Raw genomic sequence first — 44,663 nt, forward strand, 5'->3', positions numbered from 1 at the left:
TGCAGCTGACGGCGCAGCAGCCGGAGGTGAATCTGGTGCGGGTGGCGGTGCAGGGGCTCGCCGCGGTGCTGGGCGGCACGCAGTCGCTGCACACCAACTCCTTCGACGAGGCGATCGCGCTGCCCACCGACACCTCCGCGCGGCTGGCGCTGCGCACCCAGCAGGTCCTGGCCTTCGAGACCGACGTCACCGCCACGGTCGACCCCTTCGCCGGGTCCTATGCCGTGGAGAAGCTGACGGACGACGTCGAGGCCGCGGCCGTGGACCTGATGGGCAGGGTCGAGGACCTCGGTGGTGCGGTGGCGGCCATCGAGCAGGGTTTCCAGAAGGGCGAGATCGAGCGCAACGCCTACCGCATCGCGCAGGAGACCGACTCCGGGGAGCGGGTCGTGGTCGGCGTCAACCGGTTCCGGCTCGACGCCGAGGAGCCCTACGAGCCGCTGCGCGTCGATCCGGCCATCGAGGCGGCCCAGGCCGAACGCCTGGCCGCCCTGCGCGCCCGCCGTGACCAGCCGGCTCTCGACACCGCCCTGAGCGCCCTGAAGAAGGCCGCCGAAGGCGACGACAACGTCCTCCCTCCCATGAAGGACGCCCTGCGCGCCCACGCCACCGTCGGCGAGGTCTGCAACGCCCTGCGCGAGGTCTGGGGCACCTACGTGCCGTCGGACGCCTTCTGACCGGCCGGAAAAGGGCGGGGAGCACCGGGTCGGGACGCCGGGCCCTCGTGCGACACTCCCTGTCATGTTCGGTGTCATCGATCTGCCCACCTACCTGGCGGGCCTCGTCCTGATCATCCTGCTGCCCGGTCCCAACTCGCTGTACGTGCTGTCCGTGGCCGCCCGCCGTGGTGTGCGCGCCGGGTACACCGCCGCCGCGGGCGTCTGGTGCGGGGACACGGTGCTCATGACGCTGTCGGCGGCCGGGGTCGCCTCGCTGCTGCAGGCCAACGCCGTGCTGTTCGGCATCGTGAAGTACGCCGGGGCCGGCTATCTGACGTGGCTGGCGATCGGCATGCTGCGGGCCGCCTGGGGCATGTGGCGCACGCGCGGGGAGCGGACGGCCCGTGACGAGTCCGCCGAGCCCGCCGGGGAGCGGCCCTTCCGGCGCGCCTTCGTCGTCAGCCTGTTCAACCCCAAGGCGATCCTGTTCTTCGTCGCCTTCTTCGTGCAGTTCGTGGACCCGGCGTACGCCTACCCGGCCCTGTCCTTCGTCGTCCTCGGCGTCCTCGCCCAGCTCGCCAGCGTGCTCTACCTCAGCGCCCTGATCTTCGGCGGGACCCGGCTGGCCGCGGCCTTCCGCCGGCGCAGGCGCCTGTCCGCGGGTGCCACCTCGGCGGCGGGCGCGCTGTTCCTGGGGTTCGCGGTGAAGCTGTCGCTGGCGAGCTCGTGACCGCCGACGGGTCGCGGACGCCGCGCTGCGGCTGCTGAACGAGGTGGGCCTGGACGGCCTGACCCTGCGCGCCATCGCGCGGGAGCTGGACGTGCAGGCGCCCGCCCTCTCCTGGCACTTCGAGGACAAGCAGGCGCTGCTCGACGAGATGGCGACGGAGATGTCGAGGGCTACGACATGGACGAACGCGCCCGCCTGATGGCCGACTTCCTCCTGTCGGCCCAGGCGGGCGCGGAGATCTTCGAGGGCTACGACCGGCACTTCGAGGAGGGGCTGACCCTCGTGATCGAGGGGATCGGGGCGCGCTACGGCGTCTCATGACACCCCGGCGCCTCAGGCCCGGCTCGCGCGCGCCCGCCGCAGGGCCCGGGTGATGACGGGCGGCAGCAGGTCCCTGGCGAGCCGGCGGGCCCTGGACGGGGCGGGCCGGGCCGGGCGCGCGGCCCGGGCCTCGGTGACCTCGGCGGGGGGAGCCGGGGCCGGCACGGGCGCCACGTAGTGCCGGGAGGTCGGGAAGGGCGGCGGCTTCATGCCCCGGGAGCGGGTCCGGATCAGCCGGTGCCCGGCCGCCTCCTGCACGCTCAGACCGACGTCCGTGCGCTGCCGCAGCATCTCCAGCAATTCCTCCTGGAGCGGCTCGGGGTCGCCCCAGGTGCCGTAGAGCTTCTGCGTGCTGAGGCAGACCGGCCGCAGACCCCGGTTGAGGACGGCCTCCCAGGCGGCGACCGAGACGCCCGGCGTGTGCTCGGAGCGGAAGTCGTCGAGCACCACCACGCCCCCGGGCTGCAGGATGTCGTGGGCGGCGCCGATGTCGCCGTACACGTGCTCGTACAGGTGCGAGGCGTCGATGTGGACGAAGCGGCAGGTGCCCGGGGCCACGTGCTCGGACACCACCGAGCTGGGGGCGGCGATCACCGTCGGCAGGGTGTCGTGGAAGGAGAGGTAGTTCCGCTCGAAGGCCTGCCGGGTCAGCGCGGAGTACGACTTGGCGGCCTCCGCCTGGTTGGCCCCGTCCGGCGCGTCGCCCTCGAACAGGTCGCAGACCGTGAACGTCTCGCCGGGCTGCAGGTGGTGACCGAGCAGGATCGCGCTCTTGCCCATGTAGACGCCGAGCTCCAGCAGGTCGCCGCGGGTGCCCTGGTTCTGCTGCCGCTCCAGGAACCAGGTGAAGAGCATCTGGTCCAGGGGCGGGAACCAGCCCGGGACGTCGGAGAGTTCGCCGGGGTGCTTGTCGGTCACTTGTGCGTGGGTCATGAGACGAGCCTTCTCTGTGAGCGTTGCCCGAACCGACGAAGGGTTGAACGGCCCGTGAACAGCTCAGCGGGCCTTGGCCAGCAGCTCCCGCAGCCGTGGTGTCATCGGCTTCTCCACATACTTGTTCAGCAACCGCGCCAGCAGCAGCATTGACGCCACCGTCAGACAGAAAGTCACCGCCGAGGGGAGTCCCAGGCCGCGGTGCAGGGCGTGGATCACCACCCAGCCGAGGTGCTCGTGGACCAGGTAGAACGGGTACGTCAGCGCCCCCGCCACCGTCAGCCAGCGCCAGTTCGCCCAGCGCAGCCAGCCCAGCGCGATCGCCGTGACCGCCACGAACCCGAAGGTGACGACGAGCATGATGCCGACCGAGGAGCGGTACGAGAAGCCGCCCGCCTCGGGCGCGTGCCACAGGTCCTGCACCGCGTAGTGCTGCCCGATCAGCCAGCTCACGACGACGATGCCCCAGCCGTAGACGTCCCGCCGGTCGAGGTGGACGAGGTAGAGGCCGACACCGCCGATGAAGAACGGGGCGTACTCCGGCATCAGGACGATGTCGAGCAGCGGCATGTGCGCGTTGTCGGCGATCACGGCGGCCAGCGTCCAGCCCGCGCAGAACATGACGACCCGGCGCCGGGTGGCCCCGGGCAGCACGACGCACAGCGCGAACAGGGCGTAGAAGCGCACCTCCGCCCACAGCGTCCAGCACACCCCGAGCACCCGGTCCACGCCGAGCGGCATCTGCAGCATGGTGAGGTTCACCAGCGCGTCGCTGGGCGAGACCGCCTGGTAGGCGACCACGGGCAGCGCGAAGACGGCCGTGACGAGCAGGACCGCCACCCAGTAGGCGGGCAGCAGCCGGGAGGCGCGGGAGGCGAAGAACGACTTCAGCGGCCGGCCCCAGCCGCTCATGCAGATCACGAACCCGCTGATCACGAAGAAGACCTGGACGCCGAGGCAGCCGTAGGCGAGGAACTCGTGCAGCGTGGGGAACTGGAACTTCGGCGAGGAACCCCAGGCCTCGGTGACCTCGCCGTCGCGCCCGCCGTAGTGGTAGGCCGCGACCATCAGCGCGGCCACCAGCCGCAGGCCGTCGAGGGCGCGCAGCCGCCCCGCGGACTTCTCCCGGCGCCGTGGGACGGTCGTTGCGCCCGGGGGTTCGGCCGGCACGGCGGGACCGGGCCGGGGCTTACGGGTGCTGACGACCGTCTCGGTCACGCTCAAAACCTCTGTGTGGCTCGTATGTCCTTTACCTGAGCCGCCTGTGGGCGGGCAGGGCGCCTGTCACCCTAGGACGAGAGTTGACGGAATTACGTTCGATGGCGACAGGCTTCGCCCGCCGGTTTCCAGGGGTTCACCTGGATGTCGCCCAATCCGGCCGCCGGACACACCTTCTTCAGCGGCGCACCGCCTTGTTGCGCAGCGCCCGTGCCCGCCGGACCACCCGGCGCGCCGTGGAATTGCGGGGCAGGAACGCCAGCCGCTGCGGAATTCCGCCGGGCAGTCCGAGCGCGGTGAGGCGGCGCTTCTTGAAGTAACGCCGGGTGCGCGGACCGAGGTGCCGGGCGAGGAACTGCTCTGCCTGGTCCCGCAGCTCTGGATAGATCTGCGGCTGCATGGTGAACCCGACGGCGGTGAGGAGCCCGGGCAGGCGCTCGGCCGGCAGCACGTCACCCTCCGTGCCGCTCTCCAGACCGGGCAGCAGGGCGTCCGCCAGGGTGGTGGGCACGCGGTTGCTGTTCTGGTAGGGCGTCAGCCGCTCCAGCAGCAGTTCGGTGCCGATGCGGGCGACCGGCAGGTCGTAGAAGGCCGACGCCGTGAACAGGGCGGTGGAGAAGCAGCCGACGACCAGGGCGGGCCGGGCGCGGTCGAAGAGGACCTCGGCGAGGACGGGCGTGTCCAGCACGGTGAGGTCGACGCCGAGCTTCTCCGCCTCGGTCTCCAGGGCGCGGCTGTAGCGGGCCGGGGCGGTCGGGTGGGGCTTGAAGACGACCGTGCGGTGGCCGCGGGCGACGGCGCCCCGCATCATCCGCACGTGCAGGTCCTCCTCCTCCTCGGGGGAGAGGATGTTCAGCGCCGACAGGTACTGGCCGAGCAGCAGCGCCGAGTCGCCGGGCAGCTCGGGCAGGTCGGACACGGTCTCGGTGACCTCGCCCAGCACCTTCAGGAACGCGGGCGTCGAAACCAGGTGCGCCGGCACCCCGAACTCGGTCAGCAGCATCGGCGTGAGCCCCGGCACCAGGTCCAGGTGGAGCAGCCGCCGCACGCGGGTGCCGACCAGCGGGTCGAGCTTGTTGCGCGTGGGGCCGTAGCTCATCAGGCCGTCGGCGTAGACGTCGACGGGGGCGTCGGTGAACAGCTGGGCCACCGTCAGCGCGGGCGCCACCTGGATGGACTCCATGACCAGGCTGACGCGGTCGTCGCCGAGGTTCCACAGCATCCGCAGGTAGCGCTCGAAGAGCGGCACGTCGTCGGCGCGCGGAGTCCAGGCGCCGGGGTGGAAGGGGCGGATGGCCTCGTTCCAGGACAGCACCTCGTCGAAGTGCTCGCGCAGCGGCGCGAAGCCCGGCATCTCGTCCAGGGCCGGCGTGGTCTCCGGGGTCGCGGCGTTGTTGAACACCAGCAGCACCCGGCGGTCCGGCTCCTCGAAGAGGTCCGAGTCGATCGCGGCGGCCAGGGTGGCGACGCCGTACAGCGTCGAGGCGCAGAAGATCTGAGTGGTCCCGGGCATCAGGCGGCCGCTCCCGTCGTGGTCACCCGGCGGCGCAGCCGCCGCAGCTTGGACGCGCGGTCCATGTCCATGGCCTCCAGGGCGTCGGCGAGCGCGTCCTGCGGCATCCGCTTGATGGCCGCCGCGCTCATCGACCGCAGCTGCCTCGCCACGGCCGGTTCGAACCTGTCTTCGTTGGAGAGGTGGTGGGCGATGATCGCGCAGTAGGTCCGCACCGCCTTGGGCAGCAGCCGGTCCGCCTCGCGGTCCGCGGCGGTCTCCTCGATCACCTGGTCGAAGGCCCGGATGAAGTCGAGCTGGCGCACATCGCCGATCTGCGTCAGCGACGAGGCCACCCCGCGCCGGTAGAACACGCCCAGCAGGCTCACCACGGCGAACGACTCCGCCTCCCGGTGCAGCTTCCAGATCCACGGCCGGTCCTCGGCCGTGCGCAGCCCGTCGGTGAAGTGGAGCACGCCCTTGTCGACCAGGCGGCGGTGGTAGGCGCCGGCCCAGGCGTAGGCGTAGTCCACCGACGTGGAGCGGTGGGCCGGGAGGATGGCCTCGCGCGGGTCGAACGCCTCCCAGCGGCGGCCGACCGGGACCCGGTGCACCGAGCGGGCGCGGGCCGTGGCCTGCACATGGTCGGTGCGCACGAAGTCGCACCCCAACCCCTCGATGGCGGACACCAGTTCGGTGAGGTAACCGGGGGCGAGCCAGTCGTCACCGTCCAGGAACGTCAGGTACTCGCCCTGCGCCGCGTCCAGGCCGGTGTTGCGGGCGGTGGCGAGGCCGCCGTTCCTCTCGTGTCGGATGTAACGCACCTGCGCGACGTCCGAGAGCTCCTCGGCGGCCCGTTCGAGAATGGCCGGGGTGCCATCCTTCGAATGGTCGTCGACCAGGATGAACTCGAAATCGCGGTCGGCGTTCAGCCGAAGGCTTCTGAGGGTGTCCGGGGCATATTGCTGCACGTTGTAGAACGGCACGATCACGGAAAGCTTAGGCACCCGCAAAACGTTAGGAGCCCGGTCGGCAGCGGAACTTTCCGGTGAACGTACACCGGGTGAACTCCATGTGTCAGAACGGTGCACCCCGTGTACTTCCCGCTTTCCAGCGGGCCAGTTCGGCTCTCGGTGGGGTGTTGTTAACTTTTCGTTGAGTCGTGGTTCCGCCATACCTAGGATTCGCTTCCTAGCGTCATCGACGTGCCAGCAAGTACACCGAAGCGCCCGCGCATCGCGGTCCTCGCGGACTCCGACACCCGATGGAAATGGGGTGCGCTGACCGCGCACCGCATCGCCCCGGGACCGTCCATGGAAACCGGAGCGCGCGAGGACGCGCAAGTCGGCCCCGTCCTCGACGGATTCCTGCTGCGCGGCCGGGCCACGCCCACCCCGCGCCAGCTCAGGGAAGTGGGCGTGCGCGCCGACACCCTGCGGGAGGTCACCGCCGTCGAGTTCCTGCGCGCCATGGCCGAGGAGTCCTACGACGTCCTGGTCCTGTCCCTGGTGGGCGGCGGTGTGCAGGCGATGCTGCACGGCCTCAACAAGGTCTGGGAGGGCCGCACCTCGCGGCCCGTCGTCGTCACCGGCTACGTCGGCGTCGTCTACGAGAAGCTCGCCGACGGCCTGCTGCTGCGGCACGGCGCCGACCTGGTCCTCGCCAACTCCCGCCAGGACGCGGACCGTTTCCGGGCCGTGTACGAGGGCGTGGGCGCGGACGCCTCGTCGGTGACGGAGGTGGCCCTGCCGTTCCTCGGCGGTGCGCCGTACGAAGGTGAACACGACCCCTCTGCGCAGCGAGGGCGCAGGCCCTACACGGTCGTCTTCGCCGCCCAGCCCTCGGTCCCCGAGAGCCGCAGGGACCGGACGTACCTGCTGGACCGGCTGGTGCAGCACGCCCGCAGGCACCCCGAGCGCGAGGTGCTGCTGAAGCTGCGCTCCAAGCCGGGCGAACACACCACCCACATCGAGGAACTGCCCTACCAGAAGCTGGTGCAGCGCCTCGATCCGCCGACCAACTTCCGCCTGGTCTACGGCAACATGGGCGAGGTCCTGGACCGGACCGACCTGCTGGTGACGGTCAGCTCCACGGCCGCCCTGGAGTCGCTGCACCGCCGTATCCCGACGGTCGTCCTGACCGACCTGGGCGTGCGCGAGTCGCTGGGCAACCACCACTTCGTCGGCTCCGGCTGCCTCGCCTCCTGGGACCAGCTGGACGCCGGGCACCGCCCCGCGCCCGACGAGGAGTGGGTCTCCCGGCAGGGCGTCGCGGCGGACGGTTCGTACGACTCCGCCTTCGACGCGGCACGCGAGCGCATCGCCGAGCTGCTCGGCCGGCCCGGCGGCCTGCCCCCGCTGACCCCGTACTACACCCCCGTCACCGCGCCCGGCTATCTGCCCGGGATCCTCGCCCGCCACCACCTCGGCCCGGACGGCACGCCGCTGCCCGGAGCACCCGCCGCCGACAGGGAGCCCGGGCCGGTGCGGCAGATCGTGCGCCGGGCGGCGCGCGGCGCCTACCGGCACGGCGTGCAGCGCGTGGCGCCCGTCATCCGGCGGATGGGGGAGCTGTGAGCCGCCCCGAGACCCCTGCCCAAGGAGTAGACCCCATGTCCCGACCGGAAGCCGGCCAAGGCACCTCCGTGCGCCGCGTGCTCGCGGTGATCCCCGCACGCGGCGGCTCCAAGGGCGTACCCGCGAAGAACCTGCTGCCCGTCGGCGGCGTGCCGCTGGTGGCGCGGGCGGTGCGCGAGTGCCGCGCCGCGCGGCTCGTGACCGACGTCGTGGTCTCCACCGACGACCAGGCCATCGCCGCCGCGGCCCGCCAGGCCGGCGCCGAGGTCGTGCTGCGCCCGGCCGCCATCGCCGGGGACACCGCCACCTCCGAGGCCGCCGTCCTGCACGCCATGGACGCCCACGAGGCCCTGCACGGGGCGCCGGTGGACGTGGTGCTGCTCGTGCAGTGCACCAGCCCGTTCCTCCTGCGCGAGGACATCGACGGCGTCGCCGGCGCGATCGCCGAGAACGGCGCCGACACCGCGGTGACCGTGGCGCCCTTCCACGGGTTCATCTGGCGCGACGCCGACGCCGCCGAGGACCTCGCCGCGGAGGGCGGCGCCGAGGCCGGCGGCTACGGCGTCAACCACGACAAGTCCTTCCGGCCCCGCCGCCAGGACCGCCCGCAGGACCTGCTGGAGACCGGCGCCGCCTACGCCATGGAGGCGACCGGCTTCCGCAAGCACCAGCACCGCTTCTTCGGCCGCACCGAACTGGTCCGCACGGACCCGGCGCGCGTGCTGGAGATCGACGACCCGCACGACCTCGCCCGCGCCCGGGCCCTCGCCCCGCTCTTCGACGCGGACCGGCCCGGCGCGCTCCCGACCGCCGACGACATCGACGCGGTCGTCCTCGACTTCGACGGCACCCAGACCGACGACCGGGTGCTCGTCGACTCCGACGGACGGGAGTTCGTCTCCGTGCACCGCGGGGACGGACTCGGCATCGCGGCCCTCCGCAGGAGCGGCCTGAAGATGCTGATCCTGTCCACGGAACAGAACCCTGTGGTCGCCGCCCGGGCCCGGAAGCTCAAGCTCCCGGTGCTGCACGGCATCGACCGCAAGGACCTCGCGCTGAAGCAGTGGTGCGAGGAGCAGGGCATCGCGCCGGAGCGCGTGCTCTACGTCGGCAACGACGTCAATGACCTCCCGTGCTTCGCCCTCGTGGGCTGGCCCGTGGCGGTCGCGAGCGCCCACGACGTCGTGCGCGGCGCCGCACGCGCGGTCACCACCGTCCCCGGTGGCGACGGCGCGATCCGAGAGATCGCCAGCTGGATCCTCGGCCCCTCTCTCGATTCCCTCACCAAGTAAGGACATCTCCTGCCATGAGCACCAACTCCCGTATCCGCCAGTTCGGTTCGCGCGAGGTCGGCCCGGGCCGTCCGGTCTACGTCTGCGGTGAGATCGGCATCAACCACAACGGCGAGCTGGAGAACGCCTTCAAGCTCATCGACGCCGCCGCCGAGGCCGGCTGCGACGCCGTCAAGTTCCAGAAGCGCACCCCCGAGATCTGCACCCCGCGCGACCAGTGGGACATCGAGCGGGACACGCCCTGGGGCCGGATGACCTACATCGACTACCGCCACCGCGTGGAGTTCGGCGAGGACGAGTACCGCGCCATCGACGACTACTGCAAGTCGAAGAACATCGACTGGTTCGCCTCCCCGTGGGACACCGAGGCCGTCGCCTTCCTGGAGAAGTTCGACGTCCCCGCCCACAAGGTGGCCTCCGCCTCCCTCACCGACGACGAGCTGCTGCGCGCCCTGCGCGCCACCGGCCGCGCGGTGATCCTCTCCACCGGCATGTCGACGCCGAAGCAGATCCGCCACGCCGTCGAGGTCCTCGGCTCGGACAACATCCTGATGTGCCACGCCACGTCGACCTACCCGGCCAAGGCCGAGGAGCTCAACCTGCGCGTGATCAACACTCTGCAGCAGGAGTACCCGAACGTCCCGATCGGCTACTCCGGCCACGAGACCGGCCTGCAGACCACCCTCGCCGCGGTCGCCTTGGGCGCCACCTTCGTGGAGCGCCACATCACCCTCGACCGCGCCATGTGGGGCTCGGACCAGGCCGCCTCCGTCGAGCCGCAGGGCCTGACCCGCCTGGTGCGCGACATCCGCACCATCGAGGCCTCCCTCGGCGACGGCGTCAAGAAGGTCTACGAGTCCGAGCTGGGCCCGATGAAGAAGCTGCGCCGCGTCGCCGGCGTGGTCGCCGAGGCGGAGATCGCCACGGCCGCGGGCGAGCCGGTCGGCGTCTGAACGCACCACCCCCACCCCACCCCTTACGACGGGACGGTCGTACGTCGATGAGCCCCCGCGCCGGGAACGCCGGCCCCCACACTCTCGCCTTCGTCGAGAGCCCGGTACAGCTGCTGAACGTGCTGGAGTGGGCGCACGCGCACGCCCCCGGCGTGGGGCTCACCCTCGTGGTGCTGTCGCCCGTCGACCCGATGACGCGCGGCCAGCTGCGGCGGATGTCCGACCTGGCCCGCGACGAGGGGCACGAGGTCCGCTGGGAGGAGGCGCGCGGCGGCCCCCTGGCGCCCTTCCAGACCATCGGCGGCCTCGCGGGCCTGCTCCGCAGGGCGCGCCGCGTCGTTCTGGGGGACCCCTTCTCCCGCTACGTCCAGCTGCTGCTGACGATCACCCGCGCCCGTGACCTGGTCGTCGTCGACGACGGCACGGCGACGATGGAGTTCGTCGGGCAGCTGGCCCGGGGCGAACGCCTGGTGCGCTGGCACCGCAAGGGCGGCCGCCCCGGCCCGCGGGACGTGATCTTCGCGCCGGTGTCGGCCTCGGCGCGGCGGCGGCTGACGCCCGGCGACAGCCGCCGCATCGAGATCTTCTCCTCGATGCCGATGGAGCAGACCCCGGCGGGCGTGACGGTCCACGCCAACGCCTTCGCCTGGACCCGGGCCCGCTTCGGCCCGCCGCGCCTGACCAAGGGAGCGGACATGGTGGGCACGTCCCTGGTGGAGACCGGTGTGGTGGACGACGGCCGCTACCTGGAGGCCGTACGCGCCCTGGCCGCGGCCCACGGGGCCACGCGCTACTTCGCCCACCGCCGCGAGAGCACCGAGAAACTGCACCGCCTGGCGGTTCAGACGGGCCTGGAGATCGTCCGCCCCGAGCTCCCGCTGGAGCTGATCGCCCGCCGCGGCCCCATCGGCCGCACCATCCTCAGCTTCCCGTCCACGGTCGTGCACACCCTCCCGCTCGCCCTGTCCGGCACGGAGGTCCGCGTCGCGGTCTGCGACATCGACCCGGCCTGGCTCACCGAGCACGCCTCCCCGCGGGCCCAGGGCTTCCTCTCGGGCGTCACGGGCACGGCCCGCGAGGCCCACGGCCTGACCACGGCGGCCCCCACGGCACCCACGGAGCCCATGGCCCCCCAGGACACCGCCGCTCCGCCCGAGACGGCCACCTTCACGACGATCCCGGGCCCGGCGGGCCTCACCGGCACGCCGGGCGCGGTGGCGGCGGGCTGAGGCCGGGGTGGCCGCCGCGGTTCACCCGGGCCCGGCGGATCCGCCCGGCCTGCGGGCCAGGACGAACGCCCGGGGCAGTTTCTCCCCCGGCTCCGGCTCCCGCAGCACCCGGGCGTGGAGCTCCAGGCCCGCCTCCCGGAGGCGGTCGGTCACCGACTCCGGGGTGCGCCAGTAGCAGTCGAGGGAGATCTCCCGGCCGAAGCGCTCCGACAGGCGCAGGTGCCCGTCCACCGCGCCGGACTGGAAGGCGAGCAGGACGGGCGCGCCCGGAACCAGGACGCGGTGGAACTCGGCGAGGACCGACGGCAGGTGCTCGTCCGGCACATGGATGATCGAGTAGAGCGCGACGACGCCCCCGAGCGAGGCGTCCGGCAGGTCGAGCGCGGTCATCGAACCGACGTGGAACCGCAGGTCCGGGTGGGCCCGGCGGGCCAGCTCCACCATGCGGGGCGAGAGGTCCACCCCGAACACCGGCAGCCCGAGGTCGCGCAGCCGGGCCGTCACGTACCCGGGGCCGCTGCCGAGGTCGGCGACCGGAGGCCCCGGGGCACCCCCGCGCGCACCGGCCAGCGCGGCGAACGCCGTGAGCAGCGCGCTCTCCAGCGGCCGGCCGGCCAGGCTGTCCGGGTGCTCGTCGGCGTAGGCATCGGCGACGGCGTCGTACGAGGACCGCGTCGGGTCGAGGAACTCGGGGCTGTCGGCGCGCACGGGGCGCACCCTATCGGCGTACGCGTCCGGCAGGTGAACGCGCCCGTGTTCGGCGCGCAAGGCGTGGTATCCGTGAAGGAGGATGGAGGGATACCGAAACGCCGAGCCGGGTGTGACCGAAGTCACGCCCTGTGGCCGCGAGGGCCGGTTCGGCCCGAAAGGCAGGCGAGTTTACCCATCTCAGTCGATAGCCATGCGTCCGTCAGTCATATTTTCTTCCCCTAACGGGTTGAAGTTTTGTTGATCCTGGGTCGGGCGACCACCCCGGCGCCCTACCCTTCAGAGGGTGAAGCCACTGATGTCACTGGAGTCCGAGGTCGACCTTCCCGCGGGAGCCGTGCTTCCCGGCGCGCTTCCCGACGCCCTGCGCGCCGAGCTCATCGCGTTCCGGCGCGATCTGCACATGCACCCGGAGCTCGGCAACCAGGAGTTCCGCACCACCGCGGCGATCAAGGAACGGCTGGAGGGGGCCGGCCTCAGGCCGCGCGTCCTGCCGGTCGGGACCGGACTCGTCTGTGACATCGGTGTAGCGGGCGACCAGTGGGACGGGGGCCCCAGCATGCTCGCCCTGCGGGCCGACATCGACGGCCTGCCCATCCCGGACACCAAGACCGACTGCGCCTACCGCTCGACCGTGCCCGACCGCGCGCACGCCTGCGGCCACGACGTGCACACGACCGTCGCCCTCGGCGCCGGCCTCGTCCTCGCCGACCTGCACAAGCGGGGCCAGCTGCCCCGTCCCGTCCGGCTGGTCTTCCAGCCGGCCGAGGAGGTGCTGCCCGGCGGTGCCGCCGACGCGATCAAGGGCGGGGCGCTGGACGGCGTCGGCGCGATCATCGCCGTGCACTGCGACCCGCGGGTGGACGCCGGGAAGATCGGGCTCCGCGAGGGCCCCATCACCTCCGCCTGCGACCGGCTCGAGATCGGCCTCGACGGCCCGGGCGGCCACACCGCGCGCCCGCACCTCACCACCGACCTGGTCACCGCGGCGGCCCGCGTGGTCACCGACGTGCCCGCCCTGGTCGGCCGGCGCTTCGACAGCCGCAGCGGGCTCGCCATCACCTGGGGCCGCATCGAGTCGGGGCACGCGCCGAACGTCATCCCGCAGCACGCCGAGCTCTCCGGCACCGTGCGCTGCCTCGACATCGAGGCGTGGCGGCAGGCCCCCGACGTGGTGGTCGCGGCGATCGACGAGATCGCCAACCTGCACCGCGCCAAGTCGGAGATCAACTACGTGCGCGGCGTCCCGCCCGTCGTCAACGAGCCCGGCGTGACGGAGCTGCTGCGCGACGCGATGATCGCCCGCCGCGGGGTCGACTCCGTCGTGGGCACCGAGCAGAGCCTCGGCGGCGAGGACTTCTCCTGGTACCTGGAGCACGTGCCCGGCGCGATGGCCCGACTGGGCGTGCGCACCCCGGGCGAGCGCCAGATCCGCGACCTCCACCAGGGCGACTTCGACGTCGACGAATCGGCCATCACCGTGGGCGTCGAACTCTTCACAGCGGCAGCCCTGGTCAACGGCCTGCGGTAGACCCGTCAGGGGCGCGGGGAACCGCGCGACGAGCCACGACGGCGCCGCGCCGGGATGACGCCCGCGCCCCCCACGGCGGCTCCCGGTTGCGAGCGGCGCAGCCCGGGGGCAGCCTGGTGCGCGTGACGAGCAGGCACGCGCCGTGTCCCCGAGTACACCTTTCGACCCCGTTCGATCCCGTGGTTCACAAGGGCGTAACCGGCCATCGGCACGAATGGATAACGGCCCCGCGGCGACCCGTTCCCAGGAGTGTCTACGCGCGTTAATGTGCGCCGAACTGAGCACCCGCTGCGGAGCTTCGGAGAATGGGGAACTTCAGATGCGTCGGATTTCGAAACTGACCCGCGTCGCGGTGGGGGTCGCGTCGCTGGGGCTCGTCGCCACGGCTTGTGGCGGCACCAGCAGTGACAGCGGCGACAGCGACAGCAGCGACCGCGGCGTCGCCATCGCCTACGACGTCGGCGGCAAGGGTGACCAGTCCTTCAACGACGCCGCCTACGCCGGCCTGACCAAGGCCAAGGACGAGTTCGGCTACAAGACGGCCGACATCGAGCCCACCGAGGGCGAGACGGACGCCGACAAGGAGCAGCGCCTGGCCTCGCTGGCCAAGCAGGGCTACAACCCGGTCATCGGCGTCGGCTTCGCCTACGGACCGGCCATGAAGGCGGTGGCCTCCAAGTACCCGAAGACCACCTTCGGCATCGTGGACTCGGTCGTCGAGGGCAAGAACGTCGCCTCCCTCGTCTTCGCCGAGGAGCAGGCCTCGTACCTCGCCGGCGTCGCCGCCGCCAAGGCCACCAAGAGCGACGTCGTCGGTTTCGTCGGCGGCGTGGACATCCCGCTGATCCACAAGTTCGAGGCCGGTTACAAGCAGGGCGTCGAGGACACGAAGCCCGGGGTGAAGGTGCTGTCGCAGTACCTGACCCAGACGGCCGAGGAGGGCGGCTTCTCCAGCCCCGACAAGGGCAAGGCCGCCGCCGAGGGCCAGATCGAGAAGAAGGCGGACGTGCTCTACGCGGCCGCCGGTCTGTCCGGTCAGGGCGTGATCGAGGCCGCCGCCAAGGCGAAGGTCTGGGCGATCGGCGTCGACTCCGACCAGTACAAGCAGGCCGCTCTCGCGCCGTACAAGAACTACATCCTCACCTCCGCGCTCAAGGACGTCGGCGGCGCGGTCTACGCGCTGGCCAAGTCGGTCCAGGACGACAAGCCGCTGACCGGCACGCAGACCTTCGACCTGAAGGTCGACGGCGTCGGACTGTCCGAGTCGAACCCGGAGTTCGCCAAGGTCGCCGGCCTCAAGGAGGCCGTGGACAAGGCGAAGCAGGGCATCGACGACGGCTCGATCAAGGTGAAGACCGAGTAGGACCGCCCTCGCAGGGCACCAGGGCGGGCGGGCACCTCAGGGTGTCCGCCCGCTCGGCGTTTTCCCGGCGGCGGATCACCCAGCGCCACCCCTCGTTTGCGGTCGGCAACACCCGGGCCCAGGCCCGGTGATGGCTTTGGCCACGGGCCTATAACAAGGTGGACAGAAGGGGTTTTCAGGCAGGTCTACGCGCGTTAATCTGCGGCGAAGCCAGCGCTGAAGCTGAACCGTCCCGGCGCTGTGCGACCTCGGTTGTACGACAGGAGCACCCACACATGCGCCGGATTTCCCGGATCACGGTCGCAGGCGCAGCGACCGCCTCCCTGGCCCTCGCGCTCTCCGCCTGCGGCGGCACCTCGACCTCCGGGTCGTCGGACTCGAAGGGCGACAAGGGCCTCGCCATCGCGTACGACGTCGGCGGCAAGGGCGACCAGTCCTTCAACGACGCCGCGTACGCGGGCCTGGAGCAGGCGAAGAAGGAGTTCGGGTACGCGACGGCCGACGTGGAGCCCACCGAGGGCGAGACGGACGCCGACAAGGAGCAGCGCCTGGCCTCGCTGGCCAAGCAGGGCTACAACCCGGTCATCGGCGTCGGCTACGCGTACGCCGCGGCCATCAAGGGTGCCTCCGAGAAGTTCCCGGACACCACCTTCGGCATCGTCGACGACGCCACCATCAACTCCAAGAACGTCGCCGACCTGGTCTTCAGCGAGGAGCAGGCCTCCTACCTGGCTGGTGTCGCCGCCGCCAAGAGCACCAAGTCGAACGTCGTCGGCTTCGTCGGCGGCGTGGACATCCCGCTCATCCACAAGTTCCAGGCGGGCTTCGAGCAGGGCGTCAAGGACACGAACCCGAAGGTCAAGGTCCTCTCCCAGTACCTCACCCAGACGGCGGAGGAGGGCGGCTTCTCCAGCCCCGACAAGGGCAAGACGGCCGCCGAGGGGCAGATCGAGAAGAAGGCCGACGTGGTCTACGCGGCCGCCGGTCTGTCCGGTCAGGGCGTCATCGAGGCCGCGGCTGCCAACAAGGTGTGGGCCATCGGCGTCGACTCCGACCAGTACCAGCAGGAAGCGCTCGCCAAGTACAAGGACTCGATCCTGACCTCGGCGATGAAGGACGTCGCCAAGGCGGTGTACAACCTGGCGAAGTCGGTCGAGGACGGCAAGCCCGAGACCGGTATCGTTCGTGGCGATCTGAAGACGGGCGAGGTGAGCCTGTCGAACTCGAACCCGAAGTTCGCGGACGACGCCGAGCTCCAGGAAGCCATCAAGACGGCCAAGGAGAAGATCATCAGCGGCGAGATCAAGGTCAAGAGCAGCTGACGAGCGACTGCCTCGTAGCAGGCGGTAACCCCCGGGGTTACGTCCGCCGGCGGGGTACGGGGAGCTGCTCCTCGTGCCCCGCCGCCGCGGGGCGTCGGCCCCTTTGTATGCCGTAGGGGCGCTACGCGCGTAGACGGCCCCCGTCCCCAGGAGAGTGCGCCATCAACGCGTCCAGCAGCCCTCCGGCCGGAGCGGCGGTCAACGATTCGGTGACCGCTGTCGAGCTCGCCGGGATCACCAAGCGTTTCCCCGGTGTCGTGGCCAACCACGACATCCACCTCAGCGTCCGCAAGGGCACCGTGCATGCCCTCGTCGGTGAGAACGGCGCCGGCAAGTCGACCCTGATGAAGATCCTCTACGGCATGCAGAAGCCGGACGAGGGCACCATCACCGTCGACGGCGAGCAGGTCGCCTTCTCGTCACCGGCCGACGCCATCGCGCGCGGCATCGGCATGGTCCACCAGCACTTCATGCTCGCCGACAACCTCACGGTCCTGGAGAACGTGGTCCTCGGCAGCGAGAAGCTCTACGGCATCGGCGCCAAGGCCCGCCGCAAGATCAAGGAACTCTCCGAGCGCTACGGCCTCGACGTCCGGCCCGACCTCCTGGTCGAGGAGCTCGGCGTCGCCGCCCGCCAGCGCGTGGAGATCCTCAAGGTCCTCTACCGCGGCGCCACCACCCTCATCCTCGACGAGCCGACCGCGGTGCTCGTGCCGCAGGAGGTCGACGCGCTCTTCGCCAACCTGCGGGAACTGCGCGCCGAGGGCCTGTCGGTCATCTTCATCTCGCACAAGCTCGGCGAGGTGCTCTCCGTCGCCGACGACATCACGGTCATCCGCCGCGGCACCACCGTCGGCACGGCCGTCCCCAGCGAGACCACCCCGCGCCAGCTGGCCGAGATGATGGTCGGCAGCGAGCTGCCGACGCCCGAGACGGCCGAGTCCACGGTCACCGACCGCCCGGTCATCAGCGTCGAGAAGCTGCGCCTGACGGCCCCCGGCGGCAAGGCCCTCCTCGACGACATCACCTTCACCATCCACGCGGGCGAGGTCCTCGGCATCGCCGGTGTCGAGGGCAACGGCCAGACCGAGCTCGTCGACGCGCTGATCGGCCTGCGGGCCGCCGACTCCGGCACCATCCGGCTCGGCGACGAGGAGATCACCTCCTGGCCGACCCGCAGGCGCCGCGAGCAGGGCATCGGCTACATCCCCGAGGACCGCCACCGCCACGGCCTGCTCCTGGAGGCCCCCCTCTGGGAGAACCGCATCCTCGGCCACGTCACCGAGAAGCCGCTCGCCAAGGGCGTCTGGCTGGACCCGAAGGCGGCCCAGGAGGACACCCGGCGGATCGTGACGGAGTACGACGTCCGCACCCCCGGCATCGACGTCACCGCGGCCTCCCTGTCCGGCGGCAACCAGCAGAAGCTGATCGTCGGCCGCGAGATGAGCCACAAGCCGCGCTTCCTCATCGCCGCCCACCCCACCCGGGGCGTGGACGTCGGCGCCCAGGCCGCCATCTGGGACCACATCCGCGAGGCGCGCCGTGAGGGCCTTGCGGTGCTGCTGATCTCCGCCGACCTGGACGAGCTGATCGGCCTGTCCGACACGCTGCGCGTGATCTACAACGGCAAGCTGGTCGCGGACGCCGACCCGGCCACCATCACCCCCGAGGAGCTCGGCTCGGCCATGACCGGTGCCGCCACCGGGCACCTCGAACACGACGAGACCGCCGAAGAGACCCCCGAGACCCCGGCGCCCGCCCCCGAGCCGTCCGAGTCTCCGGAAGACGAGGCCCGCTGATGAAGAAGTTCGACAAGGAGCGCGTGCTCCTCGCGGTGGCCGGTCCGGTCATCGCGCTCGCCGTGGCCTTCGTCCTGAGCGCGATCGTGCTGATCGCGTCGGGCAAGAACCCGGTCGAGCCGTTCGCCCTGATGTTCGAGCAGATCGGCTTCTCGGACATCCAGGTGCTGGTCATCAACCAGGCCTCGATGTACTACATCGCGGCCCTGGCGGTGGCCATCGGCTTCCGGATGAACCTGTTCAACATCGGCGTCGACGGCCAGTACCAGCTCGGCGCCATGATGGCCGCCATCGTCGGCGCCCACATGAACCTGCCGGCCGCCCTGCAGATCCCGCTGCTGCTCCTGACGGCCGTCCTCACGGGCGCCTTCTGGGCCGGCATCGCCGGTGTCCTCAAGGTCACCCGCGGCGTCAGCGAGGTCGTCGCCACGATCATGCTCAACGCGATCGCCACCTCCGTGATCGCCTACCTGTGGCTGCCGGACGTCTTCGGTGTGAAGGTCGGCAACAACAACACCACCGGCGAGATGTACGAGTCCGGCTGGATCCCCGGCATCCCGATGGGCGCCGCGGGCGAGATCTACGGCCTGGTGCTGCTCGCCGTGCTGCTGGGCATCGGCTACTGGGTCGTCCTCAACCGCACCCGGTTCGGCTTCGACCTGCGCGCCTCCGGTGCCTCGCAGACCGCCGCCGCGGCCAGCGGTGTCGACCCCAAGCGCATGGTGCTCAGCGCCATGCTGATCTCCGGCGGCATCGCGGGCCTGGCCGGCCTGCCGATCCTGCTCGGCGACACCCACACCTACAGCCTGAACTTCCCCACCGGCATCGGCTTCCTCGGCATCGGCATCGCCCTGCTCGGCCGCAACAGCCCCGTCGGCATCGCCTTCGCGGCCCTGCTGTGGGCCTGGCTCGACAAGGCCTCGCCCGAACTGGACTTCCACGGCTACGACAAGGAGATCGCGGTCATCATGCAGGGCCTGATCGTGCTCTCGGTCGTCGTCTCCTACGAGGCCGTCCGGGAATGGGGCCTGCGCCGCCAGCAGCGCCGCGTCGGCGCGGAACTGGCCGCCGGTCACGTCCTCGGCGCCCACAACACCACGAAGGAGGTGGCTGGCCGATGACCGCTCCTACCTCGGCGATCGACGTCAACCAGCCCACGCTGCAGCCCGCGGCGCCGACGGGCCGCCGCCTGTCGTGGCCCGTCCTGCTGCTGATCATCGCCGGCGGACTGGCGCTCACCTCGATCGTCCGCCTCATCACCGGCGCCGACGGCATCACCAACGTCAGCCAGATGTCCACCGCGCTCCAGCTCGCCGTGCCGATCGGCCTCGCCGGTCTGGGCGGTCTGTGGGCCGAGCGCGCGGGCGTGGTCAACATCGGCCTCGAGGGCATGATGATCCTCGGCACCTGGTTCGGCGCCTGGGCCGGCTTCCAGTGGGGCCCGTGGACCGGTGTCCTGGTCGGCATCCTCGGCGGTGCGATCGGCGGTCTGCTGCACGCCTTCGTCACCGTCACCTTCAACGTCAACCACATCGTCTCCGGCGTGGCGATCAACATCCTCGCCCTCGGCGCCACCCGCTACCTCGCGCCCCTCGCCTTCGAGGGCCACACCGGCGGCTCCGCCAAGCAGTCCCCGGCGGTGGACTCCCTCGGCCACTTCACGGTGCCGGGGCTGTCCGACGCCCTGCGGGACCTGAACAACCAGGGCTGGTTCTTCGTCTCCGACATCGCCGGCCTGCTCGGCGGCCTGGTCACCAACGTGTCGTGGCTGACCCTGATCGCCATCGCGCTGATCCCCGCCACCTGGTGGATCCTGTGGCGCACGGCGTTCGGCCTGCGGCTGCGCTCCTGCGGTGAGAACCCGGTCGCCGCCGAGTCCCTCGGCGTCAACGTCTACAAGTACAAGTACATCGCCGTCGTCGTCTCCGGCGGTCTGGCCGGCCTCGGCGGTGTCTTCCTGTCCATCGTGGCCAACCCCTTCTACCTGGAGGGCCAGGTCAGCGGCCGCGGCTTCATCGGCCTCGCGGCGATGATCTTCGGCAACTGGATGCCGGGCGGCCTCGCCCTCGGCGCGGGCCTGTTCGGCTACACCGACAGCCTCAACCTGCGCGGCGGCTCCGCCAACGTGCACGCCCTGCTGCTGCTCGGCGCGCTGCTGCTGATCATCGGCGCGATCTGGCTGGTCGTCCGCAAGAAGTACGTCCCCGCCGTGATCACCGCGGTCGTCGCCGCCCTGGTGTTCGCCTGGTACGCCTCCACCGACGAGGTCCCCAACCAGGTCGTCTCCGCCACGCCGTACGTCATCACCCTGATCGTCCTCGCGCTGTCCGCGCAGCGGCTGCGCATGCCGAAGGCGGACGGGCTGCCGTACCGGAAGGGACAGGGCAAGTGACCGACGCCCGCCCGGCCGTGGACTGGGAGCGGCTGCGGGAGGTGGCCCGGGAGGCCATGTCCCGGGCGTACGCCCCGTACTCCGGCTACCCGGTCGGCGTGGCGGCCCTGGTCGACGACGGCCGGATCATCTCCGGCTGCAACGTCGAGAACGCCTCGTACGGGATCGGCCTGTGCGCCGAGTGCGGCCTGGTCTCCGAGCTGCACAACACCGGCGGCGGCCGGCTGACGCACTTCGCCTGCGTCGACCGCGACGGCGCGCCGCTCGTCCCGTGCGGCCGCTGCCGTCAGCTGCTGTACGAGTTCGGCGGCCCGGACCTCCTGCTGGAGACCCCGGCGGGGATCCTGCCGCTGTCGGAGATGCTGCCGCAGGCCTTCGGGCCCGGCCACCTCAGCAAGTAACTCCCGTGCGGCCCTCCTGAGTCGATCAGGGGGGCCGTACGGCTTGTGGAACCCTCGGAAGGAAGCCAAGCCATGGCCATGGACGCCATCTCCGTCATCCGCGCCAAGCGGGACCGCGGCGAACTCAGCGACGAGCAGATCGACTGGGTCATCGACGCGTACACCCGCGGGGAGGTCGCCGACGAGCAGATGTCCGCGCTCGCCATGGCGATCCTGCTCAACGGCATGAACCGCCGCGAGATCGCCCGCTGGACCGCCGCGATGATCGCCTCCGGCGAGCGCATGGACTTCTCCTCCCTGTCCCGCCCGACCTCCGACAAGCACTCCACGGGCGGCGTCGGCGACAAGATCACCCTCCCGCTGGCCCCGCTGGTCGCCGCCTGCGGCGCGGCCGTCCCGCAGCTGTCCGGCCGCGGCCTCGGCCACACCGGCGGCACCCTCGACAAGCTGGAGTCGATCCCCGGCTGGCGGGCGCTGCTCTCCAACGAGGAGATGCTGCACGTCCTGGACACCACGGGCGCGGTGATCTGCGCGGCGGGCGACGGCCTGGCCCCCGCCGACAAGAAGCTGTACGCGCTGCGCGACGTCACCGGCACGGTCGAGGCGATCCCGCTGATCGCCTCCTCGATCATGTCGAAGAAGATCGCCGAGGGCACCGGCTCGCTGGTCCTGGACGTCAAGGTCGGCACGGGCGCCTTCATGAAGACCATCGAGGACGCCCGCGAACTGGCCTCCACCATGGTCGGCCTGGGCACCGACCACGGCGTGCGGACGGTCGCGCTCCTCACCGACATGTCGACCCCGCTGGGTCTGACCGCCGGAAACGCCCTGGAGGTCCGCGAGTCCGTCGAGGTCCTGGCGGGCGGCGGTCCCGCGGACGTGGTCGAGCTGACGATCGCCCTGGCCCGCGAGATGCTCGACGCGGCCGGGGTGAAGGACGCCGACCCGGCGAAGGCCCTGGCCGACGGCTCGGCCATGGACGTCTGGCGGCGGATGATCGCGGCGCAGGGCGGCGACCCGGACGCGGAGCTGCCGGTGGCCCGCGAGCAGCACGTGATCAAGGCCCCGGCCTCCGGTGTCCTCACCCGCCTCGACGCCTACGACATCGGCGTGGCCGCCTGGCGCCTGGGCGCGGGCCGCGCCCGCAAGGAGGACCCGGTGCAGGCGGGCGCGGGCGTCGAGATGCACGCCAAGCCGGGCGACACGGTGACGGAGGGCCAGCCGCTGCTCACCCTGCACACCGACACCCCGGACCGCTTCGCGTACGCCCTCCAGGCGGTCGAGGGCTCCTGGGACATCGCGGCCGCGGGCACGGACTTCACGCCGTCGCCGGTGGTGCTGGAGCGCATCGCCTGACCCGCGCTCCGCTCGGGCCCACGCACGAGGGCGGCGCACCCCGGCAGTCGTCCGGGGTGCGCCGCCCTCGTGCGTGCGGGCCCGCCGCGTGCGGCCGCGGCGGCGCCACGGCGGTCACCGCGGGTCGGATTCGCGCCCGGCCTTCCGCCGGAGGCAGCCGAGGCCCGTCCGGGCCGGGGGTGCGCACGGCCGGCCCGGCCGCCTCCGCGCCGCGGGCGGCCCGCCAGTCCTGCCGGTCCCGCCGGTCCTGCCGGTCCCGCCGGTCCTGCCGGTCCCGCCGGTCCGGGAGGGCCCGCCGGTCCGGGAGGGCCCGCGGCTCGTCCCGGCCGCCGTCGCCGGCGCCGCGCGGGACGACCGCGGGGACCGGGGAGGGGGAAGGGCGTGCCCTCCGGGACGACCGGGGCGGCGCCGTCCAGGACGGTTTTGTCGCCGTGGGACGGGCGTGGGCCGGTCGCCGCTCCGGCCGGGCCGGTCCTGGGAGGTGCTCCTTCACAGGCCGCGGCCGGTCACAGGCTGCGGGCGGTGATGTCGCCGTAGGCGGTGGTCGCGTGGATGGTCAGGGCGGCGGAGGCGCCGTCGCTGTTGCGCAGGGTGTTGTTGACCCGGCCGTGGGCGGTGCCGGCGTCCAGGGAGGCGGAGACGCCACGGGCGGCGCCGACCGTGATCCCGCCGTGCTCGGTGCGCAGCCTGAGCGTGCCGCGCAGGGCCTCGTCGACGGTGATGTCGCCCTTCTGGGTGCTGATCTCCGCGGCGCCGTTCAGACGGCCGACCGTGACGTCGCCGGCCGCGACGACCAGCCGGGCGTCCGCGACCTCGTCGAGCTTGACCGTGGCCTGCGCGCCCTCGAAGACGACGTCCCCGAGCCGCCCGACACCACGGAGGTCGCCGGCGGCGACCTTCGCCTCCACGGGGGAGCCGGCGGGCAGCTGGACGGTGACCTCGACGGCACCGGAGTGCCCGAGGATCCGCTTCTTGGCCTCGGGGGCGGTGATCCGCAGGACACCGTCGGCGCAGGTGACCTCGATCCGCTCCGCGGCCCGCACGTCGCGGTTCTCGGAGGCGTCGGCGGGCAGGACCTCGACCGTGGTGTCGGCGTGGTCGGCGGCGATGAGGCGGAGGTTCCCGGCGGGGATGTCGAGGACGGCGGAGACCGGGCCGGTGGTGTGGAACTTCTGCATCGTGCACTCCTTCGATCCGCGTTTCTGACACCGCAAACGCTACGTTGCGTTCATGGGCGTGGCAACAAGCTTGTTGCACATGAAACGCATCGATGCAGGTAGAGCTGGTTATTTCGTTGCAACGGGTTATGAGGTAATGCAACAGCGGAGTACGTGACGCGTTGCAATCGAACCAGGTGAACGCTACTGTGGGGCCTCCACGCGCCACGGAGGAGATCGCGATGCCGGGAGGCAGACTCACCCAGCAGGAACGCCAGCAGATCGCGCTGGGACTGGCCGACGGACTCGCCTACGCCGAGATCGCCCGACGCCTCGACCGCCCGACCTCGACCATCACGCGCGAGGTGATGCGCAACGGCGGCCCCACCGCCTACCGCGCGGACCTCGCCCACCGCGCCACCGAGCAGCGCGCCCACCGCCGCAGGAAGGCGGCGCCCGGCGGGGGAGCAGGCGCGCCCCCGATGCCCCACGGCCGCGACCCCGAGGCGGTGCGCGCGTACGAGGAGGTGTTCACCACCCTCTTCATGCGGCAGGGCCTGCCCAAGATGATGTCCCGGGTGCTGACCTGCCTGTACACCACCGACGAGGGCAGTCTCACCGCCGCCGAACTCGTCCGCCGGCTCCAGGTCAGCCCGGCGTCCGTCTCCAAGGCGGTGGCGTTCCTCGAAAGCCAGGGCCTCATCCGCCGCGAGCGCGACGAGCGCCGCCGTGAGCACTACATCGTCGACGACGACGTCTGGTTCCAGTCGATGATCGCCGCCGCGGAGGGCAGTGCCGAGATCGCAGCGGCGGCGCGGCAGGGGGTCGGCATCCTCGGCCCCGGCACCCCGGCCGCCGTCCGCCTGGAGGGCATCGCCCGCTTCGTCGACTTCGTCAGCGAGAGCATCACCCGCGCGGCCGAACAGGCCCGCGGCGTCCTCTATGCGAAGCCCCCGGTGGCAGCGGACGGCACCGCCGAGCCGGACGCGGACCCGGACGACGACGACCAGGCCACGACCGCCACGACCGCCACGGTCTGAGGGGGCGCGCGCTCCACCGGCGCGCCACCGGCGTTCCACCCCCCCGCACGCCCCCGACCGCGGCGAGGGCCCCGGACCCAGCCCGCCCGCCCCGAGCACGCCTCCCCAGGCCCCACGCCCCGCCCACCGCGTCACCCCAGCAGAGCCGCCACCACCACCAGTACCGGCACTGCCAGCACCGTCGACAGCAGGATCGCCTCGCGGGCCAGCACCTCGCCCACCCGGTAGCTGCTCGCGTACGTGAACAGGTTCTGCGCCGCCGGCAGGGCGGACGTGACCACCACGTCGAGCAGGGGAGCCCCGTGCAGACCGAACACGCCCGCCGCCAGGGCCCAGGCGGCCAGCGGCTGGGCGACCGACTTGAGGGCCACGGCGAGGAGCACCGGGCCCCGCTCCGCGCCGCGCAGCGGCAGGGTGCTGCCGCGCAGGGAGATGCCGAAGGCCAGCAGGACCGCCGGGACCGACATGTTGCCGATCAGGACGAGGGGGTCCATCAGCGGCCCCGGCACCGTCACGCCCGACGCCGACGCCGCCACCCCGGCCAGTGAGCCCAGCGCTATCGGGTTGCGCAGCGGGGTGAGCAGGCGCTGCCACAGGGGCCGCTTCTCGCCGCCGCCCGCGAGGTCCAGGATCGTGAGTGCCACCGGTGTGACACCGACCAGCTGGAACAGCAGCACCGGCGCGACCAGCGACGCGTCGCCCAGCACGTACACGGCGATCGGGATGCCCAGGTTCCCGGAGTTGACGTAGCTGGAGCACAGGGCGCCGATCGTGGTGCGGCCCACCCCCCAGCCGCGAGCGGCGCCCACCGCCACGAAGACGCCCGCCGCCGCTGCCGTGCTCAGCGCCGTGACCAGCAGCCGGTCGGAGAAGATCACCGACAGGTCGGCCCGGGCGAGCGTCGTGAACAGCAGGGCGGGGGAGGCCACGTGGAAGGCGAGCCTCGTGAGCACCTCGCGCCCGCCGTCGCCCAGGTACCCCCGGCGGCCGATCAGATAGCCGACCCCGATGACGACGGCGATCACCGCGAAACCGCTCAGCACCCCTTGCACGGCACCCCCCGACCGGCGGAGGAGGAGTCACACGGCACGGGAGGGGAAGATGCATGGGGCATACAGCAAACCCTCCGGGTCGAGCCGCACCCGGGTCAATGTGATCCTCGCGGCGCCGACGGACCGGACCGCCCGATGAGTTACCGCCGCCCGCCCGGTCTACCGCTCGTGGACGCCATGACACCGCCCGTGCTCGTACTGCCCGGAGCCGTCACCCGGGACGAGGTGAACGGGCTGAGCGACGACGTACGGGCACTGCTGCAGGCCGGCGGTGCCCGGGTCGTGGTCTGTGACGTCGCAGGGCTGGGCCCGCCGGGCCTGGCCGCCGTGGAACTGCTGGCGCGGCTGCAGCTGGCCGCCCGCCGGGCCGGGGGCCGGATCCGGCTGCGCGACCCCGACCCGGCCCTATGCGCCCTGCTCGACCTGGTCGGTCTCCGCTTCGAGATGGAGGGGGAGGTCGAAGAGCGGGAACCAGCGCTGGGTGTCGAGGAAGCAGTGGAACCCGGTGATCCGGCCGTCTGAGATCTCCAGCACCTGGACCGCCCACGGCGTGAAGCCGCCCTTCTCCGGGTCCGGCTTGTACTGGGCGAACCCCGGCAGGCCGTTGACCTGGACCGGCACCAGCCGGGAGCCCGCGCAGGGCGCGCCGAGCGTCGTCATGAAGCCCGTGATGTCCCGCACGCCGGTCAGCCACAGGTCGAACGGCGGCATCGTCATCACGGCGTCCTCGTGCAGCAGCGCCGTGAGCGCCGTCATGTCGTAGCCCTCGAAGGCCGCGACATAGCGGTCCAGCAGCTTCTGCTGGTCCTCGTCGAGCGGGTCCGACACGGCCGCCTCCGCGCCCGGCTCCTGCCGCTCGGCGAGGGTGGCGCGGGCCCGCTGGAGGGCGCTGTTGACCGATGCCACGGACGTGCCCAGCAGCTCGGCGACCTCGCTCGCCTTCCAGGCCAGCACCTCGCGCAGGATGAGCACGGCCCGCTGCTTGGCCGGCAGTTGCTGCAGGGCCGCCATGAACGCGAGCCGCACGGACTCCTTGGCGACCGCCGCCTCCGCCGGGTCGTGGGTGGTGGGCAGCACGCGGGCGTCCGGCATGGGCTCCAGCCAGGTGTTGTCCGGTCGGGGGGAGAGGGCCGCCTGGGCCAGCGGGGTGGAGTCCGTGAGATCCATGGGCCGGGCGCGCTTGTTGCCCGCGGTCAGCATGTCCAGGCACACGTTCGTCGCGATGCGGTAGAGCCAGGAGCGGAGGCTGGAGCGCCCCTCGAACTTGTCGTAGCTGCGCCAGGCGCGGACCATGGTGTCCTGCACCGCGTCCTCCGCCTCGAAGGAGGAGCCGAGCATCCGGTAGCAGTAGCCCGTCAGCTCCGTGCGGTGTGCCTCCAGCCTGGTGTCCAGATCCGTCGGTGTCGCCGTGCCGTTCGCCATCTCCACCCACCCCTGTGGACCTTCTGTTCGCGCGCCATCGCGCCCCAGCACTTCGGAAGCTACCGCAGCCCACTGACAACGGCCCCCTGAGCGGGCAAAGGCGCAGGTGGGAAGGGGTGATCACTCCTCGGGGGTCCCGCCGCACCCCCTTCGCAGCAGGCGCACCGGGAGCGGCCCGGAGCCTCAGGCGGCGGTGGCGACCCGCTGCCGCAGCCGTGCCGCCCGCGTCCCGAACACCGTGATCGTCACGACGCCCAGCACCGCCAGCAGCCCGACCCCGACGGTCCCGGCCCAGCCGCCCGCGTGGAAGGCGAGGGCGCCGGCCGTGCTGCCCGCGCTGGAGCCGATGTAGTACGCGGACTGGTACAGCGCGGAGGCCTGGGCGCGGCCGTGCGCGGCGGTCTTGCTGACCGCCGAGGAGGCCACCGCGTGGCCCGCGAAGAAGCCCGCCGTGATGAGGACCAGGCCCAGCAGGACCAGCGGCAGGGAGCCCGCCAGGGACACCAGCAGACCCGCCGTCGTCGTCCCGCCGGCCGCGTACAGCGCGCCCCGGCGGCCCAGCCGGCCCACCAGGCGGCCGGCGGTCGACGCGGACACCGTGCCGACCAGGTACACCAGGAAGATCGAGCCGACGATGCCCTGCGGCAGCCCGAACGGTGCCTCAGTCAGCCGGTAGCCGATGACCGTGTACACACCGCCGAACACCGTCATGAACAGCGCGCCGATCGCGTACAGCCGGCACAGCAGCGGGTCGGACAGGTGGTCGCGGACGGTGCGCGCCAGCACGCGGGGCCGCAGCGAGCCGGCCGTGAAGTGCCGCGGCGCGGGCAGCAGCGCCCGGAAGGCCACCGCGCAGGCCACGGCGAGCGCGCCGACGACGCCGACGGCCACCCGCCAGCCCCACTCCTGCGCGACCCAGCCGGTGATCACCCGGCCGCTCATCCCGCCGACGCTGTTGCCCGCGACGAACAGCCCGATCGCGGTGACCAGCGCCTTGGGGCTGACCTCCTCCGCGAGGTAGGCGGTCGCCGACGCCGGCAGCCCGGCGAGCGCGGCGCCCTGCAGCGCCCGCAGCACGACCAGGACGCCCAGCGAGGGGGCGAAGGGCACCAGCAGCCCGACGGTCACCGCCACGGCCAGCGAGGCCGTCATGACGGTCCGCCGTCCGAAGCGCTCCGACAGCGCGCTCATCGGCAGCACGAACAGCGCCAGTCCGCCCGTCGCGGCGGCCACGGTCCAGCTCGCGTCGCTCGCGGTCACCCCGAACTCGCCGGAGATCAGCGGGAGCAGCGCCTGGGTGGAGTACAGCAGCGCGAAGGTCGCGACACCGGCGAGGAAGAGGGCGAAGCTCATCCGGCGGTAGCCGGGCCCGCCCGGGGACATGCGGGGGTCGGAAGCAGGGACGGAGGCAGCGGCGCCCACGACGGTGGACGCCCCGGTACTGGCGGGAGACATGCCTCGAACCTACGGACGCCGCCACTGATCCGTCCAATGCATGGAACGGTCATAATCGTTCCCATGGTGCATCAACACAGTTCAGCGGAGTGGCTGTCACCGTTCAGTGACACAGAAGACATGGTGATGTCGCTGGCCCCGCGCCTGGCGTACTTCGCCGGCGTGGCCCGCACCGAGCACGTCACCCGCGCGGCCCGGGAGATGGACGTCCCGCAGTCGACGCTCTCCCGGTCCATGGCCCGGCTGGAGCAGGACCTGGGGGTGGACCTGTTCGCCCGCCACGGCCGCACGGTCTCCCTCACCCCGGCCGGCCGCACCTTCCTCACCTCCGTCGAGCGCGCCCTGGGGGAGATCGGGCGCGCCGTCGAGGAGGTGCGGGCCGACGCCGACCCCGCCACCGGCAAGGTCGCCTTCGGTTTCCTGCACACCATGGGCGCCGAGACCGTGCCCGGCCTCCTCCAGGCCTTCCGCGCCGACCACCCCCGCGTCCGCTTCAGCCTCGTGCAGAACTACGGCGAGGCCATGCTGGAGCGCCTGCGCGCGGGCGACCTGGACCTGTGCCTGACGTCCCCGGTCCCCGACGCCCCCGACCTGGTCGCCCGCCGCCTGGACGAGCAGAAGCTCCGCCTGGTGGTCCCCGCCGACCACGCCCTGGCCGGCCGCCGCCGCGTCCGCCTGGCCGAGGCGGCCGACGAAACCTTCGTCACCCTGGAACCCGGCTACGGCCTGCGCCGCATCACCGACGACCTGTGCGCGGAGGCCGGCTTCAAACCCCGCATCGCCTTCGAGGGGGAGGAGGCCGAGACCCTGCGGGGCCTGGTGGCGGCGGGGCTCGGAGTCGCGCTCCTGCCACCGCCGGCGGTCCCGCGCCCCGGCGTGGTCGAACTGACGGTGACCGCACCCAGGGCGGTCCGGGAAATCGGCGTGGCCTGGCTGGAGGGCCATCCGGACACGCCGCCGGTGGCCGCCTTCAAGAAGTTCCTTCTCTCGAGAAGGGGCAGCCTGTTGCCCTGATCCCGGGGGCGCGGGGAACTGCGCGGGCGACCGCACACGACCCGCGGGCCGAAGAGCACGGCAACCCGGACGGCGCTACCGCCGCGCAGGACTGAATCCCGCAGCGAGCGGCATCCGCAGCCCCAGCGGCGGCGGCGCGGCCAGCGCGTCCCGCACGGGCCGCGACACGGCCCGTCCGAACACCGCCCCCATCACGAAGTCCTCGGCCAGCGCCAGTACTTCGTCCCGGTACTGGTGCAACCCGTGCCCGTCCGCGTGCACTTCGAACCGGCACACGTCCCGGTTCGCCTTCTTCGCCCGCGCCGCCAGCCGGAAGGACAACTCCGGGTCCGTCCGCCCGTCGTTGGTGCCGTGCACGATCAGCACCTGCCGGCCCACCAGCTGCTTCACCGGTTCGGGTGGCGCGGCCACGTCCTCCTCCGGCAGCCAAGGAGCGAGCGCCACAGCGGAGTTGACGGCCTCGTGCCCCGCCGCGCGCAGCGCCGCCCGCCCGCCCATCCCGATCCCGGCGAGGCAGACCGGCACGTCCCCGTACCGCCGTACGGCCTCGTCCGCCGCCCACGCCGCGTCGCGCGCGAGATTGGCCTCGCTGCCGTTCCAGCCGCGGCAGCGGTAGTGCACCACGTGGACGGCGAGCCCCTCCTCCCGGCCCGCGCGGGCCAGCCGCCGCCCCAGGGCACGGACCGAGGCCGTCGCCAGCAGGGGCGCGGGCCTGCGGCCGGAGACCTCCTCGCCACCGGGGAGCAGCAGCACCACGCCGCTCACCGCCGTCGGCTCCGGTCCGAGTGTCCTTCCCAGCCGGGCCATGCGAGCCGGCGTCGCTTGGTGTGCCATGACAGAACAGTGTCAGAAGGGCGGGTGTACTCCACCCGTCCCGGGGGTCACCGTTACGTATCGACGGAAACGTAAAGCAGCCGGGGACGCGCCGTCTACGCGCGTAGGAGTTACAGTGCGGAAATGACGAGCCAGACCATCGCGAACACCCCGACCACGGACCAGATCCGCCGGGCGCCCAAGGTTCTGCTGCACGACCATCTCGACGGCGGCCTGCGTCCCGCCACGATCGTCGGACTCGCCCGCGACAGCGGCTACACCGAGCTCCCCGAGACCGACCCGGAAAAGCTCGGCGACTGGTTCCGCGAGGCCGCCGACTCCGGTTCCCTGGAGCGGTACCTGGAGACGTTCTCGCACACCGTCGCCGTCATGCAGACCCGCGACGCCCTGGTCCGGGTCGCCGCCGAGTGCGCCGAGGACCTCGCCGCCGACGGCGTCGTCTACGCCGAGGTCCGCTACGCGCCCGAGCAGCACCTGGCGGGCGGCCTGAGCCTCGAAGAGGTCGTCGAGGCCGTCAACGAGGGCTTCCGGGAAGGCGAGCGGCGCGCCCGGGAGAACGGACTGCGCATCCGCGTCGGCGCCCTGCTCACCGCCATGCGGCACGCCGCCCGGGCCCTGGAGATCGCCGAACTCGCCAACCGCTACCGCGACCTGGGCGTGGTGGGGTTCGACATCGCGGGTGCCGAGGCCGGCTACCCGCCCACCCGGCACCTCGACGCCTTCGAGTACCTCAAGCGCGAGAACAACCACTTCACCATCCACGCCGGCGAGGCCTTCGGGCTGCCCTCCATCTGGCAGGCCCTGCAGTGGTGCGGCGCCGACCGGCTCGGGCACGGGGTGCGCATCATCGACGACATCACGATCCACGAGGACGGCCGCGTCGAACTCGGGCGGCTCGCCTCCTACGTCCGGGACAAGCGCATCCCGCTGGAGCTGTGCCCGAGCTCCAACCTCCAGACCGGGGCCGCGTCCTCGTACGCCGAGCACCCCATCGGGCTGCTGCGCCGGCTGCACTTCCGGGCCACCGTCAACACGGACAACCGCCTGATGTCCCACACCAGCATGAGCCGGGAATTCGAGCACCTTGTCGAGGCATTCGGCTACACGCTCGACGACATGCAGTGGTTCTCCGTCAATGCGATGAAATCAGCGTTCATTCCTTTCGATGAACGACTGGCCATGATCAATGACGTGATCAAGCCCGGATATGCCGAGCTGAAATCCGAATGGCTGTTCCGTCAAACTGCTTCCACCAGCGGTTCTTCACCCTCCGAGGGCTGACCGGGCGGAAATCGGCACACGGCGAATGCGGGCGGTGTTCACAATCCGTCCGCATTTCGATGTTTGCGGCGGGCGGCGCCGGGTGTCTACGGTCGCTGGACCCCTCACACCCCGTCATCCATTACGAGGACGCCTTTCATGAAGCAGTCTGCTGCCAAGTCCCTCGGTGTCGCCGCTCTCGGTGCCGCTTTCGCCGCCGCCGGTGCGGGCGCCGCCAACGCCGCCCCGGCCCTCCCGGACACCGCCCAGACGCTCGAGACCGTCACGACGGCGCTCCCGGCGGAGCAGCTCTCCCAGACGCTGCCGGGCTCGGGCGAGGCGCTGGGGCAGGGCCAGACGGCGGCCGGTGCCGGTCTCGCCGCCGCCCAGCCGGTCGCCGAGCAGCTGCTGGCCGAGGGCCCGACCGGCCCCGCCGCCAAGCTGCTGGGCGGTCTCCCGGTGCAGGGCCTGCCCACGCACGGCCTGCCGGTGAACGGCATTCCGGTCGGCTGACCGCACGCCGAGGCGGACACCCACGCCGATGGGGCGCACCCCTGGACACGGGGTGCGCCCCATCGGCGCTTCGGCGCCGGCGCGTCACCAGGCCGTCTGCGCCTTGCTCTGCGTCCCGCTCTCCGACGGCAGCAGGATCCACAGGGCGATGTAGAGCAGGAACTGAGGGCCCGGCAGCAGGCAGGAGACCAGGAAGATCACCCGCATCGTCGTGGCGGAGGTGCCGAAGCGCCGTGCCAGTGCGGCGCACACTCCGCCGATCATGCGGCCGTGGGTGGGGCGGGCGAGGCGGGACATGCGCGACTCCTTCAACGTCGGTGCGTGAGGCCTCCGGTGCGAGTACCCCATCTGCACTCCACGCTACGGAGACGAAGGGGGCAAAGCGTCGCTCCACGGGGCGATCCCGACCCTGGGAATCGTCGGGGTCCGACCCTGAGCCGGCTCCTCGGCGGCCAGGGGTGCGCGCGGCGGCCACACGGTGGCGCGGCGGCGCAGCCAGGAGCGCCCGGCGGGCACCAGCGCGAGATGCGCGAGGGCGACGCCCGCGGTGTTCAGGAACAGCGAGTCGACATCGACGACCTGGCCGGGAACCCCGGTCTGCAGCAGCTCGATGCTCAGCGACAGCAGGGCGCCGGCCGCGGCGGTGCGCAGCAGCGACACCAGGGGCGAGACGACCAGCCGGCCGCTCGCCATCGGCAGCAGCACCCCCAGCGGGGCGAGCAGGGCCAGCTTCTCGCCGATCGGGCGGACCGCCCCGGGCCAGCCCAGGGCGAGGTCGGCCCGGACCCCGGCGAAGGGCCGCAGATTGGCGGGCATCACCCAGGGCACGTCCAGCGGTCGCAGCGTCAACCAGGCGACGAACACGAGATGCGCGACGAGGAGGACACCTCCTGTCACCCGGACGCGGAACGCGGCGCTGCCGCCGATGGAGCCTTGACGCTGCACGCCCCCCTAGACGCCGCCCCCGGCAGGATCGGTTCCGGGAGGGGCCCCGGTACGCCGGTGAGGCATGCGCCACAACCGGCCCGCGTCACTCCGCGGCGACCTCCTTGGCGGGCGGTGCCGTGCTGCCCGGGCGGGCCCGCACCTCGTCGGTGCACTCGTAGCGGCGCGGCGGCTCGGCGCCGGGGCCCGCCAGGACCACGGAGCCGTCGCCCTCGGCGGCCGCCGAGTCGGAGAAGGTGCACACGATCTGCGCGAGGGCGTACGAGGTGAGGCTCTCCGGCGCCGTGCCGAGCCGCAGCGTGTCGTCCGGGTCGCCGGGCCGGGGCCCGCCCACGGTGATGCCGCCGCGGACGTCCGTGCTGTACCCGGCCTCCTTCTCGGCCGGCGACGGCGGCTGCGCGAGCTGGTCCAGCAGCCCCTGCGCGACGAGCACACGCCGCTCGGAGTCGGCCGCGCCGTCCGCGACCCGTACGGTCCGGTCGACGGTGACGAGCTGGGAGCCGCACAGCAGGAACACCTGCACCGGCAGCCCCCGCGCGGCTTGCGTCGACACGTCCGGCTCGGTCAGCGAGCACTGCACCCGCGAGGGCGCGGGCCCGAAGTTCGTCGGCACCTCGGTGGCCCGGATCCCGCACCCGGCGAGCAGCACGGCGAGCACCGGGAGGCCGGCCAGCCGGGACACGCGCGCCGGGCGCCGCCACCGCCCGTCCCGGGCCGTGATCGCCACCGGGGCCGGGCGGGCCCGCCCGGGCGCCACCGGGCCCGCACCGCGTGCCGCCGCAGCGGCCCGTGGACGTCGTACGGTCATCGGGCGTCCCCCTTCGCGTCCTCACCCGTGTCGTGGCCCGCCTCGTCCCCCGGCGCGTCGCCGTCCCCGGCGGGCCGCTCCCCGGGCTCGGAGGAGTCGCGCGGCAGCCGCAGGGTGAACACCGCGCCGGAGTCGGGCGAGTTGGCCGCGGTGATCTCGCCGCCGTGGATGTGGGCGTTCTCCAGGGCGATGGACAGGCCCAGGCCGCTGCCCTCGGAGCGCGGCCGGGAGGCGCTGGCCTTGTAGAAGCGGTCGAAGACGTGCGGCAGGACGTCCTCGGGGATGCCGGGCCCGTGGTCCCGCACCGCGATGACGAGCGAGTCGTCCTCCTCGCGGACGGACACCCGCACCGGGGAGCCGCCGTGTTTGAGCGCGTTGCCGATGAGGTTGGCCAGTATGACGTCCAGGCGGCGCGGGTCCAGCCGGGCGTGGATGCCGCGCTCGGCGTCCAGCTCGACCGCGTCCAGCCAGGCGCGGGCGTCGATGCAGGCGGTGATCTGGTCGGCGATGTCGACGTCGTCCAGCACGAGCCGGGCGGTGCCCGCGTCGAAGCGGGTGACCTCCATGAGGTTCTCGACCAGGTCGTTCAGGCGGCGGGTCTCGCTGACGACGAGCCGTACGGCCGGCTCGATCATCGGGTCCATGCTGCCGGTCTCCGCCTCCAGCTCCTCCTCCAGCACCTCCGTGACGGCGGTGATGGCGGTCAGCGGCGTCCGCAGCTCATGGCTCATGTCCGCCACGAACCGCCGGGAGGCCTCGTCCCGCGCGGCCATGTCGGCGACCCGTTTCTCCAGCGCCTCGGCCGCGTTGTTGAAGGTCCGCGACAGATCGGCCAGTTCGTCCGTGCCGGACACCCGCAGCCGGGTGTCGAGCTTGCCCTCGCCGAGCCGCCGGGCGGCCGCCCCGAGCCGCTGCACCGGCTTCAGCACGGTCGTCGCCGCGGCCTGCGCGAGCAGCGCCGAGCCGATCAGCGCCAGGCCCGTGGCGATCCCCAGCGACCAGGCCAGCGAGTTGAGGTCCTTGGCCTCCGGCTCCAGGGACTTGAGCATGTACCCGGTCGGGCCGCCGCCGATCACCCGCGTGCCCGCCACGAGGTAGGGGGTGTCGTGGTCGACTATCCGCTGCCAGTACAGGTGGTGCGGGTGCTTGTTGGTCCCGTCGACCTTCTGCGTCTTGTTCACCGCGGTGCGCAGCGACACCGGCACGTCTTGCAGCGAGAAGCCGTTCAGCCCGCCGGAGCTGCCGTAGACGGTCCTGCCGTCGGCGTTGCGGGCCACCAGCAGCACGCTGAAGCGCTGGTCGCTGCCGGCCATCTGGCCCGCCGTGTGCTGCAGTTCGTCCTGCGTCGGCCGCTCGGGCAGCGCGCTCGCCCGGTTCTGCATCTCCTGCTCGAAGTCCCGCAGCACGGCGTCCTGGGTGCGGGTGAGCACGGCCTCGCGGTTGAGCCAGTACGCGATGCCGGACGCGGACACGGCCGCCGTCAGGGCCACCAGGCCGAAGACGAGGACCAGCCTCAGCCGCAGGCTCGTGAAGCGCAGCCGCGACAGAACTCCCTTGCGTGCCGCGGTCCAGCCGCGGGTACCCCCCGGGTCCTGCTGGGTCACTGAGGCGGATCCAGCCGGTAGCCGACACCCCGCACGGTACGGATCAGCGTCGGGGACGACGGCACGTCCTCGACCTTGGCGCGCAGCCGCTGGACGCAGGCGTCCACCAGCCGCGAGTCGCCCAGGTAGTCGTGCTCCCAGACCAGCCGCAGCAGCTGCTGCCGGGACAGCGCCTGCCCCGGCCGCCGGCTCAGCTCCAGCAGCAGCCGCAGCTCGGTCGGCGTGAGCTGGAGGTCCTCGCCGTTCTTGGTCACGGTCATCGCCGAGCGGTCGATGACGAGGCTGCCGAAGGTCGCCGCGTCGTTGGACTCCCGCTCGCCGCGCCGCAGCACGGCCCGGATCCGGGCGTCCAGCACCCGCCCCTGCACCGGTTTCACGACGTAGTCGTCGGCGCCGGACTCCAGCCCGACCACCACGTCGATGTCGTCGCTGCGCGCGGTCAGCAGGATGATCGGCAGTTGGTCCGTGCGCCGGATGCGCCGGCACACCTCGAACCCGTCGATGCCGGGCAGCATCACGTCCAGCACGATCAGATCCGGCCGCTGCTCGCGCAGCAGCTTCAGACCGTCCTCACCGCTGGCAGCGGTCGCCACGCGGTGTCCCTGGCGCGTCAGTGAGAGCTCCAGGGCCGTCCGGATGGCGTCGTCGTCCTCGATCAGCAACAGGGAAGGCACGGGCTCATTCTGGCCCATGGAGGGCTCGGGGTTCGACCGGTGGGCCCGAGAGGATCCCGCCGGTACCCGTGAACCCTGTGGACGAGGTGTGTGCGTCCTGTGGCCGGCCCCTGTGACAGGTCTGTGACAGTCGGCGGACACGGCGATGAAAGTGCCGCGGCAAGCTTTTCGGCACAGGCAAGGAAGCCCGCCCGACCGGCGGGCCGCACACCGGAAGTCCACGACGGGGGGCGCGAGATGAACACGCTGCACGGCACCAGCACCAGCGCAGTGATCACGCGTCTGCACGACGTGCACCGGGGTCCGGAGAAGTCCGGTGCCGTGAGCGGGCGGGGGTGCGCTCGCGGCACCGGGCGTCAGCACACCGGGTTCATGACGGTGGTTGACGCACGCACGGGGGAGAGCAAGGGGACGGGGGCGGTTCACGGGGGAGCCGCGTACGGGGAGGACTCGGGGGAGCGCCGTTCACTGACGGAGGCGGAGTTCACCGCCTACGTCCAGGAGCGCCGCGCCTCCCTGTACGCCACCGCCTACCACCTGACCGGCGACCGCTTCGAGGCCGAGGACCTGCTGCAGAGCGCCCTGTTCTCGACCTACCGGGCGTGGGACCGGATCAGCGACAAGGCCGCGGTCGGCGGGTACCTCCGCCGCACCATGACCAACCTGCACATCAGCGCCTGGCGGCGCCGCAAGCTCAACGAGTACCCGACCGAGGAACTGCCGGAGACGCCCGGCGACACGGACGCGATGCGCGGCACCGAGCTGCGCGCGGTCCTGTGGCAGGCGCTGGCCCGGCTGCCCGAGCTCCAGCGCACCATGCTGGTCCTGCGCTACTACGAGGGCCGCACGGACCCGGAGATCGCGGACATCCTCGACATCAGTGTCGGCACGGTGAAGTCCAGCATCTGGCGGTCGCTCCGCCGGCTGCGCGAGGACGAGGTCCTCAGCTTCGGCCGTGACGAGGAGGACGCCTTCGGCGAGCTCGTGGCCTGAAGGTACGGGGGGGAGCACCACAGGAGGGGGCCCACGGGGGATCTGTGGAGACGCTGGGGGGCGTCTTCCCAGGAGAGTGGGGACAGGGGGGACGGGGGAAACGGGGAGCGGGACTGGAGGGCCGGGGGGTCCGTCCAGTCCCGCTTTTTCACGTCCCGGGGCCGTCAGGCCGCCGTGCGCATGCCCTCGCAGCGGCCCGCCGCCGCGGCCGCCAGCCGGCCCATCGCCTCGTCGCGGTCGCAGGCGTACGCGCCCAGCGCGGTCTGGCGCGCGACGATCGAGCGCTCCTGCCGCATCAGGCGCCAGCCGCGGCGCAGCAGGAACGTCACCGACTTGCGCCCCTCCCTCAGATCCCGCAGGAAGCGGCGCCGGAAGGTCTTCACCGAACCGCGGCTCAGGCACAGCGCGTCGGCGAGGACGCCGAGCTCGCGGCAGCGCGTGACGATCTCCGCGGCGAAGATGCCCTCCGCGATGAACAGCGGGGTGCGTCCGATGTCGACCGTCTCCGCGCCGGTACGGGCGCTGAGCCCGAGGTCGTAGACGGGCACCTCGGTACGGCCCGTGCCGCACAGCTCGGTGATCGCGGCGACGGCGGCGTCCGCGTCCCAGGAGTCCGGGTGGTCCCAGTCGATGTCGGAGCTCCCCGCCACCAGGGGCAGAGTCGGGTCGTCGCCCTCCTTGTAGAAGTCGTCGAGGCGCAGCACCGGAAGGCCGGAGCGGGCCGCGAGGAGGGACTTGCCGGAGCCGGAGGGGCCGCAGAGCAGCACGACTCGCGCGGGTATGGGCAGAGGGGAACTCACGGGACACCAGTGTGAGGCATCCATCGGGCGCCGTACGACCCCGCGGGTCGGCTTTGATGCGCGCGTCACACCTCAACTACCCTTCGCGTTGATTCGGTTACCGAGTGCATCAGAAGGTGGCAGCGATGGCCCGACACGACTCCCCCAAGAAGCCGACCGCCCGGCGCGCTCTGGCCCTCCTCGCCACCGCGGGGGCGGCGCTGGGCGCGGGCACGACGACGGCCGCGGCGGACACCACGTCCCTCCTCGGTGTGGTCAACACCCGCCCCACCGACCTCGGCAGGATCGACCCGCAGTCCGGCCTCCAGGCCACCACCGGCACGCTCGGCTACGTCACCGGCCCGGTCGCCGGCCTCAAGCCCAACCCGCTCGCCGGCACCGGGGTCGATCCGCTCGACAACGGCGTGGGCACCCAGCTCGCCGACTTCAAGCCGATGACGTCCCAGGCGCTGACGGGGCCGGTGGCGCAGGCCCAGTCCATCGCGAGCATCCCGGTGGTGGGACAGGCGGCCGGGCTGCTCTCGCAGCAGTAGGCGCGCACGCGGCGAAGCCCCGGCCCTCCCGGACGGAGGAGGGCCGGGGCTTCAGCTGTGGGGGGCGCCTAGTAGGAGGAACCCGACGCGCCCAGCGACCCCGTGGGGTGCCAGACCGTCTTGGTCTCCAAAAACGCCGTCATGCGGTCGGTGCCCGGCGTCCGCGCGTAATCCACAGGCTGTGGACGGAGAACGCGCTTGAGGTTGTCGGCCGCGGCGATCTCCAGCTCCTTGGCGAGGACCTCGTCGGCGCCCGCGAGGTCGATCGCGTTGACGTCCTGGTGGGCGGCGAGCGGGGTGGCGATCTCCGCCGTGCGGCCCGACAGGACGTTGACCACGCCGCCGGGGACGTCCGAGGTGGCCAGCACCTCGGCCAGCGACAGGGCGGGCAGCGGGGCCTTCTCGCTGGCCACCACGACCGCCGTGTTGCCGGTGGCGATCACCGGGGCGAGCACCGACACCAGGCCCAGGAAGGACGAATCCTGCGGTGCCAGGACGGCGACCACGCCCGTCGGCTCGGGGGAGGACAGGTTGAAGAACGGGCCCGCCACCGGGTTGCCCCCGCCGACCACCTGGGCGATCTTGTCGGTCCAGCCCGCGTACCAGACCCAGCGGTCGATCGTCGCGTCCACGACGACGGCCGCCTTGGACTTCGACAGGCCCTCCGCGTCGGCCACCTCGCGCACGAACTGGTCCCGGCGGCCCTCCAGCATCTCGGCGACGCGGTAGAGCACCTGGCCCCGGTTGTAGGCCGTCGCCCCGGACCAGCCGCCGAACGCCTTGCGGGCCGCGACGACCGCGTCCCGGGCGTCCTTGCGGGAGGACAGGGGCGCGTTGGCCAGCCACTTGCCCTTTGCGTCGGTCACCTCGTACACCCGGCCGCTCTCGGAACGCGGGAACTTCCCGCCGACGTACAGCTTGTAGGTCTTGAACACACTGAGACGGTCAACTGCATTCATTTAACGCTCGCCCTCCGGGCTCGACGGGGCGAGGTACGCCTCCAGGCCGTGGCGGCCGCCCTCGCGGCCGAAGCCCGACTCCTTGTAACCGCCGAACGGCGACGTCGGGTCGAACTTGTTGAACGTGTTGGACCAGACGACACCCGCGCGGAGCTTGTTCGCGACCGCCAGGATGCGCGAGCCCTTCTCCGTCCAGATGCCGGCGGACAGCCCGTACGGCGTGTTGTTGGCCTTGGCGACCGCCTCGTCCGGCGTGCGGAACGTCAGCACCGACAGCACCGGGCCGAAGATCTCGTCCCGGGCGACGGTGTGCGCCTGCGTGACGTTCGTGAACAGCGTCGGGGCGAACCAGTAGCCGCTCTCGGGCAGTTCGCAGGCGGGCGACCAGCGCTCGGCGCCCTCCGCCTCGCCCCGCTCGACGAGCGAGGTGATGCGGGTCAGCTGCTCCTCGGAGTTGATCGCGCCGATGTCGGTGTTCTTGTCCAGCGGGTCGCCGAGGCGGAGCGTGGACAGACGGCGCTTCAGCGACTCCAGGAGCTCCTCCTGGATCGACTCCTGCACCAGCAGGCGGCTGCCGGCGCAGCAGACCTGGCCCTGGTTGAAGAAGATGCCGTTGACGATGCCCTCGACGGCCTGGTCGATCGGGGCGTCGTCGAAGACGATGTTGGCGCCCTTGCCGCCGAGCTCCAGCGTGACCTTCTTGCGGGTGCCGGCGACCGTGCGGGCGATCTCCTTGCCGACGGCCGTGGAGCCGGTGAAGGCGACCTTGTCCACGTCCGGGTGGGCGACCAGCGCCGCGCCCGCGTCCCCGAAGCCCGGCAGGATGTTGACGACGCCCTTGGGCAGGCCCGCCTGGCGGCAGATGTCCGCGAAGAACAGGGCGGACAGGGGGGTCGTCTCGGCGGGCTTCAGCACGACCGTGTTGCCCGTCGCCAGGGCCGGGGCGATCTTCCACGCCAGCATCAGCAGCGGGAAGTTCCAGGGGATGACCTGGCCCGCGACACCCAGCGGCCGGGGGTTCGCGCCGAAGCCGGCGTGGTCGAGCTTGTCGGCCCAGCCCGCGTAGTAGAAGAAGTGCGCCGCGACCAGGGGGAGGTCCGCGTCGCGGGTCTCCTTGATCGGCTTGCCGTTGTCGAGGGTCTCCAGGACGGCCAGCTCACGGCTGCGCTCCTGGATGATCCGCGCGATGCGGAACAGGTACTTGGCGCGCTCCGAGCCGGGCAGCGCCGACCACTTCTCGAACGCCCGGCGGGCGGCCTTCACCGCGCGGTCGACGTCCTCGGAACCGGCCTGCGCGATCTCGGAGAGGACCTCCTCTGAGGACGGCGAGACGGTCTTGAAGACCTTGCCGTCGGCCGCCTCGACGAACTCGCCGTCGATGAACAGGCCGTAGGAGGGCGCGATGTCGACGATCGCGCGCGACTCGGGGGCCGGGGCGTAGGCGAATACGGATGACACGTTGTCCATGGTCATGGGGCTCAGTCCACCGTCACGTAGTCGGGACCGGAGTAGCGGCCGGTGGCCAGCTTCTGGCGCTGCATCAGCAGGTCGTTGAGCAGCGAGGAGGCGCCGAAGCGGAACCAGTGGTTGTCCAGCCAGTCCGCGCCCGCCGTCTCGTTGACCAGCACGAGGAACTTGATGGCGTCCTTCGACGTACGGATGCCGCCGGCCGGCTTCACGCCGACCTGGATGCCGGTCTGGGCGCGGAAGTCGCGCACCGCCTCCAGCATCAGCAGCGTGTTCGCCGGGGTCGCGTTGACCGCGACCTTTCCGGTGGAGGTCTTGATGAAGTCCGCCCCCGCCAGCATCCCGAGCCAGCTCGCGCGGCGGATGTTGTCGTACGTCGAGAGCTCGCCCGTCTCGAAGATGACCTTCAGGCGCGCCGAGGTGCCGCAGGCCTCCTTCACGGCGGTGATCTCGTCGTACACCTTCAAGTATCGCCCCGCGAGGAACGCCCCGCGGTCGATGACCATGTCGATCTCGTCGGCGCCCGCGGCGACGGCCTCGCGCACGTCGGTCAGCTTGACGTCGAGCGAGGCCCGGCCGGCCGGGAACGCCGTGGCCACCGAGGCGACCTTCACGCCGGAGCCGGCGACGGCCTCCTTGGCCACGCCCACCATGTCGGGGTAGACGCAGACCGCGGCCGTGGCGGGCGTCGTACGGTCCGTCGGGTCGGGCCTGACCGCCTTCGCGCCGAGCGCCCGGACCTTGCCCGGGGTGTCCGCGCCTTCCAGCGTCGTCAGGTCGACCATCGAGATGGCGAGGTCGATGGCGTACGCCTTCGCGGTCGTCTTGATCGAACGCGTGCCGAGGGAGGCCGCACGCCCCTCGAGCCCGACCGCGTCGACGCCCGGGAGCCCGTGGAGGAAGCGGCGCAGCGCGCTGTCGGACGAGGCGACGTCCTTGAGGGGGTGAGCTGCGGTGAGTGCAGAACTGGGCATGGTCACCAGACGAGCATATCTACGCGCGTAGCGGCTGTACAGCCCTCCGACTCTCCTCGGGCCGATGACGGAGCCCGGAAGCGGTCCGGCAGAATCGAGACATGACGAGCCCCGAGTCCCAGTCGCCAGCGCCGCAGCCTTCGGAGCCCGAGTCCAAGGACCGGGTGTACCGGTCGATTCCGGCCATCGCCGGTGGTGTGCTGCTGCTCGCCGTCGTCGGATGGCTCGGGATCGACGCCGTCCTCTCGGGCGAGGGGCGCACGCCGTGGCTGGCCCTGGCCCTGATGCTCCTGGTGGTGCCGCTGGTGGTCGCCTTCACGCTGCGGCCCGCCGTGTACGCCGGCGGCGACCGGCTGCGCATCCGCAACCCGTTCCGCGTGATCGTGGTGCCGTGGGGGAAGGTCGCGTCCCTGCGGTCCGCCTATTCGAACGAGGTCCTCACCGAGTCCGGTGCGAAGTACCAGCTGTGGGCCGTACCCGTGTCGCTGCGCGCCCGCAAGAAGGCCGCGCGGCGCGAGATGCGGGCGACGGCGCAGGCGCGGCGGGCGATGGGCCGGGGCGACAGCCGGGACGAGGGCCGGGGCGGTGCGCTCGGCATGCGGACGGGGCTCGGGGGCGGTCTCGACCACGGGCCCGTCTCCGACGGTCCGGTCCGGGCCGAGACCGACCGGATCGTCGACGACCTGCGCGCGCTGCACGAGGCGCGGCACGGGGCGGAGTCCGCGCAGGGGGAGGTCACCGTGCGCTGGGCCTACGAGGTGATGGGGCCGGCGGCCGCGGGTGCGGTGCTGGTGCTGGTCCTGCTGCTGGTGGGCTGACCCGGGGGCCGGGGGCCGCGGACTGGGGACCGGGGGCCGGCTGCGGGGTCGACCGGGTGGGGGCGGTCGGGTGCGGCGTTGTGCGGCTGCGGCCCCGTGCGGCCTCGTGCGGCGGTGGTCCCGTGCGGCGTTGTGCGGCTGCGGTCCAGTGCGTTGCCCTGTGGCGCCCCGTGCGGCCCTGGGGCCGAGTGGTGCGCCGGGCCGGGCTCAGCGTGAGGTGGGCCCCCCGCGTCCGCGGGGGGCCCTGCGGCCCCGGTGTCTCGGGGTCAGATGCCCGCAGCCGCCGCGAGGTCGCGCTTGATCGCCTCCAGGACCTCCGTCGCCTGCGCGCGGGCCGCGGGGAGGCCGGCGTGCGAGGTGACCGGGACGACGACCTCCAGGTAGCACTTCAGCTTCGGCTCGGTGCCGCTCGGGCGGACGATCACCCGGGCGCCTTCCAGCGTGTAGCGCAGGCCGTCCGTGGGCGGGAGGGTGTCCGTGCCCTGCGTGAGGTCGTCGGTGCGGGTGACGGGCAGACCGGCCAGCTCGGCCGGGGGCTGCTCGCGCAGGCGGGTCATCGCCGCCGTGATGAGGGAGAGGTCCTCCACGCGGACCGACAGCTGGTCCGTCGCGTGCAGGCCGTGCTCCACCGCCAGGTCGTCCAGGAGGTCGAGGAGGGTGCGGCCCTCCTCCTTCAGCTGCGAGGCCAGTTCCGTGACCAGGAGCGCCGCCGTGATGCCGTCCTTGTCGCGGACGCCGTCGGGGTCCACGCAGTAGCCGAGGGCCTCCTCGTAGCCGTAGCGCAGGCCCTCCGCGCGGGCGATCCACTTGAAGCCGGTCAGGGTCTCGACGTGGCGCAGGCCCGCCTTCTCGGCGATACGGCCGAGGAGGGAGGACGAGACGATCGACTCCGCGAAGGTGCCGGTCGCGCCGCGGCGGACCAGGTGGGCGGCGAGGAGCGCGCCGACCTCGTCGCCGCGGAGCATGCGCCAGTCGGAGCCGTCCTGGACGGCGACGGCACAGCGGTCCGCGTCCGGGTCGTTGGCGATGATCAGGTCCGGGGCGCTCTCGCGGGCCGTGGCGAACGCCAGGTCCATCGCGCCGGGCTCCTCCGGGTTGGGGAACGCGACGGTCGGGAAGTCCGGGTCTGGGTCGGCCTGCTCCGTGACCAGGACCGGCTCCGGGAAGCCGGCGCGGGCGAAGGCGGCCAGGAGGACGTCCTTGCCGACGCCGTGCATCGCCGTGTACACCGTGCGGGCGGTGCGGGGCGAGCCCTCGGCGAGGACGGCGTCCGTGCGCGCGAGGTAGGCGTCGAGGACGCTGTCGTCGAGGGTGGTCCAGCCTTCGGTCGGGCGGCGGACCGTGGTCAGGGACGGGACGGCGGCGATCTCGGCGGCGATGTCGATGTCCGCCGGGGGGACGATCTGGGAGCCGTCGCCGAGGTACACCTTGTAGCCGTTGTCGCGGGGCGGGTTGTGGCTGGCCGTGACCTCCACGCCCGCGACCGCGCCCAGGTGCCTTATCGCGAACGCGAGGACGGGCGTGGGCAGGGGGCGGGGGAGGACCGCCGCGCGCAGGCCGGCGCCGGTCATGACGGCGGCGGTGTCGAGGGCGAAGTCGTGCGACTTGTACCGGGCGTCGTAGCCGATGACGACGAGGCCGTTGTCGTGGCCCTGCTTCTTGAGGTACGCGGCGAGGCCCGCGGCGGCGCGGATGACGACCGTGCGGTTCATGCGCAGGGGGCCGGCGCCGAGTTCGCCGCGGAGGCCGGCCGTGCCGAACTGCAGGGTGCCGGCGAAGCGGGCGGCGAGTTCGGCGTGGTCCCCGGCGTCGATGAGGCGCGCGAGCTCGGTGCGGGTGTCCGGGTCGGGGTCCTCGGTGAGCCACGCCTGGGCCTGTGCGATGAGTTCGTCGTGCACGGTCTGTGTCAGCCTCTCCGGTTGTCGTGGGTGCGGGTGCGAGTGCGGGTGCCTGCGGCGGACTGGGCGGGGTGCGCGTCTTCGCCTGACGGTGGGGGTGGGGCGGGGGGGGGGCGGGGGGGGGGGGGGCGGGGGGGGGGGGGGGGGGGGGGGGGGGCCCGACGGCGG

At 72.3% G+C, this 44,663-nt stretch carries 42 protein-coding genes and 1 pseudogene (1 of these 43 cut by a window edge); 23 read left to right on the forward strand and 20 right to left on the reverse strand.

Features of this window, described 5'->3' with window-relative positions; translation table 11 throughout:
• From ACPXCS_RS22250 to ACPXCS_RS22260, 3 genes and pseudogenes are all read left to right on the forward strand, one after another.
• A protein-coding gene (locus ACPXCS_RS22250) for an acyl-CoA mutase large subunit family protein (protein ID WP_425948325.1) crosses the window boundary here: on the forward strand, positions 1–677 show its end. 904 nt of this gene lie to the left of the window's left edge; 677 of the gene's 1,581 nt are visible here — the last part of the coding sequence; its start codon lies beyond the left edge, outside the window; it ends in the stop codon at positions 675–677.
• A 64-nt stretch (positions 678–741) separates the two neighbouring features.
• Positions 742–1,389 (forward strand): leucine efflux protein LeuE, encoded by a 648-nt coding sequence (gene leuE, locus ACPXCS_RS22255; RefSeq protein ID WP_425948323.1) that lies wholly within the window; start codon positions 742–744, stop codon positions 1,387–1,389.
• Positions 1,390–1,414: 25 nt separating this feature from the next.
• Positions 1,415–1,710: pseudogene (locus tag ACPXCS_RS22260) on the forward strand (TetR family transcriptional regulator).
• 12 nt (positions 1,711–1,722) lie between these two features.
• Here ACPXCS_RS22260 and ACPXCS_RS22265 read toward each other — a convergent pair.
• From ACPXCS_RS22265 to ACPXCS_RS22280, 4 genes are all read right to left on the reverse strand, one after another.
• Complete coding sequence (locus ACPXCS_RS22265) at positions 1,723–2,643, reverse strand: class I SAM-dependent methyltransferase (protein WP_425948321.1); 921 nt, start codon at positions 2,641–2,643, stop codon at positions 1,723–1,725.
• Between the two features lie 63 nt (positions 2,644–2,706).
• Positions 2,707–3,861, reverse strand: coding sequence for an acyltransferase family protein (locus tag ACPXCS_RS22270; protein WP_425948319.1), 1,155 nt, complete (start codon positions 3,859–3,861; stop codon positions 2,707–2,709).
• Between the two features lie 178 nt (positions 3,862–4,039).
• On the reverse strand, positions 4,040–5,374 hold the full coding sequence (locus ACPXCS_RS22275) for an alpha-2,8-polysialyltransferase family protein (protein ID WP_425948317.1): 1,335 nt from the start codon (positions 5,372–5,374) through the stop codon (positions 4,040–4,042).
• Positions 5,374–6,360: a glycosyltransferase family 2 protein gene (locus ACPXCS_RS22280; RefSeq protein WP_425948315.1), complete on the reverse strand. Its 987-nt coding sequence runs from the start codon at positions 6,358–6,360 to the stop codon at positions 5,374–5,376. The genes ACPXCS_RS22275 and ACPXCS_RS22280 overlap by 1 nt, the downstream gene beginning before the upstream one ends.
• A gap of 198 nt (positions 6,361–6,558) precedes the next feature.
• Between ACPXCS_RS22280 and ACPXCS_RS22285 the strand changes: the two genes are divergently transcribed.
• Genes ACPXCS_RS22285 through ACPXCS_RS22300 form a run of 4 tightly spaced genes read left to right on the forward strand, consistent with a single transcriptional unit; the run spans position 6,559 to position 11,403 of the window.
• Positions 6,559–7,929 carry a DUF6716 putative glycosyltransferase gene (locus ACPXCS_RS22285; RefSeq protein ID WP_425948313.1) on the forward strand — a complete coding sequence of 457 codons (1,371 nt, stop codon included), beginning with the start codon at positions 6,559–6,561 and terminating at the stop codon, positions 7,927–7,929.
• Between the two features lie 35 nt (positions 7,930–7,964).
• Positions 7,965–9,221: a cytidylyltransferase domain-containing protein gene (locus tag ACPXCS_RS22290; protein WP_425948311.1), complete on the forward strand. Its 1,257-nt coding sequence runs from the start codon at positions 7,965–7,967 to the stop codon at positions 9,219–9,221.
• 14 nt (positions 9,222–9,235) lie between these two features.
• Complete coding sequence (locus tag ACPXCS_RS22295) at positions 9,236–10,174, forward strand: N-acetylneuraminate synthase family protein (protein WP_031119834.1); 939 nt, start codon at positions 9,236–9,238, stop codon at positions 10,172–10,174.
• Between the two features lie 47 nt (positions 10,175–10,221).
• The gene (locus tag ACPXCS_RS22300) at positions 10,222–11,403 is read left to right on the forward strand and encodes a hypothetical protein (protein WP_425948309.1); all 1,182 of its coding nucleotides are present in this window, start codon (positions 10,222–10,224) and stop codon (positions 11,401–11,403) included.
• A 21-nt stretch (positions 11,404–11,424) separates the two neighbouring features.
• Here the strand turns inward: ACPXCS_RS22300 and ACPXCS_RS22305 are convergent, their stop codons facing one another.
• On the reverse strand, positions 11,425–12,111 hold the full coding sequence (locus tag ACPXCS_RS22305) for a class I SAM-dependent DNA methyltransferase (RefSeq protein ID WP_425948307.1): 687 nt from the start codon (positions 12,109–12,111) through the stop codon (positions 11,425–11,427).
• A gap of 298 nt (positions 12,112–12,409) precedes the next feature.
• Here ACPXCS_RS22305 and ACPXCS_RS22310 point away from each other — a divergent pair, with 298 nt between their 5' ends.
• The 8 genes from ACPXCS_RS22310 to ACPXCS_RS22345 all read left to right on the forward strand — a co-directional run bounded on the left by ACPXCS_RS22310 (position 12,410) and on the right by ACPXCS_RS22345 (position 22,275).
• Positions 12,410–13,642, forward strand: coding sequence for a M20 family metallopeptidase (locus ACPXCS_RS22310; RefSeq protein ID WP_425948574.1), 1,233 nt, complete (start codon positions 12,410–12,412; stop codon positions 13,640–13,642).
• Between the two features lie 319 nt (positions 13,643–13,961).
• A complete protein-coding gene (locus tag ACPXCS_RS22315; protein ID WP_425948306.1) occupies positions 13,962–15,005 on the forward strand; it encodes a BMP family lipoprotein in 1,044 nt (347 codons plus the stop codon).
• A gap of 275 nt (positions 15,006–15,280) precedes the next feature.
• The gene (locus ACPXCS_RS22320) at positions 15,281–16,327 is read left to right on the forward strand and encodes a BMP family lipoprotein (RefSeq protein WP_425948304.1); all 1,047 of its coding nucleotides are present in this window, start codon (positions 15,281–15,283) and stop codon (positions 16,325–16,327) included.
• A gap of 209 nt (positions 16,328–16,536) precedes the next feature.
• A complete protein-coding gene (locus ACPXCS_RS22325) occupies positions 16,537–18,126 on the forward strand; it encodes an ABC transporter ATP-binding protein (RefSeq protein WP_425948302.1) in 1,590 nt (529 codons plus the stop codon).
• The gene (locus tag ACPXCS_RS22330) at positions 18,126–19,247 is read left to right on the forward strand and encodes an ABC transporter permease (RefSeq protein WP_425948300.1); all 1,122 of its coding nucleotides are present in this window, start codon (positions 18,126–18,128) and stop codon (positions 19,245–19,247) included. The genes ACPXCS_RS22325 and ACPXCS_RS22330 overlap by 1 nt, the downstream gene beginning before the upstream one ends.
• Positions 19,244–20,518, forward strand: a complete 1,275-nt coding sequence (locus ACPXCS_RS22335; RefSeq protein WP_425948298.1) for an ABC transporter permease — start codon at positions 19,244–19,246, stop codon at positions 20,516–20,518. Before ACPXCS_RS22330 ends, ACPXCS_RS22335 begins: the two co-directional genes overlap by 4 nt.
• A complete protein-coding gene (locus ACPXCS_RS22340) occupies positions 20,515–20,919 on the forward strand; it encodes a cytidine deaminase (protein WP_425948297.1) in 405 nt (134 codons plus the stop codon). The genes ACPXCS_RS22335 and ACPXCS_RS22340 overlap by 4 nt, the downstream gene beginning before the upstream one ends.
• A 72-nt stretch (positions 20,920–20,991) precedes the next feature.
• The gene (locus tag ACPXCS_RS22345) at positions 20,992–22,275 is read left to right on the forward strand and encodes a thymidine phosphorylase (RefSeq protein ID WP_425948295.1); all 1,284 of its coding nucleotides are present in this window, start codon (positions 20,992–20,994) and stop codon (positions 22,273–22,275) included.
• Between the two features lie 506 nt (positions 22,276–22,781).
• Here the strand turns inward: ACPXCS_RS22345 and ACPXCS_RS22350 are convergent.
• On the reverse strand, positions 22,782–23,453 hold the full coding sequence (locus ACPXCS_RS22350) for a DUF4097 family beta strand repeat-containing protein (RefSeq protein ID WP_425948293.1): 672 nt from the start codon (positions 23,451–23,453) through the stop codon (positions 22,782–22,784).
• Positions 23,454–23,674: 221 nt separating this feature from the next.
• Between ACPXCS_RS22350 and ACPXCS_RS22355 the strand changes: the two genes are divergently transcribed.
• Positions 23,675–24,472: a helix-turn-helix domain-containing protein gene (locus tag ACPXCS_RS22355; protein ID WP_425948291.1), complete on the forward strand. Its 798-nt coding sequence runs from the start codon at positions 23,675–23,677 to the stop codon at positions 24,470–24,472.
• 131 nt (positions 24,473–24,603) lie between these two features.
• Here ACPXCS_RS22355 and ACPXCS_RS22360 read toward each other — a convergent pair whose 3' ends face one another.
• Complete coding sequence (locus ACPXCS_RS22360; RefSeq protein WP_425948289.1) at positions 24,604–25,524, reverse strand: AEC family transporter; 921 nt, start codon at positions 25,522–25,524, stop codon at positions 24,604–24,606.
• Between the two features lie 135 nt (positions 25,525–25,659).
• On the opposite strand from ACPXCS_RS22360, the gene ACPXCS_RS22365 reads away from it, so the two are divergent.
• Positions 25,660–26,046 carry an STAS domain-containing protein gene (locus tag ACPXCS_RS22365; protein WP_425948288.1) on the forward strand — a complete coding sequence of 129 codons (387 nt, stop codon included), beginning with the start codon at positions 25,660–25,662 and terminating at the stop codon, positions 26,044–26,046.
• Here the strand turns inward: ACPXCS_RS22365 and ACPXCS_RS22370 are convergent.
• Entirely contained in the window at positions 25,930–26,946 is a 1,017-nt protein-coding gene (locus ACPXCS_RS22370) for a sigma-70 family RNA polymerase sigma factor (RefSeq protein ID WP_425948286.1), read from the reverse strand. The two genes, ACPXCS_RS22365 and ACPXCS_RS22370, sit on opposite strands and share 117 nt — an antisense overlap.
• A gap of 183 nt (positions 26,947–27,129) precedes the next feature.
• On the reverse strand, positions 27,130–28,401 hold the full coding sequence (locus ACPXCS_RS22375) for an MFS transporter (protein WP_425948284.1): 1,272 nt from the start codon (positions 28,399–28,401) through the stop codon (positions 27,130–27,132).
• Positions 28,402–28,464: 63 nt separating this feature from the next.
• On the opposite strand from ACPXCS_RS22375, the gene ACPXCS_RS22380 reads away from it, so the two are divergent.
• A complete protein-coding gene (locus ACPXCS_RS22380; protein ID WP_425948282.1) occupies positions 28,465–29,415 on the forward strand; it encodes a LysR family transcriptional regulator in 951 nt (316 codons plus the stop codon).
• Positions 29,416–29,490: 75 nt separating this feature from the next.
• On the opposite strand, the gene ACPXCS_RS22385 is transcribed toward ACPXCS_RS22380, so the two are convergent.
• A complete protein-coding gene (locus ACPXCS_RS22385; protein ID WP_425948281.1) occupies positions 29,491–30,249 on the reverse strand; it encodes an alpha/beta hydrolase in 759 nt (252 codons plus the stop codon).
• A 123-nt stretch (positions 30,250–30,372) separates the two neighbouring features.
• Here ACPXCS_RS22385 and ACPXCS_RS22390 point away from each other — a divergent pair, with 123 nt between their 5' ends.
• Positions 30,373–31,530, forward strand: coding sequence for an adenosine deaminase (locus tag ACPXCS_RS22390; protein ID WP_425948279.1), 1,158 nt, complete (start codon positions 30,373–30,375; stop codon positions 31,528–31,530).
• A 138-nt stretch (positions 31,531–31,668) separates the two neighbouring features.
• The gene (locus tag ACPXCS_RS22395; RefSeq protein WP_425948277.1) at positions 31,669–32,022 is read left to right on the forward strand and encodes an ATP-binding protein; all 354 of its coding nucleotides are present in this window, start codon (positions 31,669–31,671) and stop codon (positions 32,020–32,022) included.
• A gap of 84 nt (positions 32,023–32,106) precedes the next feature.
• Here ACPXCS_RS22395 and ACPXCS_RS22400 read toward each other — a convergent pair whose 3' ends face one another.
• The 5 genes from ACPXCS_RS22400 to afsQ1 form a co-directional block, all read right to left on the reverse strand.
• The gene (locus ACPXCS_RS22400; protein ID WP_094054970.1) at positions 32,107–32,319 is read right to left on the reverse strand and encodes a PspC domain-containing protein; all 213 of its coding nucleotides are present in this window, start codon (positions 32,317–32,319) and stop codon (positions 32,107–32,109) included.
• 63 nt (positions 32,320–32,382) lie between these two features.
• Positions 32,383–32,967 (reverse strand): VanZ family protein, encoded by a 585-nt coding sequence (locus ACPXCS_RS22405; RefSeq protein ID WP_425948275.1) that lies wholly within the window; start codon positions 32,965–32,967, stop codon positions 32,383–32,385.
• Between the two features lie 85 nt (positions 32,968–33,052).
• Positions 33,053–33,775 (reverse strand): hypothetical protein, encoded by a 723-nt coding sequence (locus ACPXCS_RS22410; protein ID WP_425948273.1) that lies wholly within the window; start codon positions 33,773–33,775, stop codon positions 33,053–33,055.
• Positions 33,772–35,379 (reverse strand): ATP-binding protein, encoded by a 1,608-nt coding sequence (locus tag ACPXCS_RS22415; protein ID WP_425948271.1) that lies wholly within the window; start codon positions 35,377–35,379, stop codon positions 33,772–33,774. Before ACPXCS_RS22415 ends, ACPXCS_RS22410 begins: the two co-directional genes overlap by 4 nt.
• On the reverse strand, positions 35,376–36,053 hold the full coding sequence (gene afsQ1 / locus ACPXCS_RS22420) for a two-component system response regulator AfsQ1 (RefSeq protein WP_010048893.1): 678 nt from the start codon (positions 36,051–36,053) through the stop codon (positions 35,376–35,378). The genes ACPXCS_RS22415 and afsQ1 overlap by 4 nt, the downstream gene beginning before the upstream one ends.
• 237 nt (positions 36,054–36,290) lie before the next feature.
• Here afsQ1 and ACPXCS_RS22425 point away from each other — a divergent pair, with 237 nt between their 5' ends.
• A complete protein-coding gene (locus tag ACPXCS_RS22425) occupies positions 36,291–37,046 on the forward strand; it encodes a SigE family RNA polymerase sigma factor (protein ID WP_425948269.1) in 756 nt (251 codons plus the stop codon).
• Between the two features lie 164 nt (positions 37,047–37,210).
• On the opposite strand, the gene ACPXCS_RS22430 is transcribed toward ACPXCS_RS22425, so the two are convergent.
• A complete protein-coding gene (locus tag ACPXCS_RS22430; protein ID WP_425948268.1) occupies positions 37,211–37,870 on the reverse strand; it encodes a uridine kinase family protein in 660 nt (219 codons plus the stop codon).
• 101 nt (positions 37,871–37,971) lie between these two features.
• Between ACPXCS_RS22430 and ACPXCS_RS22435 the strand changes: the two genes are divergently transcribed.
• Positions 37,972–38,379 (forward strand): hypothetical protein, encoded by a 408-nt coding sequence (locus ACPXCS_RS22435; RefSeq protein ID WP_425948267.1) that lies wholly within the window; start codon positions 37,972–37,974, stop codon positions 38,377–38,379.
• A gap of 68 nt (positions 38,380–38,447) precedes the next feature.
• Here the strand turns inward: ACPXCS_RS22435 and ACPXCS_RS22440 are convergent, their stop codons facing one another.
• Genes ACPXCS_RS22440 through deoC form a run of 3 tightly spaced genes read right to left on the reverse strand, consistent with a single transcriptional unit; the run spans position 38,448 to position 41,779 of the window.
• Entirely contained in the window at positions 38,448–39,338 is an 891-nt protein-coding gene (locus ACPXCS_RS22440) for an aldehyde dehydrogenase family protein (RefSeq protein WP_425948265.1), read from the reverse strand.
• Positions 39,339–40,796, reverse strand: coding sequence for an aldehyde dehydrogenase family protein (locus ACPXCS_RS22445; protein ID WP_425948263.1), 1,458 nt, complete (start codon positions 40,794–40,796; stop codon positions 39,339–39,341).
• Positions 40,797–40,816: 20 nt separating this feature from the next.
• Positions 40,817–41,779 carry a deoxyribose-phosphate aldolase gene (gene deoC, locus ACPXCS_RS22450; RefSeq protein WP_425948261.1) on the reverse strand — a complete coding sequence of 321 codons (963 nt, stop codon included), beginning with the start codon at positions 41,777–41,779 and terminating at the stop codon, positions 40,817–40,819.
• A 101-nt stretch (positions 41,780–41,880) separates the two neighbouring features.
• Here deoC and ACPXCS_RS22455 point away from each other — a divergent pair, with 101 nt between their 5' ends.
• On the forward strand, positions 41,881–42,597 hold the full coding sequence (locus tag ACPXCS_RS22455) for a PH domain-containing protein (RefSeq protein ID WP_425948260.1): 717 nt from the start codon (positions 41,881–41,883) through the stop codon (positions 42,595–42,597).
• Positions 42,598–42,863: 266 nt separating this feature from the next.
• Here ACPXCS_RS22455 and ACPXCS_RS22460 read toward each other — a convergent pair whose 3' ends face one another.
• Positions 42,864–44,495, reverse strand: a complete 1,632-nt coding sequence (locus ACPXCS_RS22460; protein WP_425948258.1) for a phospho-sugar mutase — start codon at positions 44,493–44,495, stop codon at positions 42,864–42,866.
• Between the last annotated feature and the right edge of the window lie 168 nt (positions 44,496–44,663).

The organism is Streptomyces sp. DT190 (assembly GCF_049846985.1).
Classification (GTDB): Bacteria; Actinomycetota; Actinomycetes; order Streptomycetales; family Streptomycetaceae; genus Streptomyces.

Excerpts from the sequence above, each read along its gene's own strand:
- ACPXCS_RS22295 (WP_031119834.1), top strand. The coding sequence starts at position 9,236 with ATGAGCACCAACTCCCGTATCCGCCAGTTCGGTTCGCGCGAGGTCGGC.
- ACPXCS_RS22290 (WP_425948311.1), top strand. The coding sequence starts at position 7,965 with ATGTCCCGACCGGAAGCCGGCCAAGGCACCTCCGTGCGCCGCGTGCTC.
- ACPXCS_RS22335 (WP_425948298.1), top strand. The coding sequence starts at position 19,244 with ATGACCGCTCCTACCTCGGCGATCGACGTCAACCAGCCCACGCTGCAG.
- ACPXCS_RS22385 (WP_425948281.1), bottom strand. The coding sequence starts at position 30,249 with ATGGCACACCAAGCGACGCCGGCTCGCATGGCCCGGCTGGGAAGGACA.
- ACPXCS_RS22370 (WP_425948286.1), bottom strand. The coding sequence starts at position 26,946 with ATGGCGAACGGCACGGCGACACCGACGGATCTGGACACCAGGCTGGAG.
- ACPXCS_RS22430 (WP_425948268.1), bottom strand. The coding sequence starts at position 37,870 with ATGGATGCCTCACACTGGTGTCCCGTGAGTTCCCCTCTGCCCATACCC.
- deoC (WP_425948261.1), bottom strand. The coding sequence starts at position 41,779 with ATGCCCAGTTCTGCACTCACCGCAGCTCACCCCCTCAAGGACGTCGCC.
- ACPXCS_RS22320 (WP_425948304.1), top strand. The coding sequence starts at position 15,281 with ATGCGCCGGATTTCCCGGATCACGGTCGCAGGCGCAGCGACCGCCTCC.
- leuE (WP_425948323.1), top strand. The coding sequence starts at position 742 with ATGTTCGGTGTCATCGATCTGCCCACCTACCTGGCGGGCCTCGTCCTG.
- ACPXCS_RS22455 (WP_425948260.1), top strand. The coding sequence starts at position 41,881 with ATGACGAGCCCCGAGTCCCAGTCGCCAGCGCCGCAGCCTTCGGAGCCC.
- ACPXCS_RS22350 (WP_425948293.1), bottom strand. The coding sequence starts at position 23,453 with ATGCAGAAGTTCCACACCACCGGCCCGGTCTCCGCCGTCCTCGACATC.
- ACPXCS_RS22365 (WP_425948288.1), top strand. The coding sequence starts at position 25,660 with ATGAGTTACCGCCGCCCGCCCGGTCTACCGCTCGTGGACGCCATGACA.
- ACPXCS_RS22345 (WP_425948295.1), top strand. The coding sequence starts at position 20,992 with ATGGCCATGGACGCCATCTCCGTCATCCGCGCCAAGCGGGACCGCGGC.
- ACPXCS_RS22275 (WP_425948317.1), bottom strand. The coding sequence starts at position 5,374 with ATGCCCGGGACCACTCAGATCTTCTGCGCCTCGACGCTGTACGGCGTC.
- ACPXCS_RS22330 (WP_425948300.1), top strand. The coding sequence starts at position 18,126 with ATGAAGAAGTTCGACAAGGAGCGCGTGCTCCTCGCGGTGGCCGGTCCG.
- ACPXCS_RS22265 (WP_425948321.1), bottom strand. The coding sequence starts at position 2,643 with ATGACCCACGCACAAGTGACCGACAAGCACCCCGGCGAACTCTCCGAC.
- ACPXCS_RS22435 (WP_425948267.1), top strand. The coding sequence starts at position 37,972 with ATGGCCCGACACGACTCCCCCAAGAAGCCGACCGCCCGGCGCGCTCTG.
- ACPXCS_RS22315 (WP_425948306.1), top strand. The coding sequence starts at position 13,962 with ATGCGTCGGATTTCGAAACTGACCCGCGTCGCGGTGGGGGTCGCGTCG.
- ACPXCS_RS22375 (WP_425948284.1), bottom strand. The coding sequence starts at position 28,401 with ATGTCTCCCGCCAGTACCGGGGCGTCCACCGTCGTGGGCGCCGCTGCC.
- ACPXCS_RS22425 (WP_425948269.1), top strand. The coding sequence starts at position 36,291 with ATGAACACGCTGCACGGCACCAGCACCAGCGCAGTGATCACGCGTCTG.
- ACPXCS_RS22380 (WP_425948282.1), top strand. The coding sequence starts at position 28,465 with ATGGTGCATCAACACAGTTCAGCGGAGTGGCTGTCACCGTTCAGTGAC.
- ACPXCS_RS22395 (WP_425948277.1), top strand. The coding sequence starts at position 31,669 with ATGAAGCAGTCTGCTGCCAAGTCCCTCGGTGTCGCCGCTCTCGGTGCC.
- ACPXCS_RS22310 (WP_425948574.1), top strand. The coding sequence starts at position 12,410 with ATGTCACTGGAGTCCGAGGTCGACCTTCCCGCGGGAGCCGTGCTTCCC.
- ACPXCS_RS22355 (WP_425948291.1), top strand. The coding sequence starts at position 23,675 with ATGCCGGGAGGCAGACTCACCCAGCAGGAACGCCAGCAGATCGCGCTG.
- ACPXCS_RS22400 (WP_094054970.1), bottom strand. The coding sequence starts at position 32,319 with ATGTCCCGCCTCGCCCGCCCCACCCACGGCCGCATGATCGGCGGAGTG.
- ACPXCS_RS22440 (WP_425948265.1), bottom strand. The coding sequence starts at position 39,338 with ATGAATGCAGTTGACCGTCTCAGTGTGTTCAAGACCTACAAGCTGTAC.
- ACPXCS_RS22390 (WP_425948279.1), top strand. The coding sequence starts at position 30,373 with ATGACGAGCCAGACCATCGCGAACACCCCGACCACGGACCAGATCCGC.
- ACPXCS_RS22410 (WP_425948273.1), bottom strand. The coding sequence starts at position 33,775 with ATGACCGTACGACGTCCACGGGCCGCTGCGGCGGCACGCGGTGCGGGC.
- ACPXCS_RS22300 (WP_425948309.1), top strand. The coding sequence starts at position 10,222 with ATGAGCCCCCGCGCCGGGAACGCCGGCCCCCACACTCTCGCCTTCGTC.